General features: G+C 71.8%; 37 protein-coding genes and 1 riboswitch. Of the genes, 16 read left to right on the top strand and 21 right to left on the bottom strand.

What is annotated here, in order from left to right; genetic code table 11:
• Positions 1–122: 122 nt before the first annotated feature.
• Genes WG209_RS22790 through WG209_RS22780 form a run of 3 tightly spaced genes read right to left on the bottom strand, consistent with a single transcriptional unit; the run spans position 123 to position 2,858 of the window.
• Positions 123–1,484: a hypothetical protein gene (locus WG209_RS22790; protein WP_337177402.1), complete on the bottom strand. Its 1,362-nt coding sequence runs from the start codon at positions 1,482–1,484 to the stop codon at positions 123–125.
• 56 nt (positions 1,485–1,540) lie between these two features.
• Positions 1,541–1,756, bottom strand: coding sequence for a hypothetical protein (locus WG209_RS22785; RefSeq protein ID WP_337177401.1), 216 nt, complete (start codon positions 1,754–1,756; stop codon positions 1,541–1,543).
• Between the two features lie 22 nt (positions 1,757–1,778).
• Positions 1,779–2,858 carry a DUF1559 domain-containing protein gene (locus tag WG209_RS22780; protein ID WP_337177400.1) on the bottom strand — a complete coding sequence of 360 codons (1,080 nt, stop codon included), beginning with the start codon at positions 2,856–2,858 and terminating at the stop codon, positions 1,779–1,781.
• A 287-nt stretch (positions 2,859–3,145) separates the two neighbouring features.
• Between WG209_RS22780 and WG209_RS22775 the strand changes: the two genes are divergently transcribed.
• From WG209_RS22775 to WG209_RS22765, 3 genes are all read left to right on the top strand, one after another.
• The gene (locus WG209_RS22775; RefSeq protein ID WP_337177399.1) at positions 3,146–4,342 is read left to right on the top strand and encodes a DNA-binding transcriptional regulator; all 1,197 of its coding nucleotides are present in this window, start codon (positions 3,146–3,148) and stop codon (positions 4,340–4,342) included.
• Positions 4,343–4,475: 133 nt separating this feature from the next.
• Positions 4,476–5,489: a protein phosphatase 2C domain-containing protein gene (locus tag WG209_RS22770; protein WP_337177398.1), complete on the top strand. Its 1,014-nt coding sequence runs from the start codon at positions 4,476–4,478 to the stop codon at positions 5,487–5,489.
• A 380-nt stretch (positions 5,490–5,869) separates the two neighbouring features.
• Entirely contained in the window at positions 5,870–6,013 is a 144-nt protein-coding gene (locus WG209_RS22765) for a hypothetical protein (RefSeq protein WP_337177397.1), read from the top strand.
• A gap of 119 nt (positions 6,014–6,132) precedes the next feature.
• On the opposite strand, the gene WG209_RS22760 is transcribed toward WG209_RS22765, so the two are convergent.
• Genes WG209_RS22760 through WG209_RS22745 form a run of 4 tightly spaced genes read right to left on the bottom strand, consistent with a single transcriptional unit; the run spans position 6,133 to position 9,926 of the window.
• Positions 6,133–6,963: an ABC transporter permease gene (locus tag WG209_RS22760; protein ID WP_337177396.1), complete on the bottom strand. Its 831-nt coding sequence runs from the start codon at positions 6,961–6,963 to the stop codon at positions 6,133–6,135.
• Entirely contained in the window at positions 6,960–7,916 is a 957-nt protein-coding gene (locus WG209_RS22755; RefSeq protein WP_337177395.1) for an ABC transporter ATP-binding protein, read from the bottom strand. Before WG209_RS22755 ends, WG209_RS22760 begins: the two co-directional genes overlap by 4 nt.
• A 7-nt stretch (positions 7,917–7,923) precedes the next feature.
• Positions 7,924–9,015: a hypothetical protein gene (locus WG209_RS22750; protein WP_337177394.1), complete on the bottom strand. Its 1,092-nt coding sequence runs from the start codon at positions 9,013–9,015 to the stop codon at positions 7,924–7,926.
• Positions 9,015–9,926, bottom strand: coding sequence for an ABC transporter ATP-binding protein (locus WG209_RS22745; RefSeq protein ID WP_337177393.1), 912 nt, complete (start codon positions 9,924–9,926; stop codon positions 9,015–9,017). The genes WG209_RS22750 and WG209_RS22745 overlap by 1 nt, the downstream gene beginning before the upstream one ends.
• Before the next feature lie 177 nt (positions 9,927–10,103).
• Here WG209_RS22745 and metG point away from each other — a divergent pair, with 177 nt between their 5' ends.
• Positions 10,104–10,472: a methionine--tRNA ligase subunit beta gene (metG, locus tag WG209_RS22740; RefSeq protein WP_337177392.1), complete on the top strand. Its 369-nt coding sequence runs from the start codon at positions 10,104–10,106 to the stop codon at positions 10,470–10,472.
• A 278-nt stretch (positions 10,473–10,750) separates the two neighbouring features.
• Complete coding sequence (locus tag WG209_RS22735; RefSeq protein WP_337177391.1) at positions 10,751–12,256, top strand: class I SAM-dependent methyltransferase; 1,506 nt, start codon at positions 10,751–10,753, stop codon at positions 12,254–12,256.
• 3 nt (positions 12,257–12,259) lie between these two features.
• Here the strand turns inward: WG209_RS22735 and WG209_RS22730 are convergent, their stop codons facing one another.
• From WG209_RS22730 to WG209_RS22720, 3 genes are all read right to left on the bottom strand, one after another.
• A complete protein-coding gene (locus WG209_RS22730; RefSeq protein ID WP_337177390.1) occupies positions 12,260–13,984 on the bottom strand; it encodes a protein kinase in 1,725 nt (574 codons plus the stop codon).
• Positions 13,985–14,666: 682 nt separating this feature from the next.
• On the bottom strand, positions 14,667–16,799 hold the full coding sequence (gene glgP / locus WG209_RS22725; RefSeq protein ID WP_337177389.1) for an alpha-glucan family phosphorylase: 2,133 nt from the start codon (positions 16,797–16,799) through the stop codon (positions 14,667–14,669).
• Positions 16,800–16,941: 142 nt separating this feature from the next.
• Complete coding sequence (locus WG209_RS22720) at positions 16,942–17,538, bottom strand: biliverdin-producing heme oxygenase (RefSeq protein ID WP_337177388.1); 597 nt, start codon at positions 17,536–17,538, stop codon at positions 16,942–16,944.
• A 102-nt stretch (positions 17,539–17,640) separates the two neighbouring features.
• On the opposite strand from WG209_RS22720, the gene WG209_RS22715 reads away from it, so the two are divergent.
• Genes WG209_RS22715 through WG209_RS22705 form a run of 3 tightly spaced genes read left to right on the top strand, consistent with a single transcriptional unit; the run spans position 17,641 to position 21,983 of the window.
• The gene (locus tag WG209_RS22715) at positions 17,641–19,932 is read left to right on the top strand and encodes an ATP-binding protein (protein ID WP_337177387.1); all 2,292 of its coding nucleotides are present in this window, start codon (positions 17,641–17,643) and stop codon (positions 19,930–19,932) included.
• Positions 19,914–20,360: a response regulator gene (locus WG209_RS22710; protein ID WP_337177386.1), complete on the top strand. Its 447-nt coding sequence runs from the start codon at positions 19,914–19,916 to the stop codon at positions 20,358–20,360. The genes WG209_RS22715 and WG209_RS22710 overlap by 19 nt, the downstream gene beginning before the upstream one ends.
• 24 nt (positions 20,361–20,384) lie before the next feature.
• Positions 20,385–21,983: a response regulator gene (locus WG209_RS22705; RefSeq protein ID WP_337177385.1), complete on the top strand. Its 1,599-nt coding sequence runs from the start codon at positions 20,385–20,387 to the stop codon at positions 21,981–21,983.
• 11 nt (positions 21,984–21,994) lie between these two features.
• On the opposite strand, the gene WG209_RS22700 is transcribed toward WG209_RS22705, so the two are convergent.
• Entirely contained in the window at positions 21,995–22,810 is an 816-nt protein-coding gene (locus WG209_RS22700; protein ID WP_337177384.1) for a hypothetical protein, read from the bottom strand.
• A 175-nt stretch (positions 22,811–22,985) separates the two neighbouring features.
• Here WG209_RS22700 and WG209_RS22695 point away from each other — a divergent pair, with 175 nt between their 5' ends.
• Positions 22,986–23,900 (top strand): rhomboid family intramembrane serine protease, encoded by a 915-nt coding sequence (locus WG209_RS22695; protein ID WP_337177403.1) that lies wholly within the window; start codon positions 22,986–22,988, stop codon positions 23,898–23,900.
• Positions 23,901–23,946: 46 nt separating this feature from the next.
• Here WG209_RS22695 and WG209_RS22690 read toward each other — a convergent pair whose 3' ends face one another.
• Positions 23,947–24,165 carry a type II toxin-antitoxin system HicB family antitoxin gene (locus tag WG209_RS22690; protein ID WP_337177383.1) on the bottom strand — a complete coding sequence of 73 codons (219 nt, stop codon included), beginning with the start codon at positions 24,163–24,165 and terminating at the stop codon, positions 23,947–23,949.
• A gap of 2 nt (positions 24,166–24,167) precedes the next feature.
• A complete protein-coding gene (locus tag WG209_RS22685) occupies positions 24,168–24,434 on the bottom strand; it encodes a type II toxin-antitoxin system HicA family toxin (protein WP_337177382.1) in 267 nt (88 codons plus the stop codon).
• Between the two features lie 186 nt (positions 24,435–24,620).
• Between WG209_RS22685 and WG209_RS22680 the strand changes: the two genes are divergently transcribed.
• The 4 genes from WG209_RS22680 (at position 24,621) to WG209_RS22665 (ending at position 28,921) form a co-directional block, all read left to right on the top strand.
• Positions 24,621–25,565 (top strand): sugar phosphate isomerase/epimerase family protein, encoded by a 945-nt coding sequence (locus WG209_RS22680; RefSeq protein ID WP_337177381.1) that lies wholly within the window; start codon positions 24,621–24,623, stop codon positions 25,563–25,565.
• Complete coding sequence (locus tag WG209_RS22675; protein ID WP_337177380.1) at positions 25,562–26,587, top strand: glycosyltransferase family 2 protein; 1,026 nt, start codon at positions 25,562–25,564, stop codon at positions 26,585–26,587. The genes WG209_RS22680 and WG209_RS22675 overlap by 4 nt, the downstream gene beginning before the upstream one ends.
• A gap of 18 nt (positions 26,588–26,605) precedes the next feature.
• Positions 26,606–27,007, top strand: a complete 402-nt coding sequence (locus WG209_RS22670; protein ID WP_337177379.1) for a DUF2784 domain-containing protein — start codon at positions 26,606–26,608, stop codon at positions 27,005–27,007.
• Positions 27,008–27,904: 897 nt separating this feature from the next.
• Positions 27,905–28,921, top strand: a complete 1,017-nt coding sequence (locus tag WG209_RS22665; RefSeq protein ID WP_337177378.1) for a PEP-CTERM sorting domain-containing protein — start codon at positions 27,905–27,907, stop codon at positions 28,919–28,921.
• 67 nt (positions 28,922–28,988) lie between these two features.
• Here the strand turns inward: WG209_RS22665 and WG209_RS22660 are convergent, their stop codons facing one another.
• The gene (locus WG209_RS22660; protein WP_337177377.1) at positions 28,989–29,621 is read right to left on the bottom strand and encodes a pseudouridine synthase; all 633 of its coding nucleotides are present in this window, start codon (positions 29,619–29,621) and stop codon (positions 28,989–28,991) included.
• A gap of 155 nt (positions 29,622–29,776) precedes the next feature.
• Here WG209_RS22660 and WG209_RS22655 point away from each other — a divergent pair, with 155 nt between their 5' ends.
• A complete protein-coding gene (locus WG209_RS22655) occupies positions 29,777–31,954 on the top strand; it encodes a mechanosensitive ion channel domain-containing protein (RefSeq protein WP_337177376.1) in 2,178 nt (725 codons plus the stop codon).
• A 7-nt stretch (positions 31,955–31,961) separates the two neighbouring features.
• On the opposite strand, the gene WG209_RS22650 is transcribed toward WG209_RS22655, so the two are convergent.
• From WG209_RS22650 to WG209_RS22635, 4 genes are all read right to left on the bottom strand, one after another.
• Positions 31,962–32,951 (bottom strand): cobalamin-binding protein, encoded by a 990-nt coding sequence (locus WG209_RS22650; protein WP_337177375.1) that lies wholly within the window; start codon positions 32,949–32,951, stop codon positions 31,962–31,964.
• Positions 32,935–33,756 (bottom strand): ABC transporter ATP-binding protein, encoded by an 822-nt coding sequence (locus tag WG209_RS22645; RefSeq protein WP_337177374.1) that lies wholly within the window; start codon positions 33,754–33,756, stop codon positions 32,935–32,937. The genes WG209_RS22650 and WG209_RS22645 overlap by 17 nt, the downstream gene beginning before the upstream one ends.
• Positions 33,753–34,736 (bottom strand): iron ABC transporter permease, encoded by a 984-nt coding sequence (locus tag WG209_RS22640; protein WP_337177373.1) that lies wholly within the window; start codon positions 34,734–34,736, stop codon positions 33,753–33,755. The genes WG209_RS22645 and WG209_RS22640 overlap by 4 nt, the downstream gene beginning before the upstream one ends.
• 138 nt (positions 34,737–34,874) lie before the next feature.
• Positions 34,875–35,036, bottom strand: a riboswitch (cobalamin riboswitch).
• A 325-nt stretch (positions 35,037–35,361) separates the two neighbouring features.
• On the bottom strand, positions 35,362–36,477 hold the full coding sequence (locus WG209_RS22635; RefSeq protein ID WP_337177372.1) for a redoxin domain-containing protein: 1,116 nt from the start codon (positions 36,475–36,477) through the stop codon (positions 35,362–35,364).
• Between the two features lie 362 nt (positions 36,478–36,839).
• Here WG209_RS22635 and WG209_RS22630 point away from each other — a divergent pair, with 362 nt between their 5' ends.
• Positions 36,840–37,865, top strand: coding sequence for a DUF1559 domain-containing protein (locus WG209_RS22630; protein WP_337177371.1), 1,026 nt, complete (start codon positions 36,840–36,842; stop codon positions 37,863–37,865).
• A gap of 29 nt (positions 37,866–37,894) precedes the next feature.
• A complete protein-coding gene (locus tag WG209_RS22625; protein WP_337177370.1) occupies positions 37,895–38,158 on the top strand; it encodes a hypothetical protein in 264 nt (87 codons plus the stop codon).
• A gap of 33 nt (positions 38,159–38,191) precedes the next feature.
• Here the strand turns inward: WG209_RS22625 and WG209_RS22620 are convergent, their stop codons facing one another.
• The 3 genes from WG209_RS22620 to sppA all read right to left on the bottom strand — a co-directional run bounded on the left by WG209_RS22620 (position 38,192) and on the right by sppA (position 41,045).
• The gene (locus tag WG209_RS22620) at positions 38,192–38,674 is read right to left on the bottom strand and encodes a hypothetical protein (RefSeq protein ID WP_337177369.1); all 483 of its coding nucleotides are present in this window, start codon (positions 38,672–38,674) and stop codon (positions 38,192–38,194) included.
• Positions 38,675–38,712: 38 nt separating this feature from the next.
• Positions 38,713–39,099, bottom strand: coding sequence for a CoA-binding protein (locus tag WG209_RS22615; protein WP_337177368.1), 387 nt, complete (start codon positions 39,097–39,099; stop codon positions 38,713–38,715).
• 89 nt (positions 39,100–39,188) lie between these two features.
• Positions 39,189–41,045, bottom strand: coding sequence for a signal peptide peptidase SppA (sppA, locus tag WG209_RS22610; protein ID WP_337177367.1), 1,857 nt, complete (start codon positions 41,043–41,045; stop codon positions 39,189–39,191).
• Positions 41,046–41,370 lie beyond the last annotated feature (325 nt).

The raw sequence follows: 41,370 nt of genomic DNA, 5'->3' as shown, positions 1-41,370 counted from the left end.
CCCCCGCCGCCCCCCCCCCGGGGCACCGTCACCCCCGCGGGGAGAAGGGGGGAGGGGAACGGATTCCGGGACGCGGCGGGCGCGCCTGGCCGTGACGAGTTCGATGGGCGGGCGGACCTGGATTAATTCGCCGCTTCGTCGCGCAGCGTCTTCAGCAGGCCGACCGCCTCGTCGACGATCATCTCGCCGGTGCCGGGGGGGGTGAAGCTGTGGAGGCCGGTCCAGGTCTGGTAGCCGCCGTGCTCGAAGCCGCGACGGTCGGGGAGGTAGCCGACGTAATCATTGGCCAGCTCGAAGACGTAGGTGTGGCGGAACGGGCTGCGGCGCTTGATGTCCTGGCCCAGCACGGTGAAGAACTCGGCCGGGACGCCGACGACCGCGGTGTCGCCGATGCGGATCGCCTGCACCCAGGTCTTGCGCTCCTCGTTCTTCTTCGGGGCAAGCTCCTTCCGCATGTCGCGGAAGACGTCGACGACGAACTGGGCGATCTGGGGGTGGTCCTTCAGCTTGTACGCCTCGTAGGCCACCACCGCGGCGTCGTCGCTGGCGTCGTCGAAGTCGCGATACTTGATCGTGACCTCCTTGCGGATCCCCTTCACCCGGTCGACCGGGCGGGGCTCGGCCTTCGCGAGCGCGTCATGGACGGCGGCCTTCACGCGGATGATCATCTCGTCGGCCTTCAGCTCCAGGTTGTGCGTGGAGCCGGAGGCGCCCTGGAAGAACAGGACGGTCCCGCCGAGGTCCTCCTCCAGCTCCTGGGCGGCCAGGCCGTAGAAGGCCGGCGAGCGCGCGCCCGGCGTCCGGGCGCCGATGGTGTGCGTGGAGTGGTTGAACACGACCGCCTCGAGCTTGCCGTCGGGGCGGCGGAAGGCCCAGACGGGCAGCTCGGGGTCGAACGGGCCGGTGGGGCGGACGAAGTCCTCCGTGGATCCGGTCCAGTAGATCATCCCGTTGGAGAGGAGCAGCCGGCTGTTGCGGCCGACCGACGACTCCTCGCCCAGCCGGAATTCCATCGTCGCCGGGGCGAGCCGCGCGTTGGCCGCGACGGCCGCCTCGACGGCCTTGTCGCCCACCTGCCTCGCGAACGCCTCCTCGCGGCGATAGCCGTGGATCGAGACGGTCGTCGGCGCGTGGTGGGTGTGCGTGGCGTTGATGAGGATGTTGTCGAAGGGGACGCCCGTGGCCTCCTCGATCCGCCGCGCGGCATCGTCGAGGACGTCGCGCTCGACCATCAGGACGTCCAGCTCCACGAGCGCGACCTTGCCGCCGTGGGGATCCTCGACGACGATCGCGGTGGCGCGCAGCTCCCCTTCCTGCCCCGTCGCCTTGCCCGGGCCGATGCCGCCGCCGATGACCATCGAGTCGTCGGCCTCGAGGTTCGCCGCGGCGGCGCCGACCTTCAGTTCGCCGGCCGCCGCGGGGGCCGCGGCCAGCGCGAGCGCCACCAGCGGCGCGTGGAAGCGGGAGATGAGATTTCGTCGCATCGTCGAAGGATCTCCTGGGTGTTCCGTCCGGCCGCGCCGGGCCTCGGCGCGGGGGGTCAGTGTCGGGCCTTCTTGGCCTTCATCTTGCCCTTGGCGGCCTTCGCCATGTCGGCCGGGGATTGCGACAGCGGCGGCGCCGGCGGCATGGTGCCGGGGGGGAGGTTGGTGGGGGTGCCGGCCAGCCGGTCCTCCCCCCAGCAGCCGATACAGTAGACGGCGAGCATGGCGATCGCCAGGGCCCGCAAGGAACGTCTCGATCGTCGGGTCTTCATGGTCGCCTCCGGGCTCGCGGCGTCAGTAGGAGTCCGAGCTGATGACCTCGCCGCCGTTGCGGCTCCCCAGCGCCCACCAGACCGGCAGGCCGATCGAGTCCTTGACGAACCGGACGGAGCCGTCCGCCAGGGCGACGTTCACGCCGCCGGCGTGGTTGCTGCTGGCCGCGGCCGAGCCGGTGGGGCCGACGAACTGGACGTAGGGGATGTCCCCCGCGTTGCCGCAGTGGAGGCTGTTGGGCCGGGCGACGTGCATGTAGTTGACCAGGCAGACGTGCGTCGGGTAGGCCAGCAGCCAGTTGTAGCCCAGGTAGACCGAGGCGGTCACGTTGGGAGTCATCGTGACCGGCAGGGCCTGGCAGGCCGTGGCCGCCGCCATCGCCCCGGCGGCGCCGGTCCCCACCCCGCTGGTGTCCGCGCCGGGGAAGATCACCCGCCGGGCGTCCTTCGAGGCCGGCGTCATGGTCGCCACCGAGGGGTTGACTCCCAGGCCGATGAGGTGCTCGCTGAAGACCGCGGTGTTGGAGGTGCCGTCGGTGATCGAGCCGATCCGCACCGTCCCCCAGCCGCCCCCCCAGCCCTGGGTGCCGATCCCGCCGTTGAGGGCCAGGTCCTTGGGCGGGACGATGGTCCCGCTGTAGGCCTGGATCTGCCCCGGCCCGCCGAAGTTGCCGACGTAGCTGATCGTCGCCCACGGGTAGCCCGGGCGCTGGGAGATCGACTCCGACGGGCAGAGGAGCGAGGCCACCTGCGTGTAGCCCGCCGTCGTGATCTGGTAGCCGTAGCTCCCCTGGTGGAAGTTCATCGAGTCGAACAGGCCCCCCTGCTCGATCTGCGGCAGCAGGGCCACCGCCCACGACCACGAGAACCCGGAGTCCTGGGTCTCCGAGGTCGGGTAGTTGCATTGCATCGGGAACACGTCGTACGTCGACGCGTAGTTCTGGGCGGCCAGGCCCAGCTGCTTCAGGTTGTTGACGCACTGCGCCCGCCGGGCCGCCTCGCGGGCGGACTGCACGGCCGGGAGCAGGAGGGCGATCAGGACGGCGATGATGGCGATGACCACCAACAGTTCGATCAGGGTGAATCCTCGATTCCCGCGCATGGTCGGCACCTCCAAACCTGTTGACGTGCAAGGGTCGGTTCGGGACGTGGATCCGCGGCGTCGGCGTCGGCGCCCCCGGACGATAAGCCGGCCGGGGGCCTCGGAGAGGCTCGCGAGGCGCTGCTAGGAACGTGATGCGAGGATATGTTAAACGACCGTCATACCGGCGGGAATTGAGTTTCCATCCAATTTCCGCTAAGAAATCGTGTCATAATCGGGGAGGCGTCTCGAAGGGGGCGGAAGGGGGATCGCGGCCGACTCGCGCCGCGCGGCGACGGGGGGTGCTCATGGCCGGGAGCAGGCGCGGGCGACGTCCGGGGCCGCCGCGCGTCGCGCTGATCGTCGAGACCTCGATGGCCTACGGCCGCGAGATCCTCCACGGGATCGTGCGGTATGTCCGCGAGAACGGCCCGTGGACGGTCTTCTTCGAGCCCCGGTCGCTGCAGGACCCGCCGCCCCCGTGGCTGGAGGGCTGGGACGGCGACGGCATCATCACCACCATGTACCCCCAGTTCTCCGAGCTGATCCGCGGGACCGGCATCCCGACGATCGACCTGGACGACCAGGAGCCGCGATCCGGCCTGCCGGCGGTGCGGAGCGACCAGCACGCCATCGGCGCGATGGCGGCGGCCCACCTGATGGAGCGGGGGTTCGAGCGGTTCGGGTTCTTCGGCTACCCCCAGTTCGAGTGGTCGCGGCTGCGGCTCGAATCGTTCCGCCGCGCGGTGGAGTCGACGGGGCGTCGCTGCGAGGTGTACGAGCCGGCCCACGCGGTCTCCTGGGGCCACCAGATGCCGGCCTGGGAGGCCGAGGTCGAGCTGTTCTCGCGCTGGATCTCCGGCCTGCCGAAGCCGCTGGGGCTGATGGCCTGCAACGACTTCCGGGGCGTCCAGGCGCTCGACGCCTGCCGCCGGGCGGACGTGGCGGTCCCGGAGGAGGTGGCGGTGATCGGCGTGGACGACGAGAGCCTCGCCTGCGAGCTGGCCCACCCGCCCCTCTCCAGCGTGATCCCGGACTGCCGCGCGATCGGCTACGAGGCCGCCGGGCTGCTGGATCGGATCATGGCCGGCGGGCCCCGGCGGCCGGCGACGATCGCGGTGCCGCCCAGGGGAATCGCGGTCCGGCAGTCGAGCGACGTGACGGCGATCTCCGACCCGGTGGTCGCCGACGCGATGCGGTACCTCCGCGAGAACGCGGCGCGACGGTTCGGGATCGGCGAGGTGGCCGAGCACGTGGGGGTCTCGCGCAGCACGCTGCACCGCCGCTTCCGCGCCGCCACCGACGGCACGCTTCACGACGCCATCGCCGGGATGCGGATCGGCCGGGTCAAGCGGCTGCTCGTCGAGACGGAGCTGCCGCTCCACGCCGTGGCCGCCCGCTCCGGATTCGCCCACGTCGAGTACCTGATCGCCGCCTTCCGCAAGGCGACGGGCGCCACCCCCGGGGCCTTCCGTCGCGCCCATCGGGGGGCCGGGGGCCCCTGATCGGCGCCGCCATCCCCGGCCGATCCCCGGCGCGGCCCTGGAATTGCTTGGGAATGCCAGGGGGAGTGGCCGGATCCGGTCGCGCCGCCGGGCCGGGAGGCCGGGCGCCGCGCAGAGTCATGAGAAGGCGGCTATGTCCGTGAACATCGAGACCTCGCAGTACGAGTTCCTGGTCGACCCTCGCGGCCGGTCGTCCCGATCCGCTTCGAAGGGGCCGCACTCGACGTCGGTGACGCTCGACCTGGCCGCGACCTCGCACCCGGGCAAGGTCCGGAATCGCAACGAGGACCATTACATGGCCTGCCGCGTCTCCCGCGACATGGAGGTCCTCATGGACAACCTCCCCGCGGGCGAGGTCCCGCGCGACGTCGGCGAGGTCGGCTATTGCATGGTCGTGGCCGACGGCATGGGGGGGATGAACGCCGGCGACGTGGCCAGCATGATGGCCATCAGCACGGGCGTCCGCCTGGCCGACAGGTCCGTGAAGTGGGGCTTCAAGATCAACGAGCGCGAGGCCCGCGAGCTGCTCGAGCGGATCAGCCGCTACTTCCAGGAGATCGACCGCCGGCTGACCGACGCGAGCGAGTCCGACCGCCGCCTCTTCGGCATGGGCACCACCATGACCCTGGCCTACAGCGTCGGCGAGCACCTCTTCCTGGTCCACCTCGGCGACTCGCGCGCGTATCTCTGGCGCGGCGGCGCGATGACGCGGCTGACGCGCGACCACACCGTCGCGCAGGCCCTGGCCGACGCCGGCGAGATCCGGCCCGACGAGATCCGCGCCCACCCCCGCCGCCACGTCCTGACCGGCTACCTCGGCGGCCACCACGGCAAGGTCCGGGCCGACGTCCGCTGGGTCCGGCTGCGGGACGGCGACCGCCTCCTCCTGTGCAGCGACGGCCTCACCGACATGGTCGGCGACGACGCCATCCTCGAGGTCCTCGACCGCCGCGAGGACTCGAAGCGGACCGCCGACCTGCTGCTCGACAGGGCCCTGGAGGCCGGCGGCAAGGACAACATCACCGTCGTCCTCGCCGGCTACTCCATGCCCACCGACGACCCGCCCCCGATCGAGCGCCTCGACGCCGCCGCCGGCGGGGGGCCCAACCCCCTCGACGACACCGGCGAGTTCCCCCGGCCCGGCTGATCGCCGGCGCGGGGGCCCGCGCCCGGGGATCTCCACCGGGCGTCGCGACTTCTCGCGAACTTCGTCCAACAAAATCGCCACGAGGTGCGTATCAACGGAGAGGCCCCGATTGACGGGCCCCCCATCAAGTTCCTACACTTGATGGACCTTTCGCTCGACATCGACGGATCCAAGGCGGCGTACGTCCGCCCGCCTCGATCCTTCCAACTGCCAGCCAGCGGCCGACCTCGGCCCCGAGGATGCTGATGCCTTCGTCCCCGTCTCGCGTTCGCTTCGTGGGCAGCCGCGAACTCCACCGCGACCTCCCGAAAGTCCTGGAAAACCTTGAAGACCCCGATTGCCGATATGTCTTGACCATACATAGCAAGCCGAAAGCCGTCATGATCGGCGCCGAGGCGTTCCTGAGCCTCCTCCGCGGGGCGACCCCCGAGGACCGCCTGCTGGCCCTCCAGCTCGGCGCGCTCGTCCAGGGCCTGGAATCCGCCGGCGTCGACGCCGACGAGCGCGACCTCGTCGAGGTCTGACCGGACCATCGAAAATCGCGGCCCGCGCCGCCGGCGCCCGCGACCCATGCCGATCGAACGTGAAACCCGCGTCCCCTCTCCCGCCGGGAGAGGGGATGGGCCGTCGTCGCCGCCCCGCCTCAGCCCCCTTCCGGGGTCTTCACGCGGAACTCGCGGGCGGAGAACAGCCACGCGCCCAGCGCCAGGAAGAGCGCCGACGTCACCGCCAGGCAGGCGAGCGAGACCGACGCGGCCGGGGCCGTCTCCGGGTCGATCGACCACGGCCCGCCGTCCAGGCCCAGCCAGCGGACGGTCAGCACGCGCGCGTGGAACAGGACCGTCGCGTGGCGGATCAGGAACGGGATGTTCGAGACGAACCCCTCGAAGAAGATGACGTAGCCCACCCCCGCCACCAGCACGCGCTTCGTCAGCAGGCCGAGCAGGCCGAATATGCTGATGTACGCCAGCATCGACAGCGTCGAGGTCGCCGTCAGCACGCCCGCCTCGCGGGCCAGCTCCGGCGCGCCGAAGCCGCCCACGCCCCACCGGATCGCCGCGACGGTCGACGTCATGAACAGGGCGGCCAGCGCCGAAGTCGTCAGGACCGCCCCCAGGGCCTTGGCGACGTAGATCGCCCAGCGCGGGATGGGGCGGATCAGGAAGTACGTCAGCGTCTGCTCCTCCACGTCGTCCTGCACCAGGCTGGAGGCGAACAGCAGGGCCGTCAGCGGCACGATCGCCTGGGGGATCAGGACGTGGAGCAGCGCCGTGGCGCTGTCGTCGGGCACGTAGAGATGGGCATGGCGGCGGACGAGGATCGCGAGCGCCGTCGGCATGGCGAACATCAGGACGAACAGCCAGATCCGCTTGCCGCGGAGCTGGCGCGCCACGGTGATCCTCACCACCGCCGCCAGCGAGCCCGGCGACGGGAGGTTCGAGATCGCGCGGGCCTCGGGGGCGGGCGACGTCATGGGTTCACCAGGTACTTGAAGACGGCTTCCAGGTTGTCATCCTCCGACTCGATCTCCTCGATCGGCGCGTCGGCCTCGCGGGCGAGCCCCGGCAACCGCTGATAGAAGCGGTCCGGGGCGCGTGTCTCCACGACGATGGCCCGCTCGTCGCGCGGCAGCTCGATCCCCTCCACGTCGTCCCAGCGCACCAGTTTGGCGGCGAGGGCCCGGCGGTCGGGACCCTTCAGGACGATGCGGTGGGGATGGGCGTCGATCAGGTCGCGAATCTGGCGGACGTCGCCGAAGGCCACCAGCCGGCCCCGGTTCACCAGGACGATCCGGGACGTCAGCGCCTGGACCTCGTACAGGACGTGGCTGGAGACGAGGATGGTCCTCCCCGCTCGGGCCAGGCCGGCGATCAGCTCCATCAGCTCGTGGCGGGCGACGGGGTCGGTGCCGGTCAGGGGCTCGTCGAGGAACAGCACCTCCGGGTCGTGGATGAGCGCCTGGGCCAGCTTGGTCCGCTGGCGCATCCCCTTCGAGTAGCCCCGGACGGCGCGGTCGGCGGCGGCGGTCATCCCGACCAGCTCCAGCGTCCGGTCGGCCGCCTCGCGGGCGCCGCGGCGGCCCAGCCCGGCCAGCTCCCCGCAGGCGCGGAGGAACTTCCGGCCGGTCATCCACTCGAACATCGCGTCCTGCTCGGGGCAGAGGCCGACGTGGCGGTTGAGCCCGGCGTTGTTCCACGGGCGGACGCCCAGCACGCGCACCTCCCCCTGGCTGGGGCGGAGCTGCCCGGTCGCCAGCTGCAGGAGGGTGCTCTTGCCCGCGCCGTTGGGGCCCAGCAGCCCCGTCACGCCGGTCCCCAGCCGGAGCGTCAGGTTGTTCAGGCCGATCACCTGGCCGTACCACTTCGAGACGCCCCGGAACTCGATCACCGGGGGCTCGTCGGGGGGTGTCGCGTCGCTCGTGCTCATCGGCGCCTCACTTCAAGCGGTCGAGCGACCGGACCCGGGTGGACAGGACCAGGACCGAGCCCGCGGCCAGCCCCGCCAGCACGCCGGCCGACCAGGGCCATCCGGGGGGGGCGTCGTCGTCGAGTTCCTCGAAGTCCGGCGGCATGGGGGGCCTCGGCGCGTCGGGCGGGGCCGCCCCGCGCGGCGGGCCGATGGGGATGCCGAACAGCCCGGTGCGTCGGGGCCCGCCGAAGCCGGCGGCGCCCCGCACCGCGTCGCGGCCGCGGGAGAAGACGTCGGACAGGTGGGCCCAGTGGGCGTCGTGGTCGAAGAGGGCCTCGCGGACCGACGCCAGGTCGTCGGAGTACGACGCCAGCGGGGCCCACGCCCGCGCGGGGGTCTGCCGGGCGGCGTCCACCGCCGCGCCGCCGAGGAGCCACAACGCCACCCACATCGCCGTCACGAACCGGCTGTTCCGCGACAGCGACGACATCGCCAGCATCAGGAGCCCCATCGAGGCCGCCGCCACGGCGCTGAACGCCGCCGACGCCGCCAGGACGCGCCAGGTGTCGCGGAGCACGGACGGGTCCAGGCTGAACGCCAGGCCGATCAGGTACGCCAGCAGGGCCGGGGCCAGCATGATCGCGACCAGGAACGTCGCGATCACGCCGAACTTGCCGAGGAAGTAGTCGACCCGCCGCAACGGCCGCGACAGGTACAGCGGCAGGGCGTTGAATCGCAGATCCTGGCTGATGAGGTCCGGCCCCACGAGCATGACCAGCAGGAAGGCGAAGAACGTCTGGACCTGGAAGAACAGCGCGAACGCCAGGGTCCAGAACGTCGCGCGGAACGCCTTCGGCCCGTCGCGGATCTCTTGCGGCAGGTCCCGGAACAGGAACAGGATCGGCTCCAGGATCGTCGCCTGCTGCTCGAACAGCCCCCACAGGACCAGGAACCCGGCCAGCGCCAGCGCCGGGGCGAGCGCGCCGACGAGCGTGGAGACCATCCAGCGGTTCTTGAACTGGGCCTTCACCCCCTGGCGCGTGATCGCCAGCCAGCGGAGGCCGCGGCCGGCGAGCTTGCCGTCCCAGTGCTGATATCCCTGGTCCAGGATCGGCATCAGCCCGCCCCCCCCACGGCCCGCAGGAACACCTCTTCCAGCGTGCTCCGGCGCGGGCGGAGCATGCGGATCTGCTCCGACGACGCCTCGGCCGCCTCCCAGAGCGTCGCCGCGTCCGCCCCGGCCGGCAGGGCGACGAGCAGGCGGTCCTCGATCGGCGAGGACTCCACCCCGCGACGGGCGAGGACGCGGGCGAACGCGTCGTGGTCGCCGCGGACGCGCAGCTCGTATTCGCGGTCGTGGGGGCGCTTCAGGTCGGCGATCTTCCCCCGCGCCAGCAGCCGCCCCCGGCCCAGGACGACCACGTACTCGCAGACGGCCTCCACGTCCGGCAGCAGGTGGCTGGAGATGAGGAGGTTCATCCCCTTGGCCCGCGCCAGGTCGCGGCAGAGGGCGAGGATCTCCGAGCGACCGGCGGGGTCCATGCCGTTGGTCGGCTCGTCCAGGATGAGGAGCTTGGGGTCGTGGACGATCCCCGCGGCGATCTTCAGCCGCTGCTTCATCCCGGTCGAGTACGACTCGACGCGGCGATAGCGGGCCTCGTCCAGCCCGACGTAGTCCAGCATCTCGTGGGCGCGGCGGAGGGCGTCGCGCGGGGGCATGCCGACCAGCTCGCCGGCGTAGGCGACGAACTGCACGCCGGTCACGTTGGGGAAGAGGCATTCGTCCTCGGGGACGAAGCCGGTCGCCTGGCGGATCTCCAGGGCCTGGCGCTCGACGTCCATCCCCAGGACGCGGCCCCGGCCGGAATCGAGCCGGATGAGGCCGAGGAGCCCGCGGATCATGGTCGTCTTGCCGGCGCCGTTGGGGCCCAGCAGCCCCACGGAGCCCCCCGGCATCGCGACCGTCAGCCCCGCCAGCGCCGTCACGGCGCCGTAGGTCTTCGTGAGGTCTTCCAGCTCGATCAGCATCGCTCACCGTCTCTGGGGGCGTCGGACCCTCGGCGTCCACTCCAGGCGTTCGCCGCCGCGGCCGGTTTATTGTGCGACGACGGCCGGCCCGCCGCAATTCGCAGGCCCCGCCCGGGTCGCGTTTCCGTCTTGGATTTCCGGCCGGACCCGGCCACAATCGAAGGCCGTTGACGACCCATGCGCCCCACCACCGATAGCGAGAGACCGAGGACCGTGGCCGAACCCATCACTTACGACGACTTCGCCAAGATCGAACTCCGGGTGGCCAAGGTGCTGGAGGCCCGTCCCCATCCCAACGCCGACAAGCTCCTGCTGTTGCAGGTCGACGTGGGCGACGAGCGGAAGCAGATCGTCGCGGGCGTGAAGGCCCACTACGCGCCCGAGGCCCTCGTCGGCAAGAACATCATCATCGTCAACAACCTCGCCCCGGCGATGCTCCGCGGCGAGACCTCCAACGGGATGCTGCTGGCGGCCTCCTCCGGCGAGAAGGTCATCCTCCTGACCGTCGACGACCAGGACTGCGTCCCGGGCGCCCGGATCAAGTAATCGGGGGTCCGGTTCATGTCGATCGCGAGCGACCCCTCCGCGCTCTTCCCCCCTGGAGGGGGAAGACAGACTCCGAAGGAGTCAGATGAGGGGGAGCCCGCCCGAGTCGCATTGGAGGCCGGGACGCCCGCCCAGGCCGATGGCCTCGGGAGGGTTCTGGAAATCCCGACGGCCGTCTCTCTCGTCCCCCCCTCATCCGGCCCTCCGGGCCACCTTCCCCCTCCAGGGGGGAAGGCCGTCGTCGACAGCTTCTCGGTCCCTCGGCGAGAGGTCCGAGCTTGAGTCGGGACCTCGGCGACTTCCAGACGCCCCCCGAGCTGGCCGCGACGCTGGTCCGCCGGCTCGGGCGGATCGGCGAGCGGTGGCCGCGCGTCCTGGAGCCCACCTGCGGGCGCGGGAACTTCCTCCGCGCCGCTCTGGATTCGCCGAGCCCCCCGCGCGAGGCGATCGGCGTCGAGTTGCAGCCGGCCTACCGCGACGAGGCCCTCGCCGCGCTCGGCGCTCGCGCCACGATCCTGGGCGCCGACGTCTTCGCCGTCGACCTCGCCGCGCTCCCCTGGCGCGGCGACGGGCCGATCCTGGCGATCGGCAACCCGCCGTGGGTCACGAACGCCGCGCTCGGCCGGCTCGGCAGCGGAAACCGGCCCGAGCGCCGGAACGTCGACAACCTCCCCGGGCTGGACGCCATGACCGGGGCGTCGAACTTCGACCTGGGCGAGGCCGTCTGGCTGCGCCTGCTGGACGCCCTCGCGGATCAGCCGGCGACGATCGCCATGCTCTGCAAGACGACCGTCGCCCACGCCGTCCTGGCGCGGATCCGGCGTCGCGGGCCGTCGGCGTCCGCCGAATGGGTCGAGGTCGACGCCCGGCGCTGGTTCGGCGCGGCGGTCTCCGCCGGCTTCCTCGTCGTCACGCTCGGCGAGGCGTCCCCGCGCGTCCCCGTCTTCCCCGACCCCGAGGCCGTCGCCCCCGCGCGCTCGATGGGGTGGATCGGCGACCGACTCGCGGCCGACTTCGACGCGGCGTCGGCGCTCGCGTTCGCCGTCGGCCGGAGCCCGCTCGACTGGCGGCAGGGGATCAAGCACGACGCGGCCCCCGTCATGGAGCTGACCGCGGCGGGCGGCGCGCTCTTGAATGGCCTGGGCGACGCCGTGGACGTGGAGCCCGAATACCTGTACCCGCTGGTCAAGGGGGCGGACCTGGCGAGGGGCGTCGCGGCCGGCCGCTCCCTGATCGTCCCGCACCGCTCGCTGGGGGAGGACACGCGGGGGCTGGAGTCGGCCGCGCCGAGGCTGTGGGCGTATCTCCGGTCGCACGCGGGGCGGTTCGAGGCGCGGCGGTCGTCGATCTATCGGGGCCGGCCGTCGTTCTGCCTGTTCGGCGTCGGGCCGTACGCGTTCGCGCCGTACAAGGTGGCCGTCGCGGGGATCCACCGGCCGACCCGCTTCCGCGCGATCGGGCCCGTGGGCGGGCGGCCCGTCGTCCTGGACGACACCTGCTACCTGCTCGCTTGCGAGTCGGCCGAGGAGGCCGCGGTCCTCGCGGCGGTGGGGAACGACCCGATCGTCCTGGGCCTGGCGCGCGCCCTCGCGCCGCCGGCGGCCAAGCGGCCCGTGACCAAGTCGCTGCTGGGGGCGATCGACCTGGCGGCGGTCCTCGCCCGGGCCGACCGAGACGCCCTGGCCGCGCGGGCCGTCGCGGCGATGCGCGACGACCTGGGCCGGCGCGACGACCCGACGCCCGCCGTCGCGGCCGAGATCGCGCGCCTGGTCGCGGCTTCGTAGCGCCTATTCGTCCTTGTCCGCGTCCGGGTTCGGCTCGTCGTCGGGCTCGGGCTCCGGCTCGGGTTCGAGGGGGGCGAACAGGTCGGCGACGTCGGTGTAACGGCCGTACCTCTCGCGGAGCATGGCCTGGATCTGGATGGCCTCCTTGGGGCGGCCGGCCTGGAGGGCGGCGACGGCGCGGCGGAACTGGTCCTCGACGAACACGCGGCGGTCGTGGACGCGGGCGGCCAGGTCGTCGGCCCGCTTGACGGCCAGGAGGTGCCACTTGCGGTCCTCGGGGTCGTCCTCCGGGACCGTGTCGGCCATCTGCCGCCAGTAGCGCTCGGCCTCCACCTCGTTGCCCTCGGCCTCCGCCTTGGCGGCCATGGCGTGGTACATGGCGAACTGGCGCTCGCCGTTGGTCTGCGGCTGGGAGAAGGGCGTCGGCGTCGGGCTGGCGAGGAGCCGGGCGCGGCCCTCGGCCTCGTCCAGCACCAGCTTGTCGCGCCAGGCGCGGGTCTCCCCGCGGTAGGGGTGGTCGGGGAAGCGGGCGTCGAGCGGGTCGATGTATTCCCGGATGGCCTCGATCCAGTCGGACCGGCGGGACGATTCCATCAGCGGGACGGCGCGACGGTAGAGGTATTCCTGCCCGGGGGGCCAGAGCCAGTAGGCGATGAAGCCGCCGATGACCAGCAGGCCGCCGACCAGCCCGGCGATCTCCAGGCGCTCGCGGGTGAGGAAGCCCGGCTCGTCGTCGATCGAGAGCGCCGGGACCGCGCCGGAGGACCGCGACTTCTTCTTCCCCTTGGCGGCCGCCTTCGGCTTCTTCGGCGCGACGCCGATCCCGGCGCGGGAGGGGTTGGCGGCGGCGTCGCCGGGCTCGGGCCAGACCATGGCGACGGCCTGCTTCCTGTCGGCCTTGTCGCGCAGCTCGCGGAGGATGACGGCGACGGCCTCGGCGTCCCAGGGGCGGTCGGCGGGGGCCTTGGCCATCAGCGAGACGACCACGTCGTCCAGCGCCTTGGGGATCTTCTCCACCTTGTCGCTGGGGCGGGGGGGGGGCTCGTTGATGTGGCAGTGCATCAGCACCACGGCCGACGCGCCCGAGAACGGCGGCTTGCCGGTGAGCATCTGATACAGCAGCGCGCCGAGGGAGTAGAGGTCGGTCTTGTGGCTGACGGCCGGCGTGCCGCGGATCTGCTCCGGGGCCATGTAGGCGGCGGTCCCCAGGGTGCGGCCGGGGGCGGTCAGGGCGGTGCGGTCGAGGTCCTTGGCGATGCCGAAGTCGGTCAGCTTGACGTGGCCGTCGGGCGTGACCATCAGGTTCGACGGCTTCAGGTCGCGGTGGACCACGCCCTGGCGGTGGGCGTACTGGAGGGCGTCGCAGATCTGGATGCCGAGGTCGACCACCTCGCGCCAGGGGATCTCGCCGCGGTCCTGGATGACCTTGTCCAGGGTGGTCCCCTCGACGTACTCCATCGCGAAGTAGTACGTCCCCTTGTACTTGCCGGTGGCGAGCCAGCGGACGATGTTGGGGTGGCGGAACTGCTTGACGATCTCGGCCTCTCGGCCGAACCGCTCCAGCAGCTTGGGGTTCTCGGCCACTTCCCCCTGGACGATCTTCACGGCGGCCGCGCGGCCGGTGGCCTGGTGCGTCGCCTTGAAGACGACCCCCATCGCGCCGGAGCCCAGGACGGACTCCAGCCGGAAGGAGCCGAGCTGCTCGCCGATGAAACTCTGGCTGCTCATGGCTGCGGTCGAACCTCGCCGACGCGCGGCGGCTGGGGAGGTGGCGGGCCACGCCGCGTCGGGCGGCCCGGGTACGATCCGATTCGGGGGGACGACGCCCTCCCCGGAAATTGTATCACCCCACCCAGGGCGAGTCAGCCAGCATGGCGGACGCCTCCTTGAATGGCGAGAACCGCCGGCCGCAATCCCGGGGAGGCGTCGCCGGGAGATGGCTTCGTTCGTCGTCGCGCGACCCACGGGGTTTCCACGCAAACCCCGACCCGGCAAACGATTGCGCGCGAATCGAATTGGCTTCGTTCGTCGTTTTCGAATGCCTTTGCTCGATCCCCGTCGGCGGGTGGCCGGCCGGGAAAGGCGCGGGATGGGGCGACGCGCGGCGCCGGGCGCGTCGGGGTCGGACCATGGCGGCGCGCGAGGCGGCGGGGTATCCCGCCGTCCTTACCGATTCCGGGTTTTCAAAGAACGAGGGACACGATCAACGGGAACAGTCCGTCGGCGGAGTTCGGTGATTTCATGTTTCCGGCGCGATCTCGGAAATATTTCGAGGGAAGGGCGACACGAACGGCCGGTGACGGCCGCGATGACCCCCGGCCGGACCAATGATGTCCCCTCTCCCGCCGGGAGAGGGGACGCGCGTTGCACGCTCGCGGGATACGCGGCGCCGGCCGGGCCGCGGCGGGGCTTACTGGCAGGTGACGCCGCCGGCGGCGGGGGCGTAGCTGCGGCGGACGTAGTCCATGACCATGCGGTCGGCGTTGAACTTCCAGGCTAGGGTGCGGAAGGCGTCCTTCTGGCGGGCGACCCACTTGCGGGGCAGGCCGGCCTCGTCCTGGTCGTAGTACGTGGGGACGACCTGGTGCGTCAGGACGTCGATCAGCGAGGCGTGGTCGCGCTCGTCCTGGACCTGGATCGAGGCGTGGTTGGTCCCCGCGCCGATGGCGAAGCCGTTGCGGCCGTCGTAGGCCTCGGCCCACCAGCCGTCGAGGATCGAGAAGTTGAGGGTGCCGTTCAGGACGGCCTTCTCGCCGGAGGTGCCGCTGGCCTCCTGGGGCCGCCGGGGGTTGTTCAGCCAGACGTCGACCCCCTGCACCAGGTGCCGGGCGACGTTCATGTCGTAGTCCTCGACGAAGACGATGTTGTTGCGGAAGCGGTCGTCCCAGGCGATCTTGACGATGTACTGGATCAGCTCCTTGCCGTAGCGGTCCTCGGGGTGGGCCTTGCCGGCGAAGACGAACTGGATGGGCCGCTTGGCGTCGTTGATGATGTCGACCATGCGGTCGATGTCCTTCAGCGCCAGGCCGGCCCGCTTGTAGGTGGCGAAGCGGCGGGCGAAGCCGATCGTCAGCGCGTTGGGATCCAGGACGTTCGCGAACCGGGCGGCCGAGGAGTCCGACTCTCCGCGCTTGCGGGCCTGGGCCACCAGGCGGGACCGCACGAAGGTGATCAGCCGCGCCTTGAGGATCTGGTGCGTCTCCCACAGCTCGGCGTCGTCGACCTCCTCGATGGCGCCCCAGGTCTCCGGGTGGCGCTGGCGGGCGGACCAGTCGGGGCCGAGGTGGCGGTGGAACAGCATGGCCATCTGGGGCGCGACCCACGTCTTGACGTGGACGCCGTTGGTGATGTGGCCGATCGGCACCTGCTCCTCGGGGAGGTTCGGGTAGAGCGGGTGCCACATCCGCCGCGAGACCACCCCGTGCAGCGCGCTGACGCCGTTGGCGTGGCGCGAGAGCTTCAGGGCCAGGACCGTCATGCAGAACAGCTCGTTGGCGTCGTGGGTGTAGACGCGGCCGAGGCCCATGAAGTCCTCGTACGAGAGCCCGATGGCCTCGCGGACCCGCCCCAGGTGCTCCTCGACCAGCTCCGCCGGGAAGCGGTCGTGGCCGGCGGCGACGGGGGTGTGGGTGGTGAACACGGTCATCTGGGCGACGTCGCGGTGGACCTCGCCGTAGGGGAGGCCGGTCTCCTCCATCAGCTCGCGGATCTTCTCCAGCACGGCGAAGGCGCTATGGCCCTCGTTCAGGTGGAGGACCGAGGGCTGGATGCCCAGCGCCTTGATGGCGCGGACGCCGCCGACGCCCAGGAGCAGCTCCTGGCGGATGCGGGTGCGGCCGTCGCCGCCGTAGAGCCGGGCGGTGAGGGTCCGGTCGGACTCGTTGTTCTCCGGGACGTTGGCGTCGAGCAGCAGCAGCGTCGTCCGGCCGACCTCGACCCGCCAGACCCGGGCGTGGAGCGTGCCGTTGGTCGTCTCCACCGAGACCTTCAGCGGCGAGCCGTCGGGGCCGAGGGCCGGCTCGATCGGCAGCAGCGAGACGTCGGTGTCCAGGTAGCTCTCCTGCTGCCAGCCGTTCGCGTCGAGCGACTGGCGGAAGTAGCCCTGGTTGTACAGCAGGCCCACGCCGATCAGCGGGATGCCCAGGTCGCTGGCGCTCTTGAGGTGGTCGCCGGCCAGGACGCCGAGGCCGCCGGAGTAGATCGGCAGGCTCTCGTGCAGGCCGAACTCGGCCGAGAAGTAGGCGACCGGCCGGGCGCGGAGGATCGAGGCGTGGACGGCGCCCCAGGAGTCCGTCCCCTTGAGGTACTCCGACAGGCGGCGGAACGCGAAGTCGATCCGCGAGTCCAGGGCCATCTCGGCGGACCGGCGCTCGAGCTGGTCGGCCGGGATCCGCTGGAGGAACTCGACGGGGTTGTGGTCGACCTCGCGCCAGAGCGCCGGGTCCAGCTCCCGGAACAGGTCGATCACGTTGGACTGCCAGCACCACCACAGGTTGCGGGCGAGTTCCTTGAGCTTGTCCAGGATGTTGGATTGACCGGCCATGCTGTTCCCTAATGCGTGGAGGACCTACGGACGCCGGCCGGCCGATCTCCGATGATCGCTCGGCGGGACGGCCCCCGGAGAGCCATGTAGTACGGGGAGGGCCGCGAGTCAAGGGTAGTATGGCGCCGGGGGGGCCGCCGGCTCAAGCCCGCGAGGGCCCCGCCGGCGGCGCGGTGAACCATCCGTCGACGGCCGCGAAGGTGGCGTCGGCCGAGCGCTCGACGGCGTCGCGGACGGCCTCGTCGTCGGCCGCGTAGGCGTCGACGGCCGCCCCGAAGGCCCGCCACATGGCGCCGACGCGGTCGCCGTAGCTGGCGAAGTACGAGCAGCCGTCCCCCGGCCGGAGGCCCAGGTTGGCCTCGACGGCGCGCGTGATGTGCCGGCCGCCGAGGGTGGAGCCCTCCAGGACGTACATCATCCCCAGGGCCGAGGGCAGGCCGTCGATGGGGGGAAGGATCGGGCATTCGGGCAGCCCGGCGACCTGGGCGGGGACCATCCCCAGGCGGGCGAGGTCGGCCTCCAGCAGCGGCGTCTTGCGGCGTTCGGCCGGGTCGATGCCCACGGCGTCCCAGCCGGAGACCCGGGAAAAGCCCTTCTCGGCGGCGCGGTGCAGCCCGTAAAATAGCCGCAACGACCGGGCGTAGCCTTCCAGAGTGCTCGTCAGCCGCATGAGGCCGAGCCTGGCCTCGACGGCCTCGTGCCGGGGGCGGGTGGCTTCCTTGAGGCGGGACATCATCATGGGGTTGGATCGCTCCTCGGCTGACTGTCCCCGACGGCGGGGGCCCGCGGCGGCCCGCCGCGCCCCGCATTATACCGAGCCCCCCCGGGGCGTCGAGGCGCCATGACGACCCGCGCGACCCCCCCCGGCCTGGCCGATTGCGCCCGCGAGCCGATCCACGTCCCCGGGCGGATCCAGCCCCACGGCCTGCTGTTCGTCCTCGACGAGCCCGGCCTGACGATCCGCCACGTCGGCGCCAACGTCGCGGACCACCTGGGCGTCGAGGCCGCCGCCGTGATCGGGACGCCGCTGGCCGAGCTGGTCGCGCCCGCCGCGTTCGAGGAGGCGCGGGCCAGGCTCCTCTCCGCGGACGTCCGCGAGTCCGGCCCCTGGCGGTTGGAGATGAAGGGGCGCGCCGGGGGGACCGTCGCCTACGCCGCCCACGGGCATCGCCACGACGGCCGGCTGATCCTGGAGCTGGAGGCCCCCGGAGGGGAGGCGGCCGACGCGGAGTCCAGGTCCATGTCCGGCGTCCGCCGGGCGATGGCCCGGCTGGAGGGCGCCAGGTCGCTGCGCGACCTGTGCCAGGCCGCCGCGGCCGAGGTCCAGGCCCTGACGGGCTTCGAGCGGGCCCTGGTCTATCGGTTCGACGCCGACTGGCACGGCGAGGTGGTCGCGGAGGTCGTCGCCGAGGGGCTGGAGCCGTTCCTGGGGCTGCACTTCCCGTCCTCCGACATCCCGGAGCAGGCCCGCCGCCTGTACGTGGCCAATCGCTCGCGGCTGATCGCCGACGCCGAGGCCGCGCCGGCGCCGCTGGTCCCGGGCCTCGACCCGGCGTCGGGCCGGCCGGTCGACCTGGGGATGGCGGCGCTGCGGGCGGTCTCGCCGGTCCACATCCAGTACATGAAGAACATGGGGACCCGGACCTCCATGTCGTTCTCGCTGCTGCGCGACGGCCGGCTGTGGGGGCTGCTGTCGTGCATGAACCACCGGTCCACCCTCTACGCGCCGCCGTCGGTCCGCGGCGCGTGCGAGCTGCTGGCGACGCTCGCGTCCACGCAACTGGCGGCGAAGGAGGACGGCGAGGGCTACGAGTACGGCGTCCGGCTCCAGGCGGTGCGGGACCGGCTGATCCGGCGCATGGGGGAGGAGCCGAACCTGGCGGCGGCCCTGCTGGGGGGCGGGGGGTCCGACATCCTGGAGCTGACCGGCGCGGGGGGGGCGGCCGTCGTCCAGGACGGCGCGATCGAGACGGTCGGCGAGGCCCCCGGCCGGGCGCGGATCGAGTCCCTGGTGCACTGGCTGCGGGGCCAGCCCGAGGGGGAATTCTTCCAGACCGACTCGCTCGCCCGGCTGTTCCCCGAGGCGATGGCGTACAAGGATTGCGCCTCCGGCCTGCTCGCGGCGACGACCGCGCGGGCCCAGGGCCGCTACGTCCTCTGGTTCCGCCCCGAGGTGATCCGGACGGTCGCCTGGGGCGGGGACCCGCGCAAGCCGTACGGGCCGGGGGGGTCGCTGAGCCCGCGGGCCTCGTTCGCGCGCTGGGAGGAGGAGGTTCGGCTCCGGAGCGCCCCCTGGCTCCCGGCCGAGGTCGCCGCGGCGAGCGGGCTGCGCGACGCGATCGTCGCCGTCGTCGTCGCCCGCGCCGAGGAGCTGGCCCGGCTGAACGCCGAGCTGGAGCGGAGCAACCGCGACCTGGACGCCTTCGCCTTCTCCGCCTCGCACGACCTGAAGGAGCCGCTGCGGGGCATCCACCACTACGCGTCCTTCCTGCTGGAGGACTACGCCGACCGCCTCGACGCCGAGGGGGTCGAGCGGCTGGAGAGCCTGGGGCGGCTCTCGCGGCGGATGGAGTCCCTGGTGGAGTCGATGTTCCGCTATTCGAGGCTGGGCCGGTCGCGGCTCGACCGCGAGGAGGTCGACCTGAACACCCTGACGGCCGAGGTCGTCGAGCTGCACCGCGTCACGCTGGACGAGGGGGGGGCCACGGTGACCGTGCCGCGGACCCTGCCGGCCGCCCGCTGCGATCGCGACCAGGTGGCGCAGCTCCTGGGCAACCTCATCACCAACGCCGTGAAGTACAACGACAAGCCCCGCAAGGCCATCGAGGTCGGCTATCGCGAGCCCGTCGATCGCGACGGCGACGGCCCCGCGCGGTCGGGGCTCGAGTTCTACGTGCGGGACGACGGCATCGGGATCCCGGAGAAGCACCACCAGGCCGTGTTCCGCCTATTCAAGCGACTTCACGGCCGCGACAAATTCGGCGGGGGAACTGGCGCGGGCCTTGCTTTCAGCAAGCGGATCGTCGAGCGACATGGGGGCTCGATCTGGGTCGAATCGGGCCCCGGCGGCGGGACGACCTTCGTCTTCACGCTGGGAGATCAGGGGGAGGGCGCATGCGACCGGACGAACTGATCCTCGTGGTGGAGGACAGCGACGAGCACTACACCGCCGTCCTGCGGGCGTTCCAGAAGTCCGGCGTCGCGAACCCGGTGTTCCGCTGCTGCGACGGCGACGAGGCGCTGGACTATCTCTTCCACGCCGGCCGGTTCGCCGAGCCGGGCTCGGCGCCGTCGCCGGCCGTCGTCCTGCTCGACCTCAACCTGCCGGGGACCGACGGCCACGAGGTGCTGGGGCGCATCAAGGCCGACCTCGTCCTCCGGAAGATCCCCGTGGTCGTCCTGACGACCTCGGACAACCCCGCCGACGTCGCCCTGTGCTATGAGGCCGGGGCAAGCAGCTACATCATCAAGCCGATGCGGTTCGAGGAGTTCCTTCACAAGGTGAGGGCGCTGAAGGAATACTGGTTCGAAACCGTGGCCCTGCCCACGGCGACGGGCTGAACCGCGCGGTCGGAGGGGGCGGAGATGGTTGCGCGAGAGCGCCTGGTGCTGATCGTCGACGACAGCGTTGAGGATCGCGCCGCGATCCGCCGCTTCCTGCGGAAGGACACGACGGCGTCCTACCGGTTCCTGGAGGAGGAGACGGGCGCGGAGGCCCTGGCCATCGCGCGGTCCGCCGCCCTGGACTGCCTCCTGCTGGACTACGCGCTTCCGGACATGGACGGCCTGGAGTTCCTCCGCGACCTCTGCTCGCAGGGCGACCCGCCGTTCCCGATCGTGATGACGACCGGGCAGGGGGACGAGTCCGTCGCCGTGCGCGCCCTGAAGCAGGGGGCCCAGGACTACCTCGTCAAGGGGCGGTTCGACCACGAGTCGCTGAGGCGCACCGTCGACTCGGCCGTCGCCGTCGTGGCCGACCGCCGCGCCGCGGAGCGCCAGCGGATCCGTCGGCTGGAGCGCCTGGAGCGCGAGGCCCGCGCCCGCGCCGACGAGCTGGCGGAGATGGACGGCCGCAAGAACGAGTTCCTGGCGATGCTGGCGCACGAGCTGCGCAACCCGCTCGCCCCGATCCGGACCGCGCTTCACCTGATGGCGATGCCGGGCCTGGACGGCGCGACGATCGACCGCGCCCGGACGGTGGCCCAGCGCCAGGTGACGCAGCTCGCCCGCCTGGTCGACGACCTGCTGGAGGTCTCCCGGATCACCAGCGGGAAGATCCGGATCGACCCGGAGGACGCCGACCTCGCGGCCGTCGTGGCGCGGGCCGTGGAGGCCGTCCGCCCGGCGATGGAGGAGCGCCGGCACGAGCTGTCGGTGTCCCCCCCCCCGACGCCGACGCCGATCCTGGCCGACCCCGCGAGGCTGGAGCAGGCCCTCGTCAACCTGCTCAACAACGCCGCCAAGTACACCCAGGACGGCGGCCGGATCTCCCTGCGGGTCGACCGCGAGGGGGGCTGGGCGGCGATCCGGGTGCGCGACACGGGCGTCGGGATCTCGGCCGACATGCTGACGCGGATCTTCGACATGTTCACCCAGGTCGACCGCTCGCTCGACCGCTCCCAGGGGGGGCTGGGGATCGGCCTGACCCTCGTGCGCACGCTGGTCGAGCTGCACGGCGGGACGGTGGAGGCCGCCAGCGACGGGCCCGGGACGGGGAGCGAGTTCACCGTCCGCCTCCCCCTGGCCGCGGCCCCCACGGAGTCCGCGTCGTCCGCGCCGGCCCCCCCGGACTCCGCGGAGGAGGCGCGACCGCTGCGGGTCCTGCTCGTCGAGGACCACCCCGACGGCGCGGAGGTCCTCGTGTCGCTCATCCGGCTCTGGGGGCACCTGGTCGTGGCGGCCGCCGACGGAGCCGAGGCGCTCGACGTGCTCGACGAGGCCCGGCCCGACGTGATCCTGATGGACCTCGGCCTGCCGGGCATGGACGGCTACGCGCTCGCCCGCCGGGTGCGCGAGCGCGCCCAGGACCCGAAGCCGCTGCTCGTCGCCGTGACCGGCTACGGCCACGAGGAGGCGCGGCGCATGTCCCGAGAGGCCGGCTTCGACCTCCACCTGGTCAAGCCGGTCGACCCGCTGGAGCTTCGCGGGGTGCTGGCTCGGGCCGGCGGCCCCGCGGGGGCGTGACGGCCCGCGCGCTAGCGACCCTGCTCGTCCCACGCCTTACGGTCGCGGCGGTACCAGGCCCAGAGGAGCTGCATCGTGGCGTGCTCCAGGAGGGCCTGGGGGCTGGGGAAGTCGTGCTCGCCGGGCTCGCGGCCGTCCATCAGCGACCGTGTGGAGTCGGCCACGTAGGCGCGGGTCGAGCGGCCGAGGAGGTCGGACAGGAAGAGGGGGAAGTTCTCGGCGGCCGCGTCGCGCAGGCGTTCGCCCAGGTAGGCGTAGTTCATCTGGTTCTCGACGAACCGGAAGGCGACGCGGGGCTCCTCGCGGACGACGATCGCCTCGGCGACGGGCTCGCGGCCCGGGCGGGCCGACCGGACGTTGAGCGGCCGGGGCTTGCGCAGGGCCAGCGCCCGCACGCCCGCCACCACGGGGGAGGGCCACTGCGGGCTCGGCCCGGGGCCCGCCTCCTCGGCGACGATGCGCCCGGCGCAGATCAGCTCGACCTTGTCCCAGGGGACCCAGTGGGTCGGCTCGCCGCGCAGGCCCTCGATGCGGAGCCCCTCCTCCGTGCAGGCGACCCGGTGGATATTCCGGGGGGGGCTGAGGTCGGGGATCTGGTCGACCAGGCGGGCCTCGGCCGCGACGCCGTGCTCGTACAGGCCGTCGAGGATCGTCGTGACGGTCGCCTTGTCGAGCGGCCAGGGCCACAGGCCGGGCGTGCGCGCCAGCCACTGCACGGCGTCGGTGGGGTGGGCCCCGGTGGCCTGGCGGATCAGGTCGCGAAGCTCCCGAGGATCCTCGACGGCGTCGAAGATCACCAGGCGATATTGCGGCGAGGCCTTGGGCATGGTCGGTCTCCGCGGCGGCGATGGGCCCGGGCGGGCCGCCCCCGATCCTAACGCGCGGCCGGCCCGTCGCCAATCGCGAGGGCTGGACCCGCCGCCCCCGGCGCGGGATCATGAACCCCTTTCCAGGCGCGGGCCAATCGACCGGGCGGCATGGCGGAGGATCCGGACCTTGAGGATGATCGGCGAGCTTCCGAAGGGGATCGACCCTCGGACGCTGGAGGACCACCTGCTGGGCCGGGGGATGAAGACCCGGATCGACCCCCGCCCCGACGGCGGCTCCGTCGTCTGGATCATCGACGAGGACCACGTCGACAGCGCCCGCCAGGAGCTTCGGGAGTACCTCGCCGCGCCCGACGACCCGCGGTTCCGCGCCGCCGCCCCGAAGGCGAGCGAGATCCGCAAGGCCGAGGCCCGCCGCGACCGCGAGTTCCGCAAGAACTACCGCGAGGCCGGCGACCTCTGGGGCGGCCCGACGTTCCGCCAGCGGCCGGTGACGATGGTCACGGTGGGCCTGGCGATCGTCGTCTACATCCTCCAGCAGTCGGGGTACGGCCGCGAGGCGATCGCCTGGCTCGCGTTCTTCGACTGGCGGAACGGCCCCCCCGACTTCCGGCCCCACCTGGGCCTGACCGACATCCTGGGAGGCGAAATCTGGCGGCTCGTCACCCCGACGCTGCTGCACTTCTCGGCGCTTCACATCCTCTTCAATTGCTGGTGGACGACGGTCCTGGGGACGGCGATCGAGCGGCATCGCGGCTCGCTGAAGATGCTCGTGATGATCGTCGGGGCGGCCGCGCTGTCGAACCTGATCGAGTACCAGTACATGGAGCGGCTGCACGCCGAGCCCCTCCGCCCCACGCGGTTCTACACCTTCGGCGGCCTCTCGGGGGTCAACTACGCCCTGTTCGGCTACGTCTGGATGATGGGCGAGCTATACCCGGAGGAGGGCCTGCGGATGGACTCGCGGAACACGGTCATCCTGCTGGGCTGGATGGTCCTGTGCTTCACGGGGATGGTCGGCCCGATCGCCAACGCCGCCCACCTGGGGGGGCTGGCCGTGGGGATGTTCCTGGGGTGGCGGAGGTACTGAGGCCCCGTCGGCGTGGCCGGGCGCGAGGCCGCGACGGGGGCGAGGCTCAGGCGAACATCAGCCGGCCGCGCGGCTCGGGGATCGGGCGGCCGAGTTCCCTGGCCGTCTCGATCCATTCCCGGACGACGACCTCGACGTTCGCCAGCGCCTCCGCGTAGGTCGCCCCGTCCGCGGCGCAACCCGCCAGCTCGGGGACCTCGGCGACGAACGCCTCGTCGTCGCGGCTCCAGTACAGGATGATCTCGTAGCGAAGCTCTGGGCTCATGGCTACCTCGATTCGTCACGATCCCGCAGCAGTCCGCGGGCGTCGATCATGGCTCGGACTTGCTTGACCTGATAAGGCTTCGCCGCCGAGCCTCGGGGCTGAAGGTTCAGGATTTCCGGGATGTCGCTTCGCGTGAAGATGTGATGGCTGCCACGAACCCGCTCGTCGAACCCAAGATGCAGCAGCACTGCCCTCAGTTCGTCGAACCGGATGCTAGCATCCGACGTCCCTCGGAGGATGCGGTCCAGCGTCCTCGATACGCCGCCCATGGGCCTTCCGCCTTGTCAGCTCGAATCACCTCGTTTTCTCCAAGGATCTTACCACCAGCACGCGCGGAATCCGACCCCGTCCGCGGCCGCGCCCTTCCGCCGCCCGGTGGATGCTTCCGCCCCGCCGGCGCGGTAGGCTGGACGGGTCGATCCGCGATCCGCCGGTCTCATTCGGGGCGTTCGATCATGCAACTGGGATTCGTGTCGGCCATCCTGCCGGAGCTGTCGTTCGAGGAGGTGCTGAGCTTCGCCGCGAGGGCGGGGTTCGCCAGCGTGGAGATGATGGCCTGGCCGCCGGGCAAGGCGGAGAGGCGCTACGCCGGGGTCTCGCACCTGGACCCGACCGACCTGTCGCCCGGGGCGATCCGGGCGACGCTCGACCTCTGCAAGAAGTACGGCGTCTCCATCTCCAGCGTCGGCTACTATCCCAACGCGCTGTCGCCGGACCTCGCGGAGGCGAAGGCGGGCCAGGAGCACATCGTCCGCTGCATCGACCTGGCCGCGACGCTCGGCGTCGGGCGGATGACCACGTTCGTCGGCCGCGACTACACCAAGACGATCGACGACAACTGGCCCCGGTTCCTCGAGACCTGGCGGCCGATCATCGACCACGCCGACAAGAAGGGCGTGAAGGTCGGCATCGAGAACTGCCCGATGTCGTTCGGCAAGGACGAGTGGCCGGGGGGGAAGAACCTGGCGGTCTCGCCGGCCGTCTGGCGCAGGATGTTCGCGGACATCCCCAGCCCCAACTTCGGGCTCAACTACGACCCGTCGCACCTGGTTCTCCAGCACATGGACTACTGCGCGCCCCTGGCCGAGTTCAAGGACCGCATCCACCACGCCCACGCCAAGGACGTGCGGATCGACCGGGCCAAGCTGGACCAGCTCGGCGTCTTCGCCTACCCGAACTCCTGGCACTCGCCCAAGCTGCCGGGGCAGGGGGACGTGAATTGGGGGGCGTTCCTGGGCGCGCTGGCCGACGCCGGCTACAAGGGCGACCTGGCGATCGAGGTCGAGGACCGCGCCCACGAGGGCTCGCTGGAGGCGCGGAAGGAGTCGCTCGTCATCGGCCGCCGCTTCCTGGAGCAGTTCGTCATCGGCAAGCACGAGGGCGTCGAGTCCGGCTCATGACGACCCCCCAGGCACCGGAAGCGGGCGAACGGATGGACCTCTCGGTCCTGGTCCCCGTCTTCAACGAGGTCGACAACGTCACGCCGCTGTTCGAGGAGCTGGACGCCGTGCTCCGGCCCTCGGGCCGGCGGTACGAGCTGATCTTCGTCGACGACGGCTCCACCGACGGCACCGCCGCCAGGCTCGAGGCGATCCAGGCGCGCGACCCGGAGCACGTCCGGGTCGCGTTCCTCTGGCGCAACTGCGGCCAGACCGCCGCGATCTCCGCGGCGCTCGACCTGGCGCGCGGCGACGTCCTGGTCCCCATGGACGGCGACCGCCAGAACGACCCGGCCGACATCCCCAAGCTGCTGGCGACGCTCGACGAGGGCTTCGACGTCGTCTCGGGCTGGCGGAAGGACCGCCAGGACGCGCTCTTCAGCCGCAAGATCCCGTCGCGGATCGCGAACAAGATCGTGGCGAGGCTCTCCGGCATCCCGCTGCACGACTACGGCTGCACGCTGAAGGCGTACCGGCGACGGGTGCTGGCGGGGGTCCGGCTGTACGGCGAGATGCACCGCTTCATCCCGATCTTCGCCGCGTGGCAGGGGGCGAGGGTGACGGAGCGGGTGGTCAACCATCGAGCCCGCACCGCCGGCCAGACCAAGTACGGCCTGGCCCGGACGTTCAACGTCGTGCTCGACCTGATCCTGATCCGATTCCTCCAGAAGTACTCCCAGCGGCCGATCCACTTCTACGGCCGGTTCGGCCTGTGGTCGTTCGCCGGGGGCATCCTCTGCGTCGCGGCGATGGTCTACTTCAAGTACGTCTTCCCCTGGCCGGCCCTGCTGTGGTCGGCCGACCTTCCCAACAAGACGTTCGTGGAGACCCCGCTCCCCTCGCTGGCCGTGATGCTGTTCCTGGCGGGCTGCCTGAGCATCTTGCTGGGGATTCAATCGGAACTGGTCATGCGGACGTATTACGAATCGCAGGACAAGACGACTTACCTGCTGCGGGAGGTCAAGCAGGGCCCCCCCGCCTGACCCCCGGAGTCCCCCGCCATGAGCCCGGCCGTGCTCGCGAACGTCGTGGCGCTGATCCATTTCGCCTGGGTCGCGTTCCTCGTGCTGGGCCTGGCGGCGATCCTGCTGGGGATCGCCTTCCGCTGGGAGTGGGTGAGGAACCGATGGTTCCGGCTGGTCCACCTGACGATGATCGCGATCGTCGTGGGCGAGTCGCTCGCGGGGGTCGCCTGCCCGCTGACGGTCTGGGAGCACCGGCTCCGGATGCAGGCCGGCCAGACGACGCTGGAGGGGGACTTCATCGCGTCGTGGGTCCACCGCCTGATGTTCTTCCAGGCCGAGCCCTGGGTCTTCACCATCATCTACGTCGCCTTCGGCCTCGCCGTCCTCGCCGTCTGGATCGTCGCCCCTCCCCGGTGGAGGAAGGCCAGGGCGGAATAGGACCGGGACGCCGCGCGAAAGCTGGCTTCGTTCGTCATCGCGTCGTCCACGCGATCGGTGTTTATCCCGTGTATTCACGGTAACTTGCGCCGGAATCCATTTGGCTCCGTTCGTCGAATTCGAATGCATCGCGTCGGCCTTGCGTCCCGACGCCGACGGCCGGCGCGAGTCATGTCGGCGCGACCGATCGCGGGGGGCTCCGATCCGCGCGGCCGGCGCGGATCCCCCCCGACTCTCCGGCCCGCCGGGTGGGTCGGGCCGTTCACCGCCGCCGAATTGTCAAGGAACGATCGAGCCTCTCACCTTGCACGCTCCGCGGCCGCGGCGACAGGATTTCACGAATCCGGAAATTCATGTCGGGTGGCTCGGACCTTCCTCCCACCATCGCCCCCCTTTCCGGGAGGGACCATGCGCCACGCGGTCGGGACGAGCGGCTTCTCGGCCGAGGCCCGGACGCGCGCCTCGGCGGACCCCGCGCATGGAGCGGCGCGATCCTCGGCCCGAGATTCCCGACGCCCTCCACCAAGGCGCGCCCCGCCTCGCACGCCCGCGACTTAAATTCTTTTAATCGTCAAAAATGTTAATTTGACAGTTGCATACATCGGGCCTCGACGATACCGTGAAGCGAGCGCCCGCCCGGCGGGGCGTCATCAATTCGAACAGGGACGCCAGGGCTCGGGCCGCGGCGATCCCGGCCCGCGGCGCGTTCAGGGTCGCCTCGGAGATCGTCTCGGGATGCCGGGCCGCCGAGCCTCGGCACGGGGCGTCACGCCGCGTCGCGGCATGCATGGAACAGGAAGGGGGACGGGCCGCCGGGCTCGGGATCGGCGTCCGCGCCGAATGCTCCCGCGTCGCGCGAATCGGGGTCGCTGGTTCCTTTCGATGGAGGGGAGAACCATGAAGTTCCCATCGACCGTGTGGCAGATCGCCCGGGCCTCGAACGGTACCCGCCGCGCCGCCGTATGGATCCTCGCCGTGGCCGCCTCCGTCTCGGCGTCGGCCCTCGCGCCGGCCTCGGCCGACGAACTCCTCGAATACTCGGACGTGTTGATCGAGGCGACGGCCCGGTATAACGACGATCCGAGGGTCGACTCCAGGATGAACCCGCCGGGCGATCCGGGGCTCGCCTCCTCGCTGCGGCAGCCGACCTGGTCCCGCTACCCCACGAGTCAGAGCACCCTGCCCGGCGGGTTCATCTCGGCGCAAATGACGACCACGACCTTCGCGGGGGTTGGGGTCAGCGGGTTTCAGCCGCTGCCCGCCTTCGGCGACGCCATCGCCTACTTCGAACAGACCATCACCAACATCGGCCCCGAGTCGAGGCTCCTGAGGCTCGATTACACGATCCCCGAGATCGAGGCCAGCATCCTGCACTTCGGCGCGTTCGGTCCTCTGGGCTCGTCGGTGTCCGCCGTGTACACCACCGACCTCTTCGCCGCCGACGGGACGCTCCTGGAGGAACGGACCATCTTCGATTACTCGGTCGGGGTTAGGTACGAGAGCCCCTCCGGCACCCGGCCCAGATACTTCATCGACCGCTCGCCCGATCTGCTCAACGAACGAGGCGAGGGGAGCGAGTTGGGGGATTTCCGCGCGATCGGAGAGATCCAGGGCCTGAGGTATAGCCCGTTCAGCGGGTCAAGCTCTCTGGGGAGGCTCGCGCCCGGCCAGAGCCTGACGGTCGGCTACACATTGACGGCGTCGGTCCGGAACTTGCGCGACGGCGAGGTCGGGTTCCAGGCCCTCCTCGGCGACCCCTTCGGGGTCGGCGGCACGGGCGGCTTCCAGGTCGTCCCCGCCCAGGCGGCCATACCCGAGCCGTCGGCTCTGTGCCTCCTGGCCACCGGCCTGATCGCCGCGTGCGCGGCGAGTCGCGGCGGCCGGCGCGCCCTTCGCCGCTTCCCGCCCGGGTGACTCCCGTTCGGGCTCGTCGTGGGAGGTGGGCGAGACGCCCGGCCCGTCGAGATCCCGGCTCGTCGGCTCAGCGGGTCCGTCGTCGGGCGCGGGGGTCGTTCCTCGGACGCCGGGCGGGGGGGCGGAGGGCGGAGAGGCTTCGGAGGGCGGATTGCTCGGGGTCGGAGAGGTCGGCCCAATGGCCGGGGGACAGGCCGTCCAGGGTGATGGCGCCGACGGCCCAGCGGACGAGGCGCAGGGTGGGGTGGCCGACGGCGGCGGTCATGCGGCGGACCTGGCGGTTGCGGCCCTCGCGGATCACCAGGCGGATCCAGGCCGTGGGGACGTTCTTGCGGAAGCGGATCGGGACGGGGCGCTCGGGGATGTCCGGGGGCTCGGCCAGGAGTTCGACGTCGGCGGGCTTGGTCGGGCCGTCGCCGAGCGTCACGCCGCGGCGGAGGGCGTCGAGCGCGTCGTCGTCGGGGATCCGCTCGACCTGCGCGAGGTAGGTCTTGGGGTGGTCGAAGCGGGGGTCGGTCAGGCGATGGGCCAGGGGGCCGTCGTCGGTGAGGATGAGGAGGCCCTCGCTGTCGCGATCGAGGCGGCCGGCGGCGTAGACGCCCGGGATCGGGACGAGGTCGGCCAGCGTCGCCCGTCCTCCCGGGTCGGTGAACTGGCAGAGCACGTCGTAGGGCTTGTACAGCTTGAGCGTGCGGGGCATCGGCGCGACCTCGGGCGGCGGACGGGCGCGGCGCCGCGCTTGCGGCTCTTGGCGGCCCGACGCGCCCCACTGTATCCTCGACCGAGGACGATCGGCCATCCGTTCCGCGCGACGAGCCCGGACGCCGGCGCGTCGCCAGCCATTCGAGGTCGCCCTTGCCACCGTCGCCCGCCCGACTCGACTCGCACTCGCCCCCGCGCCGGGGCGCCGCCGCCCGCCTGCTCGTCGCCGCCCTGTGGGCGACGGCCCTGGCGTTCGCGGCGACCGGCTGCGAGTACTTCACCTCCGAGCGCCTCGCCCGGCTCAAGCCCGGCGACGCCCTCGGCCCGGCCGTCTCGCCGAGCCCCGCCGTTCAGGACGAGGAGGAGCCCTCCAGCCTGAGCGCCGCCGAGGTGGTCGCCCTGCTGGAGCGGACCATCCGGGGCAACGAGCGCGAGCTGGACAACCTGGCCGGGCGCATCGGCTCGCGGGAGGAGATGGAGGAGGCTCGCGACGTCTTCCAGCACCTCGACGACCTCAGGCGGAGCCTCGACCGCGAGCGCAAGAAGGCGATGGATGCCGGCGACCCCGGGCGCGCCGCCGAGATCGAGCGCCAGGCCGCGACCCTGGAGAGGCCCTGGACGCTGGCCCGCGAGCGGCTGGACCTCGACCTGCGCTCGCGGACCCTGGTCCTGGAACGCATCGAGATCCTGCGCGAGGTCATGGAGGACGACCGCCGCCGGCTGACGGCCATCCTGACGACCGGCGACGTGCTCCGCTCGCTGGACGAGAAGGCCCCAGAGCCGGCCGCGCCCGACCCGACTCCCGCCGAGCCCGCCGGCGCGCCGGCCGAGGCGAAGAAGCCCGACGAGGCGCCCCCGGCCGTCCAGATCCCCATCGTCCCCGGCCAGCCGCTGGTGCCGAAGGCGGCGGAGCCGGCGTCGGACGCCGCGAAAAAGGCCGACGCCCCCAAGGCCGAGGAGCCCGCCAAGGCCGAGGGGGAGACGCCCAAGGACGCCGCCCCGGCCGACGCCCAGGCCGACGCCGAGAAGGCCAAGCCGGCCCTCCCTCCCAGCAAGGAGCTGGTCTCCGCCAAGCGGGATCTCGCCGCCCGGAGCACGACCGTCGAGAAGCTTCAGCGTCGGACGATGACGCTCGACGCCCGGATGCAGAGCCTGGCAAGGTCGCTGGACCTGGTGCGCGAGCTGGTCGAGGTCTCGCGTCGGGCCGTCCGCAACGCGGACCAGACGCGCGAGTACCTGCTGGAGGAGCTGGCCAAGGACACGCCCTCGGCGGCCGTCCAGGCCTGGACCCACGACGGCGGCGACGTCCTGGGCTCGCTGGACCGCCGCGTCCGCGCCGCCGGCGAGAGCGAGAAGCGGCTCCGCGCGCGGTTCGAGGAGATGTCCGAGGAGCGGCAACTGGTCGTCGACGCCCTCCAGAAGATCAACGTCCGCGCCCAGTCCGAGCGGGAGGGCCTGGAGAAGACCCAGGAGACGGTGGAGGCGCTCCAGAGCCCCCTCTCGTCGCACAACATCCGGGCCTGGCTCTGGGCGAACGGGCCGCCGGTCGTCGGCACGCTGGTCGTGATGTCGCTGCTGTACCTCCTGGTCAGCCGGTACTCGCACAAGCTGGTGGAGCTGTTCGCCTCGCGGGGGATCCGGGGGTCGAAGGCCGAGCGGGACAACCGCATGGAGACGCTCGTCAGCGTGCTCCAGAACACCGGCAGCGTGCTGGTGCTCGCCGGGGGGATCTCGACGCTGCTGGGCCAGGTGGGGATCCCGGTCGGGCCGCTGCTCGGCGGTGCCGCGGTGGCGGGCGTCGCGGTGGCCTTCGGCGCCCAGAACCTCATCAAGGACTTCTTCTACGGCTTCATGATCCTGCTGGAGAACCAGTACAAGCTGAAGGACATCGTCAAGATCGGCGACCACAGCGGCCAGGTGGAGCAGATCACCCTGCGCATGACGGCGCTCCGCGACGGCGACGGCGGCCTGCACTTCCTCCCCAACGGCGCCACGACCTCGGTGATCAACCTGACCCACGGCTGGTCCAGCGCGTCGTTCAACGTCCGGATCGCCTGGGACGAGGACGTCGACCGGGTCATCGGGCTCATCACGGATCTGGGCAAGGAGATGCGCCAGGATCCCAAGTTCCGGCTGATGATCGTCGACGACCTGAACATGATGGGCGTCGACGCCCTGACCGACACGGCGGTCGTCATCCTGTTCTCGATCAAGACGCTGCCGCTGCAACAATGGGCCGTGAAGCGCGAGTTCCTCAAGCGGCTCAAGAAGAAGTTCCAGGAGAAGGAGGTCAAGCTCCCCCCGCCGCCCCCCGTCGCCCCGCCGGGGTGAGGCGGGCTCACGGCGAGGGGGCCAGGGCGCGTTCCATGGCTTCCAGGCCCTCGACGAGCCGGGGGCCGACGCGGGTGGCGAGGTCTTCGTCGAGGGTGAAGACGCGGCCGTCGCGGATCGCGGGGACGCTCCGCCAGCCGGGGCGATTCAGCAGGCGTTCCCGGTTGCGGTCCGGCGAGGCGTCGCCGCCGTTCATCAGGCCGAACGTCGCCAGGACGACCTCCGGGCGACGGAGGACGACCTCCTCGTCGCTGGGGGTCGGGTAGTTCTGGGAGACGTCGGCGAAGATGTTGTCTCCCCCCGCCGCCTCGATCATCCGGCCCAGGATCGTCGCCGGGCCGACGGTCATCAGCGGGGTGTCGTAGAGGAGATAGAGCACCTTCGGCCGAGGCCCCGTCCGCGCGGCGACGCGCGATCGGACGGCCTCGAGGCGCGCGTCGAAGGCCGACGCGGCCTCCTCGGCCTTCGCCTCGGCGCCGACCATCCGGCCGACGGCCCGGATGTTGGCCGGCACGTCCTCGGGCCGCTCGGCGTCCAGGGCGACGACGGCCAGCCCCAGGCGCTCCAGCGGCTCGATCGCCGGCCCCTGCACGCCGGCCGTCGCCAGCACGAGATCCGGCTTCAGGGAGACCAGGACCTCCAGGCTCATCGTCTGGGCCGACATCCCCCCGACCGACGTCCGCGACTTCGCCTCCGGCGGGTAGTCGTCGACGTTCGTCACCCCCACCACGGCGTCCCCCGCGCCGATCGCGAACAGGATCTCCGTGTTCGATGGCGCCAGCGAGACTACCCGCGTCGCGGGCTTCTCCAGCACCATCGACCGCCCGACCGAATCCGTCACGCGCCGGGGCCAGCCCTCGCCCTCGACGGTCGTGCCGCGCAACGGCCGCGCGGGCTCCGCGGGCGCGGTCGCCTCCGGCGCGCCGCAGCCCGCGACGAGGATGGAGGCGAGCCACAGGGGGCGGAGCAGGCGGTTCGCGTCACGCTGGGTCGTCATCGGCTCGGAGGCTCCGTCGGCGGGGAGGGGGGAGGACCATGGGGGCGCCGGATATGGGGTGGCGGTCGACGAGGACCGGGCATCGGTAGGCGCGGGCGAGGGTCTCGGGCGTGAGGACGGCCTCGGGCTCGCCGTGGGCCAGCAGCGAGCCCTCGGCCAGCAGCGCGACGCGGTCGGCCCAGGTCGACGCCTGGTTCAGGTCGTGCAGGCTCACGACGACGGCCAGGCCCTCGTCATGCGCCAGGCGGTCGACCAGGTCGAGGATCTCGATCTGATAGTTCCAGTCCAAGTGGGCGGTGGGCTCGTCCAGCAGCAGGACGCGCGGCTCCTGCGCGAGCGACCGGGCCAGGGTGACGCGCTGCCACTCGCCGGCGGACAGGGCGTCGACGGAGCGGCGACGCATCGGGGTCAGCCGGGCCAACTCCAGCGCTCGGTCGACGACGGCCTCGTCGTCGGCGGTCATGGGGAGCCACCAGCCGCGGTGCGCCGCGCGGCCGAGCCGGACGACCTCCTCGATGGTCAGCCGCGCGCCGCCGGGGTCGTCCTGGAGGGCGATGGCGATCCGGCGATGGGCCCAGGCGCGCCCGCGCTTCCAGACGTCCTCGCCTTCCAGCCGCACCGTCCCGGCGCGGGGTGTCAGCAGGCGGGCGAGCGTCCGCAGGAGGGTCGTCTTGCCCGAGCCGTTCGGGCCCAGGAGCGCCACGACAGTCCCGGCGGGGACGTCCAGGTCGATGCCGGTCAGGACGTCGGGCAGGCCGCGACCGTAGCCGCACGCGAGCCCCTCGGCGCGGAGGCGGGGGGTCATCGGACGGCCCTCCTCAGCACCACGAGGAAGAACGGCCCCCCCAGGATCGCCGTGAGGACGCCGACGGGAAGCTCCGTCGGCGCGGCGACGGTCCGCGCCAGGTCGTCGGCCAGGACCAGCAGGATCGCGCCGCAGAGGCCGGAGGCCGGGATCAGGTAGCGGTGCCTGGCGCCGACGAACGCCCTCGCGACGTGGGGGGCGATCAGGCCGACGAAGCCGATCACCCCCGCGACGGCCACCGCGGCGGCCGTCGCCAGGCTGGCCGCGGCGACGACCATGCCGCTCATGCGCCGCAGCGGCAGCCCCAGCGCCCTCGCCGGCTGCTCGCCCAGGCTGAGGGCGTCCAGCGGCCGGGCCAGGGCGCAGAGCGTCGCGAACCCCAGCGCGATGTAAGGCGTCCCGCCGATCACCGCCGACCAGCTCCGGCCGGCCAGGCTCCCCATCATCCAGAGGACGATGCGGGCCAATTCCTGGTCGTGCAGGACCATCAGCAGCCAGACGACCGCCCCCAGGCAGCTGCTGACGGCCGTCCCCGCGAGGAGGAGCGTGACGATCGGCGCGGGGCCCCACCAGGCGGCCGTCACGTAGACCAGCCCGGCCGCCCCCATCGCCCCGAGGAACGCCCCCAGCGACACCGCGCCGAAGCCCATCGCCCCGGCGTCCCCCGCCAAGATCATCACGAGCGTCGCGCCGAGGGCCGAGCCCGTCGAGGCGCCGATGACGTAGGGGTCGGCCAGCGGGTTGCGGAACAGCCCCTGGTAGGCCGCCCCCGCCGCCCCCAGCGCCAGGCCGACGAGCGCCGCCAGGATGATCCGGGGGAGGCGGAGGTCCCACACGATGTCGGCGTCGCTCCCCTCGCCGACGAGCGCCGCGGCGATGCGCGCCGGCGACAGCCGCGCCGAGCCGACGCCCAGGCTGAGCGAGCCGACGACCGCCAGGATCGCCAGGAGCAGCAGGATGCGCGCGGGGCGGCCGCTCACGGACGCGCCCTCACGGCCTCGCCGGGGGGGCGACGCGGACGGTGCCGACGGTGTGACATCGAGACGGACCTCTCCGCCGGGCCGGGCGGCGCTGAAGGGACTCGGCCGAGCGCGGCCGGATCGTCGATCGTCGTCCCGACGGGCAGGTCTTCTGGCTCTCGGCTCTCGCGGCCCGGACGGCCTTCCCGCCGCGAACGGCAGTGGCATGGCGTCCCGGGCCTCGCCGATCACAGCGGCGGCCCCGCGCCGGATTCTCACCGGCTTCCCTATTCTCCCGCGCGCCACGGCGCGGGCACCCGTCGGGCGGATGCCCGCCATTGTAGCGGCCCGCCGCCGGTTGTCCTACACCGATGGCCGGCGAGCGGAGCCGCGGCCTCGATTGAGACGATGCTGATGACAGCCTTCCCCCCTGGAGGGGGAAGGTGGCCCGGAGGGCCGGATGAGGGGGGGACGAGCGAGACGGCCTCCGGGATTCGGGGCGGCCTCCCAATGGCCTTCGGCCTGGGCCGGATGACTCGAAATCCGAAGCTGCTCGGGCAAGCTCCCCCTCATCTGACTCCTTCGGAGTCTGTCTTCCCCCTCCAGGGGGGAAGAGCGTTTCCAACGAGTCGGCCGCGCCCCCCGCTCAATACGTCCGGCCGATCTTCGCGACGATGGCGCGCCGGACTTCCAGCGGGTCGATGCCGCCGCTCTTGCGGTAGACGACCTCGCCGCCGGGGGCGAGGATCAGGGTGTAGGGGACGGGGCCGGGCCATTCGGAGTCGAGGGCCTCGGCGAAGGCGTCGCGGTCGTCGGAGTCGAGGATGTAGTTGGTCGCGGCGACGTGGTTCGCCTTCAGGACGTTCAGGGCGTCGGCCTTCTTGGCGACGTCGTCCAGGCTGATCGTGACCAGGCGGAAGGGCCGGCCGCGATACATCCGATTCATGGTCACGAACTCGGGCAGCTCCTGGACGCAGGGGCCGCACCACGTCGCCCAGACGTTGACGACGGTGTACTTGTCCCCCTCGTTCTTGGCGAGCTTCGCCACGCCCCCCAGGTCGATCGGCTCGATCGCGACGGGTTCGGCGTCCCACTTCTCCAGCGACCGCGCGGCCTCGTCGCGCTTGTCGGACCACTTGGTGGAGCAGCCGAAGACGCGGGTGGTCGGCGTCTCCACGGGCTTGCCGGCCAGGACCGCCTCCAGGGCGTTGATCGCGTCGTGAGACTTCGGCGTCTTGACCTCGCCGTCGTCGAACCGGCCCTGATACCGCAGCTTGCGGCCGGCGTCGAAGATGAAGACGTGCGGCGTGGCGAGCGCCCCGTAGGCCTTCGAGACCTCCTGGGTCTCGCCGTCGTAGAGATAGGGGAACGGGAACTTCTGGTCGCTCGCCCGGAGCTTCATCTCCTCGAACGAGTCGTTCAGGTCGCTGTAGCCCAGCTCGTCGAGCCGCACGGCCTCCGGGTCGTTGGGGGAGATCGCGACCACGGCGACGCCCTTCGACTTGTAGTCGTCGTGGAGCTTCGCGAACCGGGCCTCGTACGCCTGCGCGGTGGGGCAATGGTTGCAGGTGAAGACGACCACCAGGGCCCTGGCGTCGGCGTAGTCCTTCAGCGCGTGGTTCGAGCCGTCGACGCCGGGGAGGTCGAAGTCCGGGGCCGTCGCGCCGATGTCGAGCGGCTTGAGGCCGGGGGGGTCGGCCTGGGCGAGGGCGGGGCCGAAGGCGAGGAGGCCCAGGACGATCGCGAGTCGGGCGAGGTTCATGGCTATGGTCGCTCCCGGGGGCGTCGGTCGTCCCCGCCGGTCGGCGGGGGGCAAGCCCGTAGTCTGACCGACCCGACCCGCGCCGGCAAGCGCCGACGCCGACGCGCCGCCCCCGCGGAAAAACCGTCATTCCGTTCTGAAAGACCCAAAACGACAGTCTCAATGACCTTGACCAGACTGGGCCGTCGGCCTATAGTCGCGAGGGTCGGCTCCCCGCCGACCATCGCGGCCGCGGCGGACACGGCCGCGTCGCTCCCTCCCACCTCGGGTCGCCGCCGGCCGCCAGGCCCCGGGGGCCCCATTCGCTCGACGGCGACGAGGCGACCCCGCGTCGCCCTCTCGCGCCGCGCAAGGACGAGGCCATGACGCCTGCCAAGAGATCGGGATTCACGCTCATCGAACTGCTGGTGGTCATCGCGATCATCGCCGTGCTGATCGCGCTTTTGCTCCCCGCCGTGCAGGCCGCCCGCGAGGCGGCCCGCCGCTCCCAATGCGTGAACAACTTCAAGCAGATGGGGCTGGCGATGCACAACTACCACGACACCCTGGGGTCGTTCCCCATCGGCCGGACGGGCGAGGGCTACAATTACGCCCCGCAGCGACACCAGCGCCGGACCTGGGCGTTCAGCATCCTGCCGTACCTGGAGCAAGGGAACACCTATAACGCGGTGAACTTCAGCCTCCAGTTCTACGAGCCCGAGAACACGACGGTGATCCGCTCGCCGATCGCGGCGTTCCAGTGCCCCAGCGACACGCCGACGATCCAGGAGCCCGACACGGCCCACCCTCGGGCCAAGGGGAGCATCGTCGTCAACTGGGGGAGCACCCATTTCTTCCAGAACGAGCGCTCCGGCGGCCTGAACACGGGTCGCAACGGCGGCGCGGTGACCTACCCGGGCGACCCGAGCGGCGACCCGTTCACGGGGCCGGCGGGGACGGTCTCGTTCCAGGGGGCGCCGTTCAAGGGGAACTTCTCCACGAGCCTCCGCGACATCACCGACGGCGCGAGCAACACGATCCTCTGCGGCGAGGTCATCATGGGCCCCAACGCCGGCAACCCGAACTACGACCACCGGGGCGACATCTTCAACGACGACTACAACTGCGCGATGTTCATGGCCTACACCCCGCCCAACTCCAAGATCCCCGACGCCCTGGGGGGGACGGGCAACGGCGAGCCCTACTGCTCGTGGCGGATCAGGTCGACCCCGCCCTGCACGGGGGGGACGCCCGTCTTCAACGCGGCGCGCAGCCGGCACCCCGGCGGCGTGAACACGCTGATGGCCGACGGCAGCGTCAAGTTCGTGAAGGACTCGGTCGCCCCCGCCACCTGGCAGGCGCTCGGCTCCAGCGCCGGCGGCGAGGTCGTCGGCTCGGACAGCTATTGACGCGAAGTTCGCGCGAGGAGGTCCGAGCGATGAGCGTGTCGCGAATCGGGTGGGGCGTCGCGGCGCTGATGGCGGTCGCGGCGCCGGCCGGGGGCTGCGGGGGTGACGACGGCCCCGCGTGGACGCCGCCCCCCCCGTCGTCGGCCGGGGGGCGCGAGGACACCGGCCCGCCGTCGGCCATCAAGGCATCCGCCACGCCGGGCCGCCGGCTGGAGATGCCGGGCCCTCGATCGGCCGTCGGCGACTCCCTCAAGGGGTCCGAGACGCCGAGGAAGGGCCGGGGCTCGCGCTGACGCGGGCCGGTGGATCCACGCGGCGTCGCGCCCTCAGGGGTGCGGCCGGGGGAATGGCATCGGCACCGGGAAGCCGTAGGGCGTGGGGTTCTGGTTGAACATCATCGGGATCGCCGGCAGGTAGGGGCCGGTCTCGCGGATCGGCCGGAGCCGGACCGTCCGCGGGGCCTTGCCCACGACGTCCCCCGTCGACGCGCCGAGGGTCAGCCCCTCGGCCGCCGCCGCCGCGAGCAATTCGCGATGGATCACCGCGCCCACCTTGCGTCGCTCGGTCGGGCCGGGCTCGCGCGCCAGGTCCACGTCCTGGACGACGACCTTGTAGTTCGGGCGCCGCGCGCGCATCGCCTCCAGCCAGGCGTCGACGGCCGGGGTGTACTCCCCCTTGCGCACGTCGTAGCCGCGATACTGGAACGTGGCGATCGGGTTGGCGCGGTCGTACCAGGTGACGACCTTGAAGTCGACTCGGGGTTCCTGGGCCGCGACCAGCGCGGCGACGATCAGGAGCGGGGGGATCATGGGCCGGTCCTCCGCCCCCATTGTAACCCGCCGTCTGGTCAAGAAAAGCGCGCGGGGTTCTCGCCGACGGCGATGATGCTGCACGCCTGGATCGGCTCCACGCCCAGCTCCTCGGCGCGGGCGAGGAGGGCGGGGGACTCGGCGCCCGGGTTGATCCAGACCTCGTCGACCCGCTTGTCGCGGAGCTGGTCCAGGATCCCGACCCCGACGGCGGGGGGGACGTACAACGAGACGCGGTCCAGGTGATCGCCGGGGATGGCGGCCAGGTCGGGATAGCAGGGGAGCCCCTCCACCTCCGACAGCGAAGGGTTGACGGGCAACACCTCCCACCCCTGGGCGACGAACGCCCGGACCGCCTTGTTGCCGTACTTCGACCGATCCTGACTGGCTCCGACGATGGCGATCCGGGGGCGAGAGGCGGACATGATGGGCTCCTTGCGGCGCGTGGGAAACGACCGGGCCGCGCATCGCGCGCCCCGGTGGAATCCTACGGCGTCCGTCGAGCCCCCGCGCGTCAGCGGCCGATGCCCAGCTCGGGCATCATGGCGATGACCCCCTCGCGGCGGATCAGCTCCAGGCGGCCGAGGGCCGAGCGGACGGCGTCGGCCCGCGCGGGGTCGAGCGTCCGCAGGAAGGGGGCGGCGGCCTCCAGCAGCATCGAGCCGCCGGCCGCGTGGACGAGGCCCTTGCGACCGTCCTCGCCGGACGACTGGTCCAGCAGCTCCTCGATGACCGACTTCGGCTTGGGGACCGCGCGGACGTCGTAGTCGGTCAGCTTGGCGGCCTCGGCGGCGAAGGCGACGGCGTCGTGGAAGCCGCCGAGCCGGTCGACCAGGCCGAGGTCGAGCGCCTGCTTGCCGGTGTAGACGCGACCGCCGGCGATCTCGTCGATCGGCTTCTTGAGCCGGTCGCCGCGGATCGCGACGACGTGGCCCTTGAACTCGCCGTAGATCTCGTCCATGTACTCCTGCATCTTGACCCGCTCGGCCGGCGTGAAGACGTTGTTGGAGGCGAGCATCCCGGCGTTCCGGCCGCGGCGATACGACTTGAAAGAGACGCCGACCTTGTCGAAGAGGGCGTCGGTCGCCAGCTTGCCGCTGACCACGCCGATCGAGCCGGTGATGGTCGCCTCGTCGGCGAAGACGGTGTCGGCGCCGCAGGCGACGTAATAGCCGCCGCTGCCGGCCACGTCCCCCATGGAGACGACCAGGGGCTTCCTGGCCTTCACCCGCTTCGTGGCGTCGAGGATGATCTCGCTCGCCAGGGCCGACCCGCCGGGGGAGTCGACGCGGAGCACGACGGCCTTCACCGAGTCGTCGTTCGCGGCGTCGTCCAGGGCGCGCCTGATCTTCACGCCGACGGCCGACTCGTCCTGGAACGCGGCCAGGCCCGCCTGGGCGTCGAGCACGATGGGGCCGTCGACGTACACCACGCCGACCGCCGGCTTGCCCTTGTCCACCTTCGACGCGGCCATGACCTCGCCGAGGAACTTGAACAGGCCGAACGGGTTGGAGGCGTCGAGCTTCGGCTCCTCCTTCTTGCCGTACTTGCGGTCGAGCACGACGTCGTCGCCGTAGGTCTTCTTGAGGTGGGCCTCCAGCTCCTGGCGATGCTCCACCGCGTCGAGGATGCCCAGCTCCCTGGCCTTCTCGGCGGTGTGCGGGCCGGCGTCGATCCACCCCTTCACCCGGTCGGCGTCCACCTTCCGGCCGGCGGCGACCCGCGCGACCATCGTTTCGTAGAGGCCGTCCAGCAGCCAGTTCTGCATGGCGTCGGCCTGCTCGCTGGGGCCGTCGCGCATGAACATCTCGGCGGCGCTCTTGTAGTCGCCGCAGGTGAGGAAGTCGGGCCGGACGCCGACCTTCTCCAGCAGCGACCGGATGTACGGGGCCTCGCCGTACAGGCCGGTGATCCAGAGGTCCGCCGTGGGGACGGCGCTAACGCGCGTCGCGGCGCTGAGCAGGACGTATTGCCCCAGGCCGCCGATCGAATCGGCGTGGCCGTACACGTCCTTGCCGGCCGCCTTCAGCCTCTCGAACGCGGCGCGGATCTCGGCGGTCTGGGCCTGGCCGGGGCGGGCACCTTCCAGGATCACGACGACGGCCTTCACCGCCGGGTCCTTCGCGGCCTTGTCGAGCCGCTCGATCAGCGACCAGAGCGGGGTGGACGACTCGCCGCCCAGGTTCAGGACGTCGTCCCTCGGGGTCTCCTGGATCGACCCGGAGAGCCGGAAGACCGCCACGCGGGCCTTGGGCGCCTCGGGCTTGGCCTCGCCCTCGGGCTTCTCCTGCGCCCGCGCCGCGGGGGCGAACAACGCCGCCGCCAGGGCGGCGGCCAGGGCGAATCGGCGTCCGCTGCTGATGTGCTTCATGGGGGCTCCTTGTGAGGTTGCCGTATCGACGCGGATCCTCGCGTCGGCTCGATCCAAATGGTCTTCCCCCCTGGTGGGGGAAGACATACCGCGGTGCGGTCGGATGAGGGGGGGCTTGCCCGCGGAGCATCGGAGTTCGGGGAACGGCCCGGGCCGGCGGCCGGGGAGGGTCCCTTTGCATTTCGACGCTTGTGCCGCTCGTCCCCCCCTCATCCGGCCCTTCGGGCCACCTTCCCCCACCAGGGGGGAAGGACGTTGGGATGGATCCTCCGGATCCGCGATGGTCGGTCGGGTATTCGTCGCGGTCGGTCGAATCTTCGACCGG

The sequence above is a fragment of the Paludisphaera sp. genome (genome assembly GCF_037189885.1).
GTDB lineage: Bacteria > Planctomycetota > Planctomycetia > Isosphaerales > Isosphaeraceae > Paludisphaera.
This window is presented reverse-complemented; position numbering and strand designations above follow the sequence as displayed.

Excerpts from the sequence above, each read along its gene's own strand:
- WG209_RS22790 (WP_337177402.1), bottom strand. The coding sequence starts at position 1,484 with ATGCGACGAAATCTCATCTCCCGCTTCCACGCGCCGCTGGTGGCGCTC.
- WG209_RS22785 (WP_337177401.1), bottom strand. The coding sequence starts at position 1,756 with ATGAAGACCCGACGATCGAGACGTTCCTTGCGGGCCCTGGCGATCGCC.
- WG209_RS22780 (WP_337177400.1), bottom strand. The coding sequence starts at position 2,858 with ATGCGCGGGAATCGAGGATTCACCCTGATCGAACTGTTGGTGGTCATC.
- WG209_RS22775 (WP_337177399.1), top strand. The coding sequence starts at position 3,146 with ATGGCCGGGAGCAGGCGCGGGCGACGTCCGGGGCCGCCGCGCGTCGCG.
- WG209_RS22770 (WP_337177398.1), top strand. The coding sequence starts at position 4,476 with ATGTCCGTGAACATCGAGACCTCGCAGTACGAGTTCCTGGTCGACCCT.
- WG209_RS22765 (WP_337177397.1), top strand. The coding sequence starts at position 5,870 with ATGATCGGCGCCGAGGCGTTCCTGAGCCTCCTCCGCGGGGCGACCCCC.
- WG209_RS22760 (WP_337177396.1), bottom strand. The coding sequence starts at position 6,963 with ATGACGTCGCCCGCCCCCGAGGCCCGCGCGATCTCGAACCTCCCGTCG.
- WG209_RS22755 (WP_337177395.1), bottom strand. The coding sequence starts at position 7,916 with ATGAGCACGAGCGACGCGACACCCCCCGACGAGCCCCCGGTGATCGAG.
- WG209_RS22750 (WP_337177394.1), bottom strand. The coding sequence starts at position 9,015 with ATGCCGATCCTGGACCAGGGATATCAGCACTGGGACGGCAAGCTCGCC.
- WG209_RS22745 (WP_337177393.1), bottom strand. The coding sequence starts at position 9,926 with ATGCTGATCGAGCTGGAAGACCTCACGAAGACCTACGGCGCCGTGACG.
- metG (WP_337177392.1), top strand. The coding sequence starts at position 10,104 with ATGCGCCCCACCACCGATAGCGAGAGACCGAGGACCGTGGCCGAACCC.
- WG209_RS22730 (WP_337177390.1), bottom strand. The coding sequence starts at position 13,984 with ATGAGCAGCCAGAGTTTCATCGGCGAGCAGCTCGGCTCCTTCCGGCTG.
- glgP (WP_337177389.1), bottom strand. The coding sequence starts at position 16,799 with ATGGCCGGTCAATCCAACATCCTGGACAAGCTCAAGGAACTCGCCCGC.
- WG209_RS22720 (WP_337177388.1), bottom strand. The coding sequence starts at position 17,538 with ATGATGATGTCCCGCCTCAAGGAAGCCACCCGCCCCCGGCACGAGGCC.
- WG209_RS22715 (WP_337177387.1), top strand. The coding sequence starts at position 17,641 with ATGACGACCCGCGCGACCCCCCCCGGCCTGGCCGATTGCGCCCGCGAG.
- WG209_RS22710 (WP_337177386.1), top strand. The coding sequence starts at position 19,914 with ATGCGACCGGACGAACTGATCCTCGTGGTGGAGGACAGCGACGAGCAC.
- WG209_RS22705 (WP_337177385.1), top strand. The coding sequence starts at position 20,385 with ATGGTTGCGCGAGAGCGCCTGGTGCTGATCGTCGACGACAGCGTTGAG.
- WG209_RS22700 (WP_337177384.1), bottom strand. The coding sequence starts at position 22,810 with ATGCCCAAGGCCTCGCCGCAATATCGCCTGGTGATCTTCGACGCCGTC.
- WG209_RS22695 (WP_337177403.1), top strand. The coding sequence starts at position 22,986 with ATGATCGGCGAGCTTCCGAAGGGGATCGACCCTCGGACGCTGGAGGAC.
- WG209_RS22690 (WP_337177383.1), bottom strand. The coding sequence starts at position 24,165 with ATGAGCCCAGAGCTTCGCTACGAGATCATCCTGTACTGGAGCCGCGAC.
- WG209_RS22685 (WP_337177382.1), bottom strand. The coding sequence starts at position 24,434 with ATGGGCGGCGTATCGAGGACGCTGGACCGCATCCTCCGAGGGACGTCG.
- WG209_RS22680 (WP_337177381.1), top strand. The coding sequence starts at position 24,621 with ATGCAACTGGGATTCGTGTCGGCCATCCTGCCGGAGCTGTCGTTCGAG.
- WG209_RS22675 (WP_337177380.1), top strand. The coding sequence starts at position 25,562 with ATGACGACCCCCCAGGCACCGGAAGCGGGCGAACGGATGGACCTCTCG.
- WG209_RS22670 (WP_337177379.1), top strand. The coding sequence starts at position 26,606 with ATGAGCCCGGCCGTGCTCGCGAACGTCGTGGCGCTGATCCATTTCGCC.
- WG209_RS22665 (WP_337177378.1), top strand. The coding sequence starts at position 27,905 with ATGAAGTTCCCATCGACCGTGTGGCAGATCGCCCGGGCCTCGAACGGT.
- WG209_RS22660 (WP_337177377.1), bottom strand. The coding sequence starts at position 29,621 with ATGCCCCGCACGCTCAAGCTGTACAAGCCCTACGACGTGCTCTGCCAG.
- WG209_RS22650 (WP_337177375.1), bottom strand. The coding sequence starts at position 32,951 with ATGACGACCCAGCGTGACGCGAACCGCCTGCTCCGCCCCCTGTGGCTC.
- WG209_RS22645 (WP_337177374.1), bottom strand. The coding sequence starts at position 33,756 with ATGACCCCCCGCCTCCGCGCCGAGGGGCTCGCGTGCGGCTACGGTCGC.
- WG209_RS22635 (WP_337177372.1), bottom strand. The coding sequence starts at position 36,477 with ATGAACCTCGCCCGACTCGCGATCGTCCTGGGCCTCCTCGCCTTCGGC.
- WG209_RS22630 (WP_337177371.1), top strand. The coding sequence starts at position 36,840 with ATGACGCCTGCCAAGAGATCGGGATTCACGCTCATCGAACTGCTGGTG.
- WG209_RS22625 (WP_337177370.1), top strand. The coding sequence starts at position 37,895 with ATGAGCGTGTCGCGAATCGGGTGGGGCGTCGCGGCGCTGATGGCGGTC.
- WG209_RS22620 (WP_337177369.1), bottom strand. The coding sequence starts at position 38,674 with ATGATCCCCCCGCTCCTGATCGTCGCCGCGCTGGTCGCGGCCCAGGAA.
- WG209_RS22615 (WP_337177368.1), bottom strand. The coding sequence starts at position 39,099 with ATGTCCGCCTCTCGCCCCCGGATCGCCATCGTCGGAGCCAGTCAGGAT.
- sppA (WP_337177367.1), bottom strand. The coding sequence starts at position 41,045 with ATGAAGCACATCAGCAGCGGACGCCGATTCGCCCTGGCCGCCGCCCTG.